A 44,286-nucleotide genomic window follows, 5' to 3' on the forward strand; every position below is an offset into this window, starting at 1 on the left:
TGGATTGTCAACAGAAAACTGGACAATATTTATGAGGGCATCTTTCTAGCTTCAATGGGAGTGAGATACCCCAAAGTACCATGAATTCGGTGGTGGTTGAACCAGTGAACATAATCGCTGAGCTCCAGAGCTAGCTGTTCAGAGCTCAGGAAATGAGCATGGTTAGCAAATTCCGTTTTGAAAATCTTGAATGTAGCTTCGGCAACCGCGTTATCGTAAGGGCAGCCCTTCTTGCTTAATGAACGTTTGATTCCAAAAGTTTGTAACGATTGAGAAATAAGTGTGTTATCGAATTCTTTACCACGGTCAGTATGAAACATTTGGATACGATCCAACCGGACAGAGATACTCGCAATCGCCTTGTAAACTAGCGTAGCTGTCTTTTTCGGACCGCTACTAAACCCAATAATTTCACGGTTAAATAGGTCAACAAACAAGCAGACATACTGCCATTTCCCTGCCACTCGTACATACGTTAAATCACTGACAACAACCGCATAGGGCTCCTCTTGCTTGAACTGACGTTGTAGTTGATTTCTGACTTTAGCATCGTTGGCATCGGATTTGAACGGCTTGAATTGGGCAACGGTATAATTCGATACCAAACCATGCTTTTTCATGATTTGACCGATCTTACGGCGTGAGGTATGGAATGATTTCTTCCTCAACTCCACTTTGATTTTACGGGTTCCATAGTTGTTTCGGCTACTTGTAGATATGTCTAGTACAGCTTTCTCTAACCGCTCTTCACTTTCGTTTTCTGTAGGCTCAGGCTTGTAGTAATAGGAACTTCGTGGAACCTGTAGGACGCTGCACATTGCTGATACCGAGTATTTGTGAGCATTATTGCGAATCACATTTACTTTCGTCCCATGATCAGCGCGGCTTGCTTTAAAATGTCGTTCTCCATCTTAAGCCGCTGATTTTCTTTACGTAAAGCAAGAAGTTCGTTTTCCTCAGGGGTACGGTTTGCTTTCTCCGAAAAGGAACCGGAGGTTTGACTTTGTTTGATCCATCGATCTAATGCTGTTGCACTCAGGTCGTATTCACGAGCAATGTTGGCTCGAGTCTTTCCGCTTTTATATAACTGAACCATCTGGCTTTTAAATTCGTCTGTAAATGTACGTCGTTCTTTGGGCATCGTAGATTCGCTCCTGTCTGATATCTTTATTCTACTAGCCCTCAATTTATCTGTCCAACTTACTATAGCCGATCCAATTTATTGGTTTACTAATGTCAGTCTTCCCCTCAATTTTAAAAGGATTGCCTTTAGAACCGTTCGTCAAGATTACAGGATAATACAAATAAAAATTCAAATATTTAATCTCCAATTTACCTGTATTCTTTACTTCAATCGAATAAGTTCTGTATTCGTCATTATTCTCCTGATTTGTCAAACTAATCTTTATATCCTTATCATTAAAGCGATAATCTTCTGTAGGCGAACAACCAGTCAAAAAGGTAATGAGTAAAATCAAAAAGATAAGAATGAAACGCCTCATTGGATCTTGTCTCCTTTATAAATTATATAATGCGGCATTGCTTAAAACGTCTTTTTTTGCGAATTTCGTAATTCGCTTTGCCTATAGTTATTCATGATTTAATTGAACTATCCTGCCAGTTAGCTTAATCCCGTAGGGAGTTTTCGTATACCTCCTTTTCACTTCAAAGGAGACTCGTCGGGAATGAGATAATGTTCTTGTCAAAATCGGGAATGGAACAAGTTCTTGTCATTTAGTTTTGACAAGAACTTGTTCCCATAAAATAAAAAAACCGCGATTTACGCGGCAACTAATGAGATAATGTTCTTGTCCTCCGACATCATGACAAGAACATTATCCGATTAGCCCTCAATGTAGTCTGGTCAGTTTGTCCATCATGCATTTTTGTTGCTATGATAATGGCCTTATTTAATAAATTCATTCTGTGTTCCCCCTTCTCATGATTGTCCACTAGTACCTTTAGTCTTTTCAATAATGCTAATATGACTCTATTATCAATCATTGAAGCATACTTTCCAGCGTTGAATCTTTCTGATCGAATAATCGTTGTAAAAAGCTGCCTGATCATAATTAAATCAGCATTGACGATTAATGATGGCGATTTAAAGTAAGCGTTGGCTTCTTCGATCCAATTTGTCCAATTAAATTGTACGATGATGTTGTTCTCATATAACATAGTTATAAAATGGCTTGCTTGATCATGATATGAATATGGATCTAAACTGAATTCTCTTGAAACATCGTATTCTTTGCCGTTTGACTCGAAGTACGTGATAAATTCAAATAAAGTTTCCGTATTTTCAAAACGATATTCATGAATATCACCCACTACATAACCTCCATCCTATTAAGCCAATTCAAGACTTGCCAAATACATTATACTTTATCCAAACTGCTCCAATCTGTGAAGAAACAAATTTTTGTATACAAACCAAAAAGCGCTGGGGGATAACCCAACCAACGCTCCTTTGTTCTTCTATATTTTATTAAATTGAGCTTCGAAAACATCCTCCCGATATATCCTTACCACGCACTCCACATGTGTGGAGACGGTGAAAGGGATATATTTATTTTTCGAAAAATTAAAAAGCCATTTTGTTATGTGTTCTGGCTCTGTCCAATATCTCCACGCTTTTTCAATGGACTTCGAGAAAGATTTATATTTGCTCTAACTCTGCTTAAACGATGGGGAACCAACCTGGTATGCTTGTATAGTACTCCCACATCTGATCTGAAATCACCAGCTCTTTTTGATCTTCTTTTGATAAAGTGGTACGAATTTTTTCTTCTTCACCAGCTTCTACCTTCTGTACCCAATGCGGTTCCATAATCAATTCCCGCCCTAAAGCGATTAAAGGTATCCCTGTTTCCAATGCTTTCATCACTTCATCGGGTGTGCGCAGCATCCCAACACCCATTACTGGAATTCGATCACCAACTCGATCATGAACCATTACACCACGCGATGTTTGATCATTTGCATCACGGATCGAGCCGTTCCAAAATGATCCCACCGAAATGTGGAGGTAATCCAGTTGCTGATCAGCCAATCTGTCCACTAAATGCAACGTATCATCCATGGTGATACCCGGATTCTCCCTTTCTTCAGGAGATAGACGATAGCCGATGATGAAAGGTTTTTTTGCATGTTCCTTAACGGCTTTCTTAACTGCTTCTACAACAGCTAGCGGGAAAACCATACGCTTTTCGAGCGTGCCTCCCCATTGATCCGTTCTTCGATTTGAGTGTGGAGAAAAGAATTGCTGAATTAAATACGTATTGGCACCATGAATTTCCACTCCATCGTATCCTGCTTCGATGGCTCTTCGAGTTGCTTCTCCAAAGGCCTTAACCATATCAGTTATCTCTTCAGCTGTCATTTCACGCGGTTTTACAGCATCCTCGCGTTCCGCTGCTACAGCACTTGGGGCAATGGGCTGAAGATCGGGCAATAGCTCAGGCGGACACATTCTACCGCCATGAAAAATTTGCAAGATGGCCTTGGATCCTTTTTCTTGGATAGTTGTTGCTACCCGTTTTAGACTAGGAATTAATGAATCAGAATCCGCTCCAAATTCGCCAGGGAACCCTTTTCCGTTTCTGGTTACGTAAGTGCATGCGGTAATCACGATGCCCACACCACCGGCACGCTCATGATAATAGGCAACTTCTTCATCTGAAACCTCACCATTTTCATGGGAAGCAGTATTGGTCATGGGTGCCATCACAATTCGGTTCTTTATTTCGATGCCAGAACGGAAAGTATATGGTTTAAAAGCAACTTCAAATTTAGAATTCATGTTTGTATTTCTCCTTTTGTGTTATTCAGGTAGGTTAACGCTGCCTAAATATTTTCATTTCTAACTTGATTATCTTCAGCTTTGTTCGCGACCCGACTATAGCAGCACCATATCAAGTCAGAGCAACCAACGAAATAAAACAATTAAGTTGATAACTATCCTCTGTGTATCCTACCATTTTTATGCTACCGACTAGCATGGTTTAGGTATGATGCTTACTAGTGGGTTATAGTTTGATGATATCTGCGACGATTTCGTAGGAACGCAGGCGTGCCTCGTGGTCAAACACCTGGGCGATGACCATTATTTCGTCAGCTTGGGTATCGTTCAAGAAAGATTGCAGCTTTTCTTTCACCGTTCCAGGACTGCCGAAGATGGACGAGCCGAGTTGCTGCTCCAACGCTTGTTTCTCGTACTCACTCCATAAGCTGTCCATGCTGTCCACAGGCGGTTGCAGCTGCACTTCCTTGCCCCGGATCAGGTTTAGGAATTGCTGCTGCAGCGTCGTTCCCAGGCGGTTCGCTTCCTCATCCGTATCGGCGGCAATAACGTTGACGCCGACCATCGCGTACGGCTTCTCCAGTACTTTCGAAGGCTTGAAAGAACGCCGATATAATTCCATCGCCGGCACGGTGTTGCCAGGCGAGAAGTGACTAGCGTAAGCAAACGGCAGACCGAGCTGCCCGGCCAGCTGTGCGCTGTACCCGCTGGAGCCGAGCAGCCAGATGGGAATAGTTAGGCCCTCCCCGGGGATCGCCTTGACATGCATAGTGCCTGATGCTAACGAGGGATCGAAATAGGCCCGCAGCTCATCCAATTGCTCAGCGAAATCCTGGCCGTCATTCCTGCCGTAGCGACGCAGCGCGCGAGCGGTACGCTGATCTGTACCGGGTGCCCGTCCAAGACCGAGATCGATGCGTCCCGGGAACAGGGATTCAAGCGTCCCGAACTGCTCCGCGATCACTAGCGGCGAATGATTGGGAAGCATGATACCACCTGAGCCCACCCGGATTGTGGATGTGCCAGCCGCCACATGGGAGATCACAACGGAAGTGGCGGAGCTGGCGATAAAAGGCATATTATGGTGTTCTGCGAGCCAGTACCGGTTATAACCCCACCTCTCTGCATGCTGGGCAAGGACCAGTGTGTTGCGAAACGACTCGGCAGGACTGCCGCCGGCGACGATAGGAGATAGATCTAGCACGGAGAATGGTATATCGCTCAGTCGTTTGTTTGTTTTATTTGCAGACATATCGTCTTCCTCATTTCATTTTTGTTATTTTGCCGCATTCGCCAAAATTTCATAAGAACGCAAACGGGCCTCATGATCGAATATTTCGGTGTGCGCCATGATTTCATCCGCCCCGGTCCTTTCAATCAACTCGCGCAATTGCTGTTTAATAGCGGATGGATCGCCAATGAGGGAAGTTAACAGTTGTTCTTCAACCGATTTGCGTTCCTCGTTGCTCCAGACGGAATCCATGTCGTCAACCGGAGGCTGAAGCAGAGCGGTTTGTCCGCGTGTTAGCAGCAAAAACTTTTGGTACATAGAAGTGGCAAGTCTTTGTGCTTCTTTATCAGAATCGGCGGCAACAGCTTGTACGGATAAAAGCACATAGGGTTGATCCAGCATCGGGGACGGTAGGAAGTTCTCCCTGTAAACGGCCAACGCATCCATCATATTGCCTGGAGCGAAGTGGCCTGCAAACGAAAAGGGCAAGCCCAGCTTTCCGGCCAATTCGGCGCTGTACAAGGCCGAGCCTAACAGCCATATCGGCACCTTCGATTGTTCACCGGGAATGGCGCGGAAGCGATGGGCGCCATTCCCTGTTGTCGTTCCGGAACCATGCAGATAAGCGATCAGTTCCTGCAGCCGCTCATCAAATTCAGGTTCTCCGGCAGTCCGTTGACGGATTAGATTTGCTGTGTACCGGTCTGTGCCAGGCGCCCGTCCCAACCCAAGATCAATCCGCCCCGGAAAGAAAGCCTCCAAAGTGCCAAATTGCTCCGCCACCGTGAATGGTGAGTAATGGGAAAGCAGCATGGCCCCTGAACCGATGCGGAGGTTCTGTGTCACGGAGGCCACCCTGCCAATCACGATTGGGGATGCGGAACTGGCCATTCCGATCCAATTGTGATGCTCCGCAAGCCAAAAACGTTTGTAGCCCCATTGTTCGGCTTTCTTTGCCAAAACAAGGGTATTGGCAAGTGACTGTTCAGCCGAACCACCTTGAATGATAGGTGAGGGATCGAGCACGGATAATGGCGTATTCGCTATGTCTGACATGATGGCATACTTCCTTTATTCATTATTGTGTGATATTCATGTTGTAATGGTCATCTGATGGGTAGGGAAATAAGGCAATACCTCTTCACCCAACTCCTGGATGACCTCCTCCGGAGGACGCCAGGAAAAATACAGGACAAAAGCGAGATGGTTGACGCCTATTCGCTGAAATCTATGAAGCAACTCCACCAAATGATGGCGTCCGAGACGATAACCTAATGGAATTTCCTCCGGTGAATCATCAGGGTTTTCCGATAAATCAATAAATAAAGTTTGAGAGAATGGTTTAAATACGCCGGACGCTTTCATCTCCGTCAATGTGCGATAATCCCGGATAAGCATTTCCTGTTTATCAACACCTCTGGGGTACTGTATCCAACCATCGCCATGTTCAGCAATCCAATTCATGGATTGTTGGCTGAATCCCGTCACCATCGTCGGAATTGCTGTTACGGGACGGGGAATCAACTGCATATCACTGCCGTCAAAAACGCCTAGGTTCGATTCAATCGCTGCATTCTCATTCCGCAGTAGCCCGTCAAGAAATTCATAGCTCTCCCGGAAGAGCTCACCTCTATCCTCTCTTTGGACTCCCAAAGCCGTAAAATCCATTTCGCGATCCCCCGAAGCTACACCCATAATTAATCGGTTCGGAAACAAGCGGTGTATGGATGCGGCTTCCTTTGCTACTCGGACTGGGTGACGCAACGGAAGGACGACACCCGCAGTCCCTAACACGATTTCTTTTGTATGCGCGGCGAGATAAGTTAAATAAATCCATAAATCATGCATTTGGCCATTATCGTCTATGTGAAGATTCTGCATGGTTACATCCCGCAGCCAAAGTGCAGCAAATCCGTAATCTTCGATTTTGCGAGCCAGCTGCAGCTGATTCTCCATGTGCGGCGTCTTTGTCATCTTTTCGGTTGGTAACAGAAACCCAAGCGTCAACTTATTTTTCTGATACATTTTTCGGTAACCGTCATGCTCCAACTGCTTACCCCACCTTAATCTTTTGTAATTATCAATTCCTGTTCCTTTATATTGGCTTTTGGTCTTAAAATTTCTGGATTAAACTCCCGCAGAGGCTGCTCTGTCAGGATGCGCTGAGGCCAGTCATGGTTGGCAAGCGCTCCTTTACCCAAGGTAATAAGATCAGCATCACCACGCATCAATAACTGTTCCGCTTTATCAGGATCTTCGAGATTGCCATTCGCCATCACTGGAACAGTACCGAATTTCTTAGCCATTGCGGCAAGCGTAAGTTCAGTTCCTTCAAATGCCGCCCGAGTCGCATCATATTCGGTTACATGGATATAATCCAGGCCCGCTCTGCTCAAACTTGAAAAAATGATTTCGGCATCCTTTTCGGCCCCGGCCCATTTATGATGGTAATCACTGACTTTCCCTTGGGAGATACGGATTCCTACGACAAAATCAGTCCCAACCGCTTCACGCACTGTATTAGCGACCTCAATCAGAATACGGACCCTGTTCTCTGTTGAGCCTCCATATTCATCCGTTCTTTCATTCATATAATCCGTCAGGAACTCATCAAGCAAATAGCCGTTGGCACCATGGATTTCCACGCCATCGAACCCTGCTTCTTTTGCCCTCTTGGCCGCTTCCGCAAAACCATGAACAACCTCTTGGATATCTTCTTTTGTCATTAGTTTTGGTTTCTTGTAAGGGCCCTCCCCGACATAGAACGGAAGCTGTACACCTTTTGCTGGTATGTCAGAGGGCGCGATGATCTCGCTCTTATAACGATTTCCTTGTGACTGCGCACCTGCATGCATCAATTGGACAATGATCTTTGATCCGGCTTGATGAACCGCCCCGGTTACTTTTCTCCATGCATCGATATGCTTCTCATTTGCAATTCCTGACTGGTTCAGATACCCTTGACTATACATTTCATCGGGATAGGCGCCTTCCGTGATCAAGAATCCAAAACCGCCCTGTACAAAGCTTTCATAATAATTCATCATGATTTTGGTTGCTTGGCCGTCTTCAGATGCGCTAATTCTGGTCATTGGCGCTACACCAATACGATTCTTTAGTTTCAGTTTACCAATCTGTATACCAGACAAAAGACGGGGAAATTTATTTAGGTGAGCAGCTGTTGTCAAGTTGATTTCTCCTTTAAATTCGGTTGGTATTGTTTTAGAAACTATGCCCCATATTTGGATAACTCATTCGTATATCTATATATCTATTTTTCTCGATATATTAGGGAGTTAGATACATGGAAGATATCCAATGCAGGGTATCAGCCATGTATGCCTGTATCCGGTCCTATAAACCATTTTTCATATAAACAGCCAATTCTTGAATAGCCTCTTCGTTTCTTTTGTAATACGTCCATTGACCATAGCGGTTCGCTTGTAACAAACCAGCCCTCTGAAGCAGTAAAAGGTACTGAGAAACGGTCGATTGAGATAAACCTGCCTTTTCCTGAATGTGGCTGACACAAACCCCGATTTTTTTACTTTCACCGCCTTCTTGCGTGGGAAAGTGTTTCTCAGGTTCCTTTAACCAATCGAGAATATTCAAGCGTGTTTCATTCGCCAGTGCCTTAAAGATGAGTATTGGGTTCATGACAATTATTATATCGTTAAATCTCGATATGTCAATGCATAATGATGCCATAGTTGAAAATACTGTTCTCAGTTCCTTTGTATCCCTGTCACCTTCAATATTCCGAGCCCATCCCCCACAATTTTTCGCCGTTAGAGGGGATACGGCTCCCCGCGCTTTATCTTAAATTAAGATACCTAAATAACAAAACAGACTGTAGGTTGTTATAACCAGTAGCCTGTTTTGTTATTGTTGTGTCAGTCTCGCTCTCGAAAATCCTATCTTTATTAACGATTACCAACACAATTGAAAACTTACAACAAAAGTATCCGATCCACGGTAGAAGACACCGGCGTAATTTCGACTTTCACCGGATTAACCAGCAGTGATTTGACCATATTGGATATTTCCGGCGGCATTGTTGCCGAGAAGAATAGAGTTTGTTTTTTGCCGGGCATTTTTGTAATGATTTTCTTCACATTAATAAAGCCCATATCCAGCATTCTGTCGGCTTCATCAAACACTGATATATGGTCATATTGTAAATAAATACATTTTTGATTGATTAAATCGATGAGTCTGCCTGGAGTTGCAATAACAATATCCGCACCTTGATGCAGCGACAGCTCCTGTACTTTTTGTGAAACACCGCCAACGATAGAGGTACAACGCAACTGGGTGTATTGACTATACGCTTTAGTGTTCTCATCAATCTGAAAAGCAAGTTCTCTTGTCGGCGTTAAAATCAATGAGCGGATACGGCGTTATGTATTGGGTCTACTTTGCTGTTCACTTAACAGATGGACAATCGGCACGGCAAATGCGGCCGTCTTTCCCGTTCCCGATTGAGCGCAACCAAATAAGTCTCTGCCGGCTAACACAGTCGGGATCGCCTGTTCCTGTATGGGGGTCGGCGTAGTATAGTTTTCTTTGCTTAAAGCTTTTAAAAATCGCAGGTATAATATTCAAGTCCTTAAATGTCATTTTGTCTCCTTCATTTTAATATTTTAATCACGTAACTTTTAACATCTCCTGTATTGTCTCCACAAACCGTTCCTTTCCGTCATAACACAATTGAGAGCAAGAAAAGAAGCGGAATTTTACCCGCTCCATTCATGGATGTACGAATGCCTATGATGACGGGATCGAATGCATACCTAAAGCGTATGATTCGTACATATCATGTATCGAATCAGTCGAGATGGAGAGGACGCAGATGATGAAAATCACTCTGGAAGTCGCCAAAGTGTTGATTCACGCAGCGGAACTCCGGGCAAGGGATCTCGGGATCGCGGAAGTGATCGCCATCGTAGACGATGGCGGGAATTTCGTTGCTTCTCATCGGATGGACCATGCCTGGCTGGCCAGTGTCGACATCGCCCATAATAAGGCATGGACGGCGGTCGCGCTAAAAATGCCCACGGCGAGCCTTGCTCCGTTGGCGGTCCCGAGCGGGGAGCTGTACGGGATCAATACAACCAACCACGGACGCCTGGTCGTGTTCGGAGGGGGGATTCCGTTGTCGTTCGAAGGGAGAATCGTCGGGGCGGTCGGCGCAAGCGGCAGTACGGTCGCAAACGACATTGAGGTTGCGAAAGCGGCGGTGCGGGCTTTCGAAACCTATCCGAAGGCGCGGATCGGGTCTTCCGGGAGCTTGCTGTAAACCTGGCGGTTTTAGCCCTATAACGAAACTGGGTCCCGCCAATATTGACGAAAAATCGGCTAAACACATGGGGCTGTCCCTCAGGGTACAATACCCCGTGGCACAGCCCCTCTTCTCATGTCATCATTTAAGGCTTCAGGACGAATTTAATGCATTCGTCCGCATGGTTGTAAAAGGTGTTGTACGCGTTATGCGCCTGATCGAGCGGCACTTTATGCGTGATGATCTCCGTCGGATCGAACTCGCCTGCCATAATTTTTTGATACAGCATCGGCATGTAATGAATCACAGGCGCCTGTCCCATGGTCAGCTTCACGTTTCGTTCCCAAATGTTTCCGAACATGAACTGGTTGTATTTAGAACCGTATACACCCGTAATCTGAATCGTGCCGAATTTCCGCACCGCATTCATCGCGATGTTGATCGGGCTGAGCGTTCCGCCAACCAGCTTGGCCTTCTGCTCTTCCTCCTCCAATGGCGTCTTCTTGCCGTCCATTCCGACGCAATCGATGACGACATCCGCACCCCCGCGTGTTATTTCTTTTATATGCAGCCCCATGTCTTTGAAATCTTCAAAGTTGAAGATTTCGACGTTATTCATTTTTTTGGCATGGTTCAGCCGGTACGGGAGATTGTCGATCGCGATGACCCGTTTGGCCCCTTTCATCCAGGCGAATTTTTGCGCCATCAACCCGACGGGGCCGCAGCCGAGCACCACCACCGTATCCCCCTGCTTCACGCCGCCGTTGTCCACGCTCCAATAGGCCGTCGGCAGCACGTCGGACAGGAACAGGAGCTTCTCATCCTCCAATTCGCATGACTCCGGAATAACGAACGGCATGAAATTGCCGTACGGCACGTAAAGCAATTCGGCTTGTCCGCCCCAATAATTCCCGTAACGTTCGGTAAACCCAAAGTAAGCTCCCGTATCCACTTGGGGGTTGGGGTTGGAGTTGTCGCATTGGCTCTCCATTTCATGCTGGCAGTAATGACAGCTGCCGCACGAGATATTGAACGGGAGCACGACCCGGTCCCCTTTTTTGACCTTTGTCACCTCAGGGCCCACTTCTTCGACGATGCCCATCGGTTCATGTCCGACCACGTATCCGGTTTGGGCTTGAATCGCCCCCTGGTATATATGGAGATCGGAACCGCATATGGCGGTCGAGGTGATCCTGACGATAATCCCGTCTTTTTTTTGAATCGTCGGATCTGCAACCTGCGTGACTTGCATGTTCTTCATGCCATGGAAAGTTACAGCCTTCATTATCGTCCTCCTGTTATGACATGCCTTGAATTTGCATGCATGCTTCTATTATGGGATTGGAGAGTGAGGATCATACTTTCGATGTAAGGTATTTTCGACAGCCGCGGAGTGGACTCCCCCCGATCTCCTTGACACATAGTTAAGACCAAAGAATCACCTAGATTGTAGTTCGTACTCCAGAGGCGTTTTAAAACCGAGAGCGGAGTGCATGCGTTTGGTGTTATAATACATTTCGATATATTCAAAAATAGCACGTTTCGCTTCCCCTGCGGTCGAAAACCCTCCTTGATTCATTGTTCGCGTTTTAATGTTTTATAAAAAGATTCCATGACTGCATTGTCATAAGGATTGCCCCGTCTGGACATGCCGATGATCGCTCCATAGCTTCTGACAATGGCTTGAAATCGCTTGCTTGTATATTATATTGGGAACCTCGATCGGTAGGAATCATAAGACCGACCGGGGGGTGCGCTCCTTGTCTATGGCCTGTTTGAACGCGTCGATTACTAACTGATCGGTCATCCGGGTTTGCATGGCCCAGCCTACAACTTTTCTTGAAAATACATCGATCCATGTCGCCAAATACAGAAAACCACCGGTCTGCAAAGGGTGTAGGTAATCTCGCCGATCCATAAGACGTGTTTGGCCTTGGTGTCAAAAACCGTTTGACCAAGTTTTCAGCAACTCCTTCGGAGGAAGGCTTGCGGGAGGTCACTTTCTTTTTTCGCTAGGGAAGAGCCGCTAGTCCAATTTGTTGCATGTGCCGTGTCACTCGGTTTTTACTCGTGAAGTTACCTCGGCGGCAAAGTTCCAACGCGATCCGCGGACTGCCATAACGCCCTTTGAACTCGGTGTAAATCTTGCGGATATCGTCGATAAGGATTTCGTTATCGAAAACGCGGTTGCTTTTACGACGCTTTAGCCAGTCGTAGTAGCCCTGCCGGCTTACCTTAAGGAGACTGCAGAGCAGCTTTACGGTGTACTTCTTGGTGTGTTTCCGGATGAAGGTGTATTTGACTTCTCCCCCCGCTTCGAGTATTCCTGAAATTTTTTTAGGATTTCATTTTCCAATTCCAGCTCTTCCAGACGCTTTTGCAGGCGCTGAATCTCCAACTCCGTGTTAGGAACAGAAACACCATTGCCTGTAAAGCCTTTGTCACCATGCTGCTCATATTCGTATAACCATCGACTCAGCATGCAGTGATTTCGCCACATGGGGCACCTTTCTGCCTTCTTCTAGCACCTGTAAGACAGCTTCCACTTTAAAGGCCTTGTCGTACTTTCTTCGTTTCAAAACAAACAACCCCTTTACACAAGAGTATGGCTTGGGCTTGTTCAACTTCCTTTTCATGCTCTAATAAAATAAAAACTCAAGCAAGATTCTCTTGAGTTTCGTAAAATTTGTTTTATGGTAAATGCGGCTCTCAAAAATGCTACATCCTCACGAGCAACACACAGCACTCCACATGTGTCGTATGCGGATTAATCAACGAGTTTGATAGTAACTGTTATAGTCGGTTGGAACCTTGATTTTACTAGTTTTCGGTGTTAGCACTATGTTCCAGTTGGATCTTTTTTGTTGGTTGTTGTTATACTTTATCACCAATTCAACACCAGTTTAACACCAAGACACATGACCCTGTAAACAGGAGCCTGTCGTATTCGTAAGTTTTCAACATGATGTCACCGTACTCGCCATACAAAAGCTCAAAAAAAGAGCCTTGGAATCATCCAAGGCACATTTATGGCCGATCAACTGAAGCAACTATGGCCTTTCGCCCGCTTCATGTATATTACGTCCGTCAGCGAAGGTCAAATGCGTGTAGCTGCTAACTCTATTTTGGGCGCTTCTTCCCAATACCGCAGCTGCCATTCCACTGGGACTGCCGCATATATGCCTTATCACGATATAGCCGGTATCCTTCTTCTCGAGGTACCCCTGCGACGAAAGGGATTCAAGGATAATAAAGTGCGAGCTATCCTTGTCATGGTCGTTCGATAGGTAAGAACCCGGGAGCATCGTGAGCATTTCTAATTTCTTCACATGTTTATCATAAAATCCCTTCGCCTGAGATCCCAGGAAAATATTAGGGATTTTATGTATTTGCTCAGTTGGTTTGATAAATTGTTTAGCCATCTATATAGCCTCCTTCGTTTCGGATGGGATACGGTCAGTATAGCACGTGATGCAATACGGTTGGTTGCCTGGCCTATGAATAGAGATCGGTATTACAACAAAATCCCCCAATAATGTTCCGAGAGATTTCCTCAAAGCCATAAACCCAATTAATGGGAGAGGATTCCCAATTGTTTGGCCTTCTGGGTAATATCTACATCCTGGTAAGTCCTTGCTCGAATTTCTTCAGGTACTTCGTTCTCAGAAACGATTCTTGTATCGCTCTCAATGGTAATGATTTGTTGATTGCTGCTGTATTTCCTTATAAACATGCGTGACCAGGACTTGATTCTGTATTTAATCGAGTTGACCCAGCTTTTGATATTTTCCCAGAATGCACCAAGTGCCGCTCCGGCTAGTAGTCCGATGATGATCCATTCGATGATTAACACTGCTCTCACGGTAACTCAACTCCATAGTGATGATTACTTCTGTGCAATACCGGCTATTCCAATACTCTTGATATCAAAGTACTGCTCTAGGAAGCTATGAAAGTTCTCAAACTCGTAGAGAAGCATTGCATGGCATAGCTGCTGCTTCTGATCGAAGGTTAAGAGCTCGGCAAATAATTTCGTCCCACAGCCTCAATGACATAACAGTGAACAGGAAATCGGTCCGCAATCCGAGTAGCACTCGGAAAGCATTCGCTGATCCATGTGTGGTAGGCTTGGGCCAAATCCATCACGACTGCTTTTGGCGTTAATTGCAGAAAGTTCGGATGTCGCTCGATATATGCGCGTAGTTCATCCAGCTTTCGTCCGGGTAAAATATCGAGTAACGTTTCGCAACGAAAAAACTAAGTAGTGCTACCTATCTGATAGGAACAATATTTCCCATAAAATATAAAATAACCCGAACCATTCCTACCTAAAATGTAGGATGACTCGAGTTAACAATTTTGTTGGTTACGTTGGACTGAGGCTTTTTCACAATTAACAGCTCAAATTCCCCTTGACGATTCCGAGGCACGTGCTTATCGATGTAATCACTAGTATACTTGCAGAATCACGACTTGACAGGTTGAGAAAGAAGTTTACACCTGAAGAAAAAGCACGCATCGTACTGGAAATATTGAAGGAAGAAAAATCGGTTTCGCAGCTTGCATGCGAACACGGGATCCACACGAATGTCACAATAGGCGGAAAACAGAGACTGTGAAGAACTTATCCCAATTATTCGTGGTTGAGTATCCCGCGGCGGAAAGCACTCGGTTGCACAAGTGTTGATATGAAAGTAACCATTTGCCCTCCGTCCGCGAATGTAACCCACCCTCGGTTATGCATTCACGATCCTGATCTCGCTTCCAGGTCACTCCGGATTCACAAACTTTTCCTTAATATTCCAAATCCATAGTGTTCTCTCCTCGTATAGCGATTTGAAGTACATGTTGAACTCTTACTATCGTTCAAAAAAGAGTAACAGGCTCGTATCTGTACGCCTCGATAAACAATTCTCATGGGTCGTGGCCCACCCGCAGGGACTTTTTATTCGGTTAAATCCCTCATTAAATCGATCAAGAAACAAAGCCGCACTCACTTGAGCGTTCGGAAGTAAATGAGATTATACCTGCAGGGTTGTATTTATCGTTGAATGCCCCAAACGTTTTGATACAATCCGAATATCCTCACCCTCGTTTAGCATAATGCTTACACTCTGATGCCGAAGATCATGAAAAGTTATTCTTGGCTCATGTGAAGGCTTTAATTTATCAACTGCAGTTTGGATTTGTATGAGATTGATAGTATTTGAGACGAGTTCTCCTAAATTAGGATACTCGTCTTTTTTCTTTGAATGGTAGATGAAAAGAAAGTATAGGTCATTATACCAGGCTAATAGTGGAAAATTATAGAATTGGATAATCGGCTAGTCCCCCCTATGTTATTTGAACATATTATGCAAATGACACTATAAGACATCTATAAGGGGAGGAGAAACAACTATGAAACCTTAACTCATAAGCGGTTCGTTCAGTTCACTAGAGAGATAGTAGAGATGATATTTAAGATCTTACTTTATCGAAAAGAGGTTGAATTAAAATGCTGCAAGATTTCATGATTCCTATCACCATTCTGTCGTTTCTGTGTACCATAACTTTTATTTTCTTGCATCCTAATGTAAATGAATCAATTCCAGCAACAATTGGCGCCATCTTTGTACTCCTTAGCGGAAGTGTTACTTTATCTGATTTGGGTAAAATAACTGAAACCATTGGTGGAGCAGCCGTAACCATTATGGCAACAATTGTTATGGCCATCGTTTTGGAAAGTTTTGGGTTCTTCAATTGGTCTGCTGAGAAACTTCTGGAACGGGCAAGAGGATCAGGGATACGCCTATTCTGGTACACAAACTTGTTTTGTTTTCTGATGACCCTTTTTGTTAACAACGACGGTAGTATATTAATTACAACACCGATCTTACTCATGCTGCTTCATAAATTAGGTCTTAAAAACCACCATAAAATTCCTTATCTTCTATCCGGTGCTTTAATTGCAACAGCTTCTAGTGCACCTATTGGCGTAAGTAATATTGTAAATTTAATTGCATTAAAAATTGTTCATATGGACCTCTATATGCACACGGCGATGATGTTTGTTCCTGCTTCACTTGGTCTTGTACTCCTTACACTCCTTTTATTTATCAGTTTTTATCGCGTATTACCTCGTAAACTATCAACAATTAATGCGGAATCCTTAAATCAAACACATCCGCTGAAAGAAATTTCGTCACCGATTCCGAAAGAGAATCAAACCAAATTCATGCGGAATATCTTAATCTTTGTATTCAGCGTTCGTGTAAGTCTATTTGTTGCCTCTTTCATTCATTTTCCTGTTCCATTGATGGCTGTTATCGGTTCTGCATTCCTGCTGGGATGGCGTTGGTATTATTTGAGAATTACACCTGCAGACATGATTACAAAAACGCCTTGGTATATACTCATTTTTGCCTTCAGTATGTATGTGATTATATATGGTTTGCATAATATCGGATTAACCCAAATGCTCATCCATCTTATGCAACCTCTCATTTCCGGAAATTTACTTCATGCAAGTGTAATGATGGGAATTCTGCTTTCTATATTATCTAATTTATTTAACAATCATCCTGCATTGATGGTAGGAACGTTAACCTTGACGAACATGGGTCTTGATCCTCTTACCTTAAAAATTTCTTATCTGGCGAGTGTAATTGGTAGTGATATCGGATCCCTTCTTTTACCAATTGGAACACTTGCGACCTTGATGTGGATGCACATTATCAAAAAAGGAAAAGTAAAGTTAAGCTGGGTCCAATACTTGAAGGTGACTTCTACGGTCATCCCAATCACTGTTATATTCACGTTAGTCATTCTAGCATTTTGGGTATCCTGGTTTTTTTAATGCGGTAGATATGATCATAACTGGAGGTTATTTGTATGCGAGTGCTTCAACAATTTGTTGGTCAACAAGTGATCGTTGATATTTCAGGAAATAATATTTGTAAAGGTAAATTAATCGATTTAGGGTTGGATATTATGGTCGTGGTCAATGAACAACAGTTCTATTATATCCCCTTAGTCAACGTTCAGAATGTAAAATTGAATTCAGAGTCTAGTACGGAACCAGAAAATAGATCTGATGAAACGCCAATCGATTATCAAGCGGATAGCCTCTCATTTCGGAAGATATTAAATGCTGCAAAAGGACAATTTGTAGAGATTTATGTAACTGGCAATAAAACGATCCATGGTTATTTAACCAGTATTATGAATGATTATTTCGTCTTCTACTCTCCTGTCTATAAAGCCATGTTTGTGTCTATGAACCACTTAAAATGGTTAATTCCTTATCGCTCTAATCACACCCCATATTCGCTTAATAACCAATCACTTCCTTTGAGTCCTATCAATATTACTTTATCAAGAACTTTTGAAGAACAGTGTAAAAAGCTAGAAGGAAAACTAGTTGTTTTTGATCTTGGGGATAACACTAAAAAAATAGGCTTCCTTCAGAAAGCGGATAGTGATTTCATAGAGCTTATTAATGCCAATGGAGATAAAGTATTTTGGAATCTACAGCATTTAAAAACGGTATATACGACATGATTGTTGAAGTATCTTTCTTCGAAATAAAAAAAACGACCTTCTAGGGGAAGGTCGATCGAAAAAAGGTTGAATAATGCAATTATGCACACCTCACTATATGAGACTATGGTCTTAAAAGTTTGGGTGTCTAACTAGACGTAAAAAAGTATGGTTGGCTTCACCGATCCAAGCCATATTTCGTAGCAACGTTCCGTCGCCTGGAAGGGTTAACGCCGGAGCAATTCAAGAAAATGTACCAGTGAGTTGACGGACGAAACAACGACGAATAACCCTGAAGGGCTAAAAGCTCTTCAAGGCTATCCGTGGAACAACAAATATTGATGTTATCGCTGGATCGTATCGCTCGAGGAATGAATGCTCGGCCTTTCAGTTCAGCACACGGTACGCCCGCTCTGTGCTTACGATCGCTTCACGCCCTGCGAAGCGTTGTCCCGATCCTTGACCTCTCGGTAAAACTGATCGAACAGTTGCTCCGTATCCTTTTCCTTGGCTTTACTTCAGCATAGCTTTAGAAGCATCAACTCCAGTTACAGAATATAACCCCGTATGAGCTCCAGCCATTGGGCAAGACTTTGCTCGATAAGGTAACTTCCTTGATCGTACCTATCCGCTATTTTTCTGTAATCGGCTTTCTGCATCTGGACCACCCCATCCGTTCGGTTAATTTAGAAGCATGTAACTAAAGCACCGTTGTAATAAACTATGTAGTCTACAAAAGGGAACTTCTTCAAAAAATGATTAGCCGCACTTGGCGGCCGCGCCGTGGTAATAATAATATGAATTCCAGAATCAAAACATCTTTTAACAGCCTGATAATTCCTAGGAGATATCAATTTATCACTACCGAGCAAGGTTCCATCCAAGTCTTATTTGGAAGTGATGTTTTTACATATTTGATATCTCCAACTTCAAACAGACGATATGGTTATGTTTGTTATCCTTCGAAACAACTCACCTCCGGATCAAGTTCAAATAATAATACTACAAATAATGTCACAAACCGATTCTGCTAAGGTTGTCGGGAATCGGACAATGTTCTTGTCACCAATCGGGAATCGGATCAAGTTCTTGTCATCGCAAAATGACAAGAACTTGATCCGATAACTAAAAAAGCCCGCGGTTTACGCGGACTTCATTCGGACAATGATCTTGTCAACCGACACAATTGTCGGATGACAAGAACATATATCGTTAAATGACAAGAACTTGTATTGTTTCCCTCCTACATTAGCTGCCTGCTGGATGATGTGCTTATTTACGATCAAATCTGCATAAGAGTTCGTTTATATCTCCTCTTCCAGTTTACATATGGTATGATGGAAAATGAAAATATTAGGCTGAGGTGAAAAAAGATGAGTTTAAAACTTGCTAATTTAGAACGGATTTATGTGGGGAAAACGAAAGATGTTTATGCTTATGACGAGAAGTCCATCGTGCTTCACTCAAAAGATAGTGTAACGGGTTGGAAGGTTCAGAATCCTGACGGCACAGTTACTGTGGTTGAAGACCCGGGTGCCAACGAAGTCATTGGCGAAGTGGCGGGAATTGGTCTGAAGAACATCATTTCCAGCGTTCACTATTTTAATATGTTTGAGGCCGCAGGACTGTCGACGGCATTCTTAGATGCTGACCTTACAGAGAAAAATATTCTGCTCAAAAAAGCTGAGAAAGTCGGACACGGATTGGAATGCATCGTCCGCTTCAAAGCCATGGGTAGTATTCTGCGGACCTATCCTGACTATGTCAAAGAAGGTCAGGAGCTTACCGATTTCTTTGAAGTAACTACCAAACACGATGCTGCTGGAGATCCACGAATTTCAAAAGAATTCTTGACCAACCCAGACTTTGGACCGGCCATGACTTCAAATCAATACGATGATACCAAAGCCCTCTGTCTGAAAGCCGCCGGTATCATCAAAGACGACCTTGCCAAGCACGACCTTGACTTGATAGACATCAAATTCGAAATCGGGATGGTTGATGATCAAATCATTCTTATCGACGAAATCTCCGCCGGTATCATGCGCGTCTTCAAAAACGGCAAACAATTCTCAGAAGAAGAACTAGCAGACTTTTTCGTCTCACAAAGCGCTTAAATTCAAAAACAGCCTGACATGATTGTGCAGGCTGTTTTGATTTTCGAGTTCTATTCGGAAGCTTCAAGGTGCGACTTCAAAGTATCCCTTAGTTTTTTAAATTTGGCAAAAAAGCAACTCAAATGTCTAATCGACAGAAGAAGCTTTGCCGCGATGCCCGCGGCGGTGCCAGGCGCCAACGGCGATCGAGGCGGCTCTGAGCTATAGCCGGCCGAACGCATCTGTGGCAGGCTCACGAATAATCTTCTAAATGAGTGAGTGAGAAACCTTGTCATCCACGGCAAACAATATAAATTCTTGTCCCTTTTCGGCTAACGATATAAGTTCTAGTCAGTGACTTTGGACAAGAACTTATATCATTTAAACAAAAAACGCCGCAACTATGCCGCGTTCATTCGATATATGTTCTTGTCATCCTACATTTTCCTTTTGACATAAAATACAAAATAAACTATTAGCAATATTGACCCCAAAATCAGTAGCGGAAAACCAAGAACTACTTGATTAGCAAACTGTTCAAATCCTTCGCCTTCCTTTAAACAAAAGTAGAAACCTAGTAAAAAACTAATAATTGCAGACATGAGCAGAACAAGCAACTCTAGTCCCCCCATTTAAATGACTTTGAGTATATTTTATCCTGAATGTACGCAATGAAATAGTACTATTTTACACTAGTTCCACTTAACTCCTTTTACGTTACCTACCTCTTAGCTTAATGCCTAGCAGTACATCTGTATCAAATGCTATATTTTGTGAAGTAGTTCTGATGGAGCTATCGTTTTCTGTTTCTTAAAGAAGGTGCGAGCCACTTTAAGCAATATTATTATAAATTTCATCTTCCATTTCATAATCAAAACGTTTCAAATCGATCTTCTCAGGCTTATTTTTACGTTCCCAAGCTATAGTTTTTTTCAAGCCTTCCCAAAATGGAACTATTTCTTTAAAATCAAGATCCGTTCTAATTCTTGATGAGTCCATAATAAGATGTTGTTTCGTATTTAAGAGATTAAATCCAATTTGGTCAGGTAACGTGGGAACAGTAATTTCTTTTCCGTTCCAACCTGCCCCTTTACCAATCGCCTTTATCCAATCAGCCCTTGGTAAAGTTTCTATTTCACCGATATTATAAATTTTCCCTGATGCACGGTCTTTTGTAATAGCTGCTACGATCCCAGAGGCGACATTCTCAACATATGCATGTGTCCACCTGAATTGAGCAAAATCTTCACTCAATAAAATAAAATCTCTATTATCATCCATTCGTTTTAAAAATTCAAAAGTTCGGTGCTGATTATCTCCCGGACCATACACAGCCGGTAAACGAAGAATAGTTCCGGGCAAGTCATCGTCGCCCATTATAATTTGTTCGACTAATATTTTGTCATATTCCATGTTTCCACTATTTCTATATGGAAATAACTTTTCTCTTAAATTTGGATCTTCTGTAAGCGGTAAGGGCTCAAGAGGATGGGTTTCGTTTCTGATCATTAGATCGTAAGCACGGTAAACATCCCCGCTGCTAATTGCCACAATCCTTTTAGCTATACCTTTAAAAGTCCTCATAACTACATCAGCATGTGATCGTTTAGAAGGAATCATATCAAGTACAACATCAGGTAAATAATGTTTAAATTCATCTTTATAATTAATTAATTGTTCTCTATCTCCAATTATGTGCCTTACTTTTCCCGATAAATCATAACTAGTTGTTTGACCACGATGAAATAAGACCACTTCATGACCTAACTCAAGTAATTGGCTAACAACAAAAGGACCAATAAATCTGGTACCTCCAATTATTATGATCTTCATTGTTATCATCCCTTCGATTTCACAAATCTAGGTGAATCATACTAAATTATAACATACCGAGTAAAATTGAGATGTAAATTGAACCCCTCCTTGTTCTTCAACAATTCTGCCTGGCAGCTCAACACCCAACAGGACATCTGTACAAAAACTTTTATTTTGGAAGATATCCTTAGACAGAAAGAGATCCACATGACCTGGAGCGGACACGCAGCGGGGTTTGGGGATCAAAAAAAGCCAGCAGCGTGTGAGCTACTGACTTTGAAATCTTATTTGCTTGGGCAATTTTTATTAGGGCATTGAACCTCGGTGTCATAGCTAATTCGATTCGTAGCCGACCAATCGCTTTCCTGCTCTATTTCGTAATCGATAATAAATCCCTGTTCACATTTACAAGGTTGCTTAGACACTTGACTTCTTCCAATTACTTTCCAACCATGTCCCATCACACATACCACCTTTTTAAATGACATCAGGAGAAGCGATTTTGTCACACGGAAAAAACTGTAGCTCCGTTCGTAATATGTATCGGCAAAATATAATTGGAATTTAAAACAAGTCCAAGGTAAATCGCGGGGGTACATATGTATCAAACATCTTAATTTTGTGAGGATGTTACCTGCGGTGTCTACAAAAAACGCGATAACGCATCAAACAAACAGAAAGGCCCTATTTACCACTTCCCCCTTTCTTGCGAAGTTAGAAGCTACTGGGAGATTAATGCAATACATATATTATGAGGAAATGTTACAATCCAAGTGGAACAGTGCCCTTATGCACTAATTAAACTCAGATTGGAGTAAGTTTCTATGAAAAAATGTATGTATTGCTTAGAGGGAAAACTGGGTCTTACAAAGGAACATATCATTCCGTCCGGTTTATTAGAGATGTATCCCGAACAGGACGTCACATATACTTCAACAGTCGAAAAAAAAGTTCAAAGCTATAAAGACAACCAAGGGCATTCAATAAAAGACGTTTGTGAGACTTGTAATAATAACCTTTTAGGACCACTAGATACCTACGGAAACAATTGGATACGTAATTATTTTTTGGAGAAGTATGCAGGAGATCCGACGAAAACAGTAAATTATGATTTCCATATGCTGCAACGTTGGTTAATAAAAATCACCTATAATGTTGCTCGTTCCTCTGGCCTTAATTGCGAATGGTTTCATGATGAGCTTGGCTATATACTTCATAACATTCAGGATCAGTTGCCGCCTGTATCAATATTTGGTGGTTTGCACGTCGATATGACAGCATTTGGAGAAGATAAAGCCTTACTACTTAGCCCAATTAGTTCATATAGACCGTTATACGTTTATCATTCACCTAGAATTTTGGAAAATGGAATATCCTTTTGTATGAAACGCAGGTTTCCGCTTGATAAAGATAAGATGAAGATCAAAAGAGCAGAGCATGTGTTAACTATAAGATTTGGTTCAGCTATGTTTTTGGTTATTCTATGGAATAAGGAAATATTCTCGTCCGCGGTAGATAAGTTCAATGCTATTTTCGAAGCTAAGTTTCCATATAGATAATTTAAACCCGATCAAACGGAAATTGCTTTACAACGAGTTACGGATAGTATGAACTGTTTCCAGCCTGGAATTATACAAAGTAAGAAAGCAATGGAAGAAGCAGACGAAGGAATTCGACAAACTTCTTGTTTTAAGCTTCTGGATTAATTCTATTCTCTAAGCACATATAATTCCCTCTTTTATCCTTTAAAGGAATCATCTTGTCATTGAACTAACAATTTGCCCGTTAGGTGAGCCAAAAAGACTGCCGATTGTGCCGTCAGCCTTGTCAGTGTTTTATCCAACTATATGTATCCGTTACTTCAATGGAACTGAATAAAAACCAAAGTTGAATTTATATCGTATTTACGGTTCCTGATATACCATCTAATGCGTTTTCATACAACTCATACACCATACTCCATTCAGCAGTCTTATCATTTACATGGAAAATGTCGTACTGGTAAGTAGGAATGAAACCCAAATTTTTATAGATTTTTGGGTTTCCACAAAGAAAAACTGCACGATACCCCACGTCTCATACAATACGACCTGCCCAACCAGTTTTCCATCCTCATTTTCAGCAACTAATGAAAGCTCCGGTACGAAGGTATCCTTTTTTCGTACCTCATTCAAATAGTCTGGTTCCGTTCCATCTGCATGAGAAGAGGTCGCAAATGATGCCCTTAAAAGTTGGTACACTTCTTCGTAATCTGAAGGCTTTTCCTGACGTATTTTCACAAAATCACTTCCTGTTCAAAATTCATCTCACACAACCACGCGACTGAATTCCTTAATTTTTAATCTTAACCAAATTATAACAGATGCCGAATGAATTTGGCAGAAAATACAACTATAAATTGAACTATACTGCCAGTTAGCACAACGCGGCCGCCGCGTGTAGGGTGATTAAGGTGTGATACCCAATTTCACATATATTACTAGTGATAACTCCTTTTGAAAGTGATATTTTTACGTATTTGATATCTCCAGCTTCAAACAGACGATATGGTTATGTTTGTTATCCTTCGAAACAACTCACCTCTGGATCAAGTTCAAATAATAATACTACAAATAGTGTCACAAACCGATTCTGCTAAGGTTGTCGGGAATCGGACAATGTTCTTGTCACCAATCGGGAATCGGATCAAGTTCTTGTCATCGCCAATTGACAAGAACTTGATCCGATAACTAAAAAAGCCCACGGTTTCCGTGGACTTCATTCGGACAATGTTCTTGTCACCCGACAGATGTCCAGCAGTCTAACGACAAGAAAATTCCCATAAAACGATCGTTGGGAGCATTGCGCCCGATACGGACGTCGAGAAGTTAATGATTGTCCCGCCTTGCGCTATATGCTTCATCGCTTGTTGGCAAGCAAAATAAGTCCCTTTAACGTTGAGCGTGAAATGTCGATCGAAAATCTCCTCCGACACGTCCGCGATCACATTGTTTTCCATAATCCCAGCATTATTGATCAGTATGTCCACACGCCCGAATCGCTCTAGCGTTTCTGAGAACAACGCTTCGACTTCGCTCACCTTGCTCACATCGGCTTGGATTGCCGCCGCTTGGCCGCCAAATTGCTCAATCGTCATTACAACCTCGTCCGCTTTGCCCCGGCTTGAGGAATAATTGACCGCCACCTTCGCTCCGGATCGTGCTAATTGGATGGCCACTTGCCGACCGATGCCTCGCGACGCCCCGGTGACGATCGCGACTTTTCCATTCAAACTCATTTCCTTCCCTCCCCTTTAACATGTTCTGGACCTATCGATCATTCGCCTTGCAAATTCATTATAGTAAGTATTAGTATGGTGCCGTTAGACCATTACTATCCGATCCTTGCCTAATTCTCTTCCTTCACCAAATATAAAAGTAAAAATCATCCATCTTGGAAAGGCTGGCCGACATGGACACAATGGACGAATCGCATCGCATGGAACAAGCGTTGCAGCAATTGGCACTTCTAATACGTCGACATGCCCCTGATAGCGACGGCCATTCCTTCTTTGTCGCTGATGCTGCCACTCATTTGTCGGAACCGTTGGAATCCGTCTACAAACCATCCATTTGCGGCGTGGCGCAGGGCATTAAGATGGCCACGCTGGCTGATGAAACCTACCGATACGATCCTTCGACTTACTTGGTCACTTCCGTCGAATTGCGATCATGGGCAGAATTGTCGAGGCTTCACCCGAGATTCCCTATTTAAGTTTGAAACTGAGCTTCGACGCCGCCGTCATCCTGGAGATCGTTGAAAAAACGAATCGGCCGGCTTCCGTCCCCGTGGAATCCGGCCGAGGTATAACCGTGAACCAAACGTCTCCAGTGTTACTCGAAGTCATCGTTCGGCTCATGCAACTGCTCGGCACGCCTGAAGACATTTCAGTTCTGGCGCCGCTTATCATCCGCGAAGTTCTGTATCGGATGCTTCAGGGCGAACAAGGTGCGCTCCTTTATCAATTTGCGATCAGCGGCAGCCATGCCTACAACATCACTCAAACAAATCGGTTGATCAATCGGCAATATGACCGCCCGCTGGCGATCGGGCACCTCACAAAGTCCGTGAATTTGAGCATATCGGCACTTCATAAGCATTTCAAGCGCGTCACGGAGATGAGTTCATTTGAAAAAATCGCAACAATTATTTTGCGATGTTTTTAGGATATTCGGATTTTATGGTGGAAAACGGCTTATAATTTGCTCTTCTCTAGCAGAGTGGTTACTTCCGCTTCACGAGTAAAATCAATTTTCTGCCTCCGATGATGGAAAAAGTAATAAATGATAAGAGTAAATAACATGATTAGTCCACCGATCAGGTACATCATGTGATAGCTTGTCATTGCTGCAAGAATACCGAGTAAATAGGAACCTATTCCATATCCTGAGTCAAAAAACACTAAAAACGTACTCATAGCAACTCCTCTACGATGACTGGGTGAAGCTTTAACCGCAATGGTCATAAAGGTAGGGAAAATAGCACCATATCCGAGTCCAATAATTCCTGCCGTAATAAGAAATACAGATGCTGAATAAGATTGGCTTAACCAGATCATTCCGAAAATGAATAAGATCATACCTGGATAAGCAAGGACATGCTCTCCTTTTCGATCGAATAATCGCCCGGTAAAAGGTCGAGTTAGGAGGATCATTAATGCCAAAACGACAAAGAAGTAGCTTGCAATACTCTCCAGCCCAAGCGTTTTGGCATATACTGAGATAAATGTAGATAAGGCACCATAAGAAAACGCAAGAAAAAAACCAACTACGGAAATAGGCATCGCCAGCGTCTCAAAGTAACGTCGAAACCCTTTGACAAATACCTTTGATGTTGCGTTCACGTGACTCGGGAGCCTTGTAATAAACCCACACAATAAAGACAGCAGAGAAAAAACAGCAACCGCTATGAACATAACACCATAGTTAATTTGCGTTGTTATCCATAAGCCTACAAAAGGCCCAATTACCATCGCGAGACTCATAAACAAACTAAAATACCCAACTCCTTCTCCTTTCCGATGTTCAGGGATAATGTCCAAAACAATGGCTGAAGTGGATGTAGTCACCATCCCAAAAGCAAAACCATGAATAAACCGCAATACGAGAAGGGTCGAATAGTTGTCAATCCATGTATACGACAAACTACATAACGTAGAAATAATTAAAGTAATTATTAAAAGTTTTCGTTTGCTTATCTCGTTTAACCACTTTCCGGTTAAAGGTCTTGAAATGACCGCAGTAATAATAAAAAGCGTGATAACAAGTCCGATGCCTTCCCTACTCCCATGCAGCTCATCGAGTACAAATTGTGGCAAGGTAACGGCTAACATATAAAAGGTCAAGAAGATAAAAAAATGACTTAAACTGATCGTTACAAAATCCCGACTCCATAATCTGCCCACGCTGATCCCTTCTTTCTTTTAAATAAACAATTCACCTCCCACACTTTGCAGTTTTTCATAATACAATGCTAACCAAGCAACTGCCCCAAGGCTTAAAGACAGAATGCCGATGATGAATTGCCTTCGGAATGAAATCGGAGAGCCGGATTTACATAATAGGTGATTTCGAAAATGCAAGGGAATACCCCTATAACAATCCAGAATGTAGATGATGCAGTCAGCCCGAAAGATTTGGCTGCTTTTGGCAGCGCTTATTATCTTTTGTGTTCATGATGACGAGAACAATAGTAATTCCGAAGAGGAATGTAACAGCCCTTCCCTTCATACCCATGACATTGTTTGTTTTCACGCTATTTGAATCATGCTTTAATTATGCGCTTCTTTTAAGGCAAAACCTCGGTCCAGTTTGTGTTTCATTAGTTCTATTATAATTGAATAATAAAACAACAGTTTTATATGCACTGAGCGATCCCATTCGCTTGTTAATCGTTTCGGACCTCTACAAAGGATGTGAACTGGCATGTGGGGACTTCGAACCCCGTTTTGAAATCCACGATATCTCATCATGCCCGCACATTAAGAGAACTGGCGTCGTAAGAGTTTGCATACAAGATACCCAGCGGTCATATTCTTGAGGACCTAGGATCTAGAATTACGTTTCCCTGGATTATTAACATCTATACTGTCCTCTTACGAAGCTTCCGATGATAAACCAAAGCTACTCCATCTGGAGTAAATTCCAAAGAAAGTACAATGAGCTAACCTACTGATGAAATGGTAGAAATTCTAAAGGAGATTACTCTCTAACTAGCTACGGTTTGATTTGTTGCGTATTCGCTTGGTTAGCCGGTCGCTATTACGTTAGTAAAAAATAGGAAATATCGTATTGTACAAGCAAATAAAAAAATGGGTGCATCCATCTTCTTTAACAAAATAAGCCAAGCTGCCATTATGATCGACTCAATACTTTGGATACTCAAAATGTGCTAGTACTGTTTGCACTTTTCAAGAATGGCTTACGGTTGATTCAGCACCCCATCTATTCATTCCAGGTCAAATCTTTGGACAGATTTAATTAGATAGTCCAAGTTGACTTATTTGTTCCTGAAGAAGCTCGGTAAATTTTAGAACTGTTTGCCCCCTATATTTCTCCTTGTGATAAATTAGTCCAACTTGCCGACTAAATGGGGCTTCCTCAATACTCAATGTTCTTATTCCAGGCCTGTTCCACTGCTTAATCAAGGTTTCTGAAAGGATAGAGCCCCCGACTCCTGCTTCAATAAGGTTGATAATTGATTCAATAGAATCGGTTTCGATGGTAGGTCGTAAATGAATATTCCTGAGGCTGCAGATAGCATCAATCTGCTGCCGACACTGATAATTCTCAGGAAACAAAACAAGAGAGAGGTTCTTAAGATCCTCTAGGCTTACTTCGGGTCTCTCCGCTAGGGGATGGCCAGCATTGACTGCTAAATAAAGCTTATCGTTGTATAGGGGCTGGGAAACGATTCGTTCATCATGAACAGGAGTAATAGTAAGAGCAAGGTCGATCTCGTTATGAAGCAAGCGTTCCGCAACATTGTCCGCGGTGATGATTCTAACCTGAACTTCTGAATAAGCGTCATGAAAATCCGGCAGCAGACGGCAAACAAGCGAATTTAATTCCCCCGGCAAAACCCCCATGGAAAGACGTCCTCGTTTGATCTCTTGCAGTTCCTGAATTTCTTCCAGTGCGCTTTCAAGGCTGTGAAATACGGTATGGCAATGTTTTAGCAAAATAAATCCTGCCTCAGTAATTGCTGTCTTCTTTCCTATCCGATCGAATAAAGGTAAACCCAATTCGTCTTCAAGTGCTTTTATCTGGTGGCTAAGTGTAGGCTGCGTGACACCTAACTTCTCGGATGCTCTTGTAAAATGCAGCTCGTGACAGACTTCCATGAAATATTCCAATTGCCGGATTTCCATCCTGTACCTCCAGTTTCCTGAACTCTTTATAGAATCATATTTTAATCAACGATTTCGAGTCATAGTCAGCTACATTATAGATAATTTTAGATAAACAAAACAATCCCCGACAGCTGTCCGACGGGGATTGTTAAGAGCAGCTTTTAAAGAATCGATTTGCTAAAAAATCTTATTCGTGCCATGGCGAATGAAGTACACAATCGCAAAAATCGGTGCGTTTGAAGCCCGGGAGCAACCGGGCACATACATCTGCCTTGATATTGCCAAAGGTCGTTTCCGGTTTATGAGCAAACCCCTCAAGAAATGCCGGTAAAATTTTGTTCTTAAATCCATCGCGCGGATAAGCCGATGTTACTTGGTTTCGCATCTCTTCAGTAAGTGCATCAAAGTTTTCTCCCATAACATCATAGCCAACGCCAGTGTAAATCAAGGCGACTTCCGATTCTTTATACTGGGCCACTCCAATGGTTGTATGCAAGGCGATGGCATCCCATACGAGCCGCGCAGATTCTTCCGGTACTCCATAACTTCGTAAAAAATTACGTGCTGCATTAGCTCCGTCCACCTCAAATCGTTTATCTGGACTGCTGTAGTGCTTGGTAAGTCCTAGGTCGTGGAACAAAGCGCTGATATACAGCAGCTCTGAATCATACTTAACATTATTTCTTTTTCCCATCAGTGCACCAAATAGGTACACCCGGTGGGAATGATTCCATAGTAAGTCGTTTCCAAACTCTCGAAGCATCTCTGCGGCTGCTTTAGCCAACGCGCTGTCTGGTATTTGAATTTCTGCAACAAAGTTTGACATGAACAGATCCTCCTTATAAATTAGTTTAATTAGGGTTGTTTACGAAGTTAATTGTATGTTTTAAATAATCATTGATCAATATTATTGTTTCTATTATTATCATAGATATTACGCATGATTTTATCCATAGATACTTCGGAATCGTTATACTCTCAACCCGGACGAGACAACAGGAAGATCGCCAGCCGGCCGCAGCAGCTCCGTGCGGACCGGAAGTACCAGAAAGCTGGCGGCTGTCAGCTGAAAATAAAGTTTTCTTTGAAATAAAAAAAGACCCACCTCCACTTGAACTGCCCCTTATTTTTTAAACTAACGTTACCCGTCAGAGCTGAATACCCCGCAGAACAAAAGTCGAATCTTGATTTTATTGTGAAATAAGCCAAACACTTGATAAATAGCTTATCGGCAATCGGTATACTTTCTTGGCCTTTTTCGGCATTCGGTACATATTCTTAACATTGCAAAAAAACCGCAATTTACGCGGTAATTAATCGGCTCATATTTTTGTCATCCGACATATTTCTATATAACATAACACCACTTGCCCGGGCACGATGCAATTGATGACGATGTCCTTGGGACCGAATTCCTTGGTCAATTGACGTGTCAACTGCTCGACCGCCCCCTTCGTTGCTGCATAAACGCTGTACGTTGGGAGGATTGCGCCCGATACGGACGTCGAGAAAGGGTATGATACCGATGCGGCAAAGGCTATTTGCTTTTTAGGAGATAATGCTATTTCTTGAGTGGAGCTATCGTTAGGTTTTCTTATCCAAGTTACATACCCATATAAGCTAGAAATACAATCCTCACCAAGAATAGTACCGTCTAAAAAAGTTGAATGACTTTGCAATTGTCAGTCAATTAGAGAAACTTTGTCATTCACGTGAATTTCGCCAGTTTTTATAACAGAAGCATATACTCCAAAAAAATTATTTCGCTCTTTCACAATAGTTTTCAAAAGCGTGGCATCTTTTTCAGCAGTATCAGGGTTAACAGTAACAATCATGCACCTCTCACAATGTCGTTTTAATTCGATTTCCACTTCATTTCCTATTTTTATCCGTTTTCCAAACCACGTTTCCTCAACAAAAGGAACTTTCTCAATTAATGTGAGTAATAGATTAGGACGGAAACGCCTGTAATTTACTTCTTTCCCCCATATTTCTTTAATTTTTTGTAATGAAGCGTCCGTTACCAATTGTAAATGTTCTTCCTCAATTGCCCCCAAAGGAATAAAAGAAGGAGAATATTGTATAGGAGAAATAGCTCGTTTCGATTTATTTTCTAACTGTTTAATCAGCTCTTCATGTTCCCAATCGAAAATTTCACCTTCTGGTGTCGTGATCTCAACCTTAGGAAATTTTTCTATTAGCTCTTCTCCCACAAATCTTGCATTATATAATGCCATTTCTGGGAATTGTGTTATTGTTAGATACTTTCCAGGTCTTGTTTCGTCTAAAAAAGCATGGCTACGGTCTCCATATAAACCATATTTCATCACTTTAGTTTTTTGTACACTTTCTCCATGGAACGATTTAACGGGATGACGAACAATTTCTTTTATGTGACCGATTAGCATTTCAATTCCTAAGCCTCCTATTCTTCTCTCGCAAATAAGTCGAAGATTACCTTATACAACTATTATGTCCTGGTCGGTAGATTTAATGATTAGAATCAACCATAGGAATTAACAAAGCGTTCAAATAAAGAGCAAATCATTCTCATAAGTTTTGTGATTTTTCGTGCCGATTTAGTATTTCGATTCTACAATAATTTTAAAAGAGTTTTCTATGCGTAAAAGATTGATATTTTTGTGTATCTACTGTTTCTTAGTACTGTTAAAATTTAGTTCTACGTTTATTTGTTTATTCTTTCTAAAATAATAAACAAAATAAAATAGAGCCAAGAACAATATAATACAAGCGCTCAAGGCTCTATTTTATTAACATCGTCAGGGATGGTTAATTTCGTTTTTACAGTTAGGATTACCGCGCCATAACCCTGTATTAGATTCTTGATAGATAAATAGGATAAACGAAATAGCTGAAAATTCTTTAAAGTCAATAGAGCCGCTATTAAGCAAGTGATATATCCAATGACAGAATATTTCGGCCATGTCAGTTCACTCAGCAATACCAGTGCCAGTGACCATGTTTCCAAATCTGGAAACACCTAGACTTGGATCACCTCAATAAATAACGTACTTGATAGACGGTTACGAACAGATAAGATGATATGGCTTCTTCCACGAAAAATCTGATGTTATCCATGTTGAAAAGCTTCACGGGCAGTAGTATCCACACCGATGGAATTGGAAATTCCGCACAGAACAATAGTATCGATACCGCGGCAGCGCAGCTGCAAATTCCTCTCACGCCTATCAGCTGTGGATTCTGATCCTCGCCGGCTTAGGGAGCCTTCCTAATGAAGAGGGCACCCTCTTAGGAGAGGTTGCTCTGATCAATTCGTAGCTTATTTCTGCGGAGTCATGTTGTTGTAGATGTTCGTCGCGTTGGCCTTGCCCGTGCTGACGTCATCGGTCGTGAAGCCGGATACGATGTTGCCGACCTTGAACTCCTTCTGCAGCAGTTCCTCCGAGGGCGCGGCGGCCGTCGGGCCGTCGATGCCCATCTTCGTCTCCGGCGTTACCGTGATCCACAGATCGCCGATCTTGAAGCTCTTGCCGTCCGCGCTCACTTCGGAGATGACGCCGTCGATGTTGACGGCAGCCTTGCCTTTAATCGCGGGCTTCGCTTTGCTGTCCTTCTCCAACGCGAAGAGGTTGTAGATCACGTCGGCCGTAACCTTGCCGGTGCTGACGTCCTTGGAGGTGTAGCCGGACACGATGTCGCCGACTTGGAAGTTCTTCTGCAGCAGCTCTTCAGAAGGATTCGCCGCCGTCGGTACGCTGCTGCCCAGCTTCGTTTGATCCGTAACGTCTACCCACAGGTCGCCCACCTTGAAACTCTTACCGTCCGCGCTCACCTCGGATATGACGCCGTCGATATTGACCGCCACCTTGCCCATGATCGGAGGCTTCGCCGTCGCGGTAGCCGCGGGCGGCGACGAAGGCGTCGTCGCCGGAGAGTTATGATTCAACGCGAGAATGCCCACCGCGAGCACCGCGCACGTCGCGATGCCCGCCGTCCAACCTATTACTTTTCTCTTCTTCGCCAATTCCATGTTCATCCGCTCCTTATGATCCATCAATTTTTTGTAGGTTGCTTCTTGGAAATCATCGCTGGTCTTCAAATGGGACATCGCGGACTTATAAACAGACTTCTTCATCCTTCATGCCTCCAATCTTCTCCTTAAGGAGCGCGCGCCCTCTCGCCAGCCATGTCCCAACCGTGGCGGGTTTGGCTTCAAGGATCGTCGCGATCTCCTGGATGGAATAGCCTTCGTAATAGTGCAGATGGATCGGAATCCGATACTTCTTGTCCAAGGCTAGCACGGTGTGCAGAACGTCGCTTTCTTCCTTGGGGAGGTAGCTCAGGTCTTCGGGAACCGGGTTGCGGCTTCGGAACCACCCGGCCTTCAGCATATTTTTGCTTTTATTAATGGTCGTTCGAATTAGCCAGGCTTTTTCGTGTTCGCCGTTTTCGAATACGGGGCGCTTCTGCAAATAAGAGAGGAAGACGTCCTGCGCTACTTCTTCCGCGTCCGCCGTGTTCTTCAAGTAGGCGAAGGCGATCTTGATCAAGCTTTGCGAATAAAGATCCAAAGCCCGTCGCACAGATTCATTGAGCTCAAATGAATTGTACACCTCAGCACCTCCTTTCACTTTCAATACAACTGGGCGCTCGATTATTTTTCATTGGGAGCGAATATTTTTTAGAAAATAACCTCTGCTTGGCTCTAGACGAGCCGAGACCCGCAAAGGAATGCAGCCTTCCAGCAATAAAAAATCCCACCTCTTGAAGAGACGGGATACCTGCAGGTTCATGCTATCCGATTCGATCGCTCCGGCCAAGTCCGAGCGCTACCTCTCCTTCCACCATCCACCGCTCGATCAGCCGATCAAGGCGCTCCCGGAGCGACTCTCTCTCCGCTCCTGTCTCAACAAGCACCCTATGCAAACCATTGATCGGTTGCTTGTTCGGTTATAATCTTAAGTGCGTTTTATATAGTAATAATGATAAATATAATATTTTTTTTTCATAATTTATATTAATAATGTATGAATGTGATAAATACCACACGGTTATAGCCGTGGCTTCTCGCAAGCTGCAGGAGTAGGTGACGCGGTGCTTGCCAGCAGCTACAAACGGTTGAGACGGAGATCAATCAAATTCCTTTTTCGATATCCCTAAGCTATCCTCCCGTTTGCGTGACAAAAAAAGTCATGAACCGGATTCGTCGGGAATGAGATCAAGTTCTTGTCAAAATCGGGAATGTGATCAAGTTCTTGTCATTGGGTTTTGACAAGAACTTGATCACATAAAATAAAAATCCGCGATTTACGCCGCTATTCATGAGATAATGTTCTTGTCACCCGACACCCAATCGCCAATGGGTCGGTAATGTTCCATTCTACATTCATAATCCCGAAAGGAACGATCGGACAACGCTCGACGATTTGCTCACACAGCTTCACGATAGCGTTAGCTGACATAAAATATTTCATGTCGATCTTCTAGCAAACGTTTTGTGAAACTTCAAATGTATAAGGATGCATCTCATTAGACGGATCACCACCACGCATAACTGCCCTTTACTTCAACGGACAACGGCAGTCGATCGTGTGCCGACTGCCGTTGTGTCGTGTTTGAACTACAGTTCTGCGTTAGCTGAATAGCTATTTTTCAAGTATTACGAGGGAATAGACCGTATTCACTCCTCCACTCCTCTATATTAGTCATAAATTCGTGACTCCCCTAACAAAATTAGCCCTTGGAAAACGAATTATTCCAAGGGCCTATCAATACGTTTAGTTTACGACTCTTGTATTGCAGAAATAATTTCTTCTGTGCTCCGGATTCGTCCAATACGAGGAAAGATGAAATTTTTGACATGGTCATGCTCTGCTTGCGTAAATCCAGTCATGGCGTCTATCGCAAATATGAGATTATAACCATGCATAAATGCTTCTCGTGCCGTTGTGTCTACCCCAAGTCCTGTAGCAATGCCGCATAATACAATGGTATCTATCCCTCGGCGACGCAGTTGCAAATCTAACTCCGTACCATAAAAGGCACCCCATTGTTTTTTTGTAATGATATGATCTGTATCCCTTACGCGCATTTCTGGAACAATTTGATCCCATCCATTCGGTAAATTTAACATAGGCGGCGCAATATCAAGTTTGGGGTTCGGAATATCTTTCATATCTTTACTGGAAACCCGAACTATCATAACCAATGAGCCTTGCTCCCGAAAAGTATCAGCCAAGTCTGCTGCGTTTGAGATCACCTGCTCTGCCGAATAAGGCGCATATTGTTTACCAAGCCATTTTTGCAAGTCGATCACCACAAGTGCTGTTTTTTTGGGATCTAACAGTCGTTCCATTTTAAGGCCACTCTCCTTGTTTTTTTGGTTTTGACTTAATGTTCAATAAATTGAACTATAGTTTTTGACTTTATGTTCATTATTATGTACAATTAGTCACAATTAGTCAAGTGGGAGGTAAATCTTAATGAGCGTATCCAAGCAAGAGGTTGTGCGATCAGCAACGAGACTTTTTAAAGAACGGGGGTTTCTTGAGATAACCATCCAAGACATTGCGGAAGATTGTGGGATTGCCAAGGGATCCGTTTATAAGTTTTTCCCATCCAAGGAAGACCTATTCAGTGAAGTATTTGACCAGTGTCATAATGCATATTTTGACCAAGTTGAAGATCTAAAGCGACTTCCCGGACTCTCATCAAAGGAGCAATTTTTACAGCAGATCGTTTTACGTTTTAGGTATTTTATTAAGTATAAGTTCATTCTAGTTGAATTCACTGAATTACCTATTCAACAAGACCCAAAATTCCAACCTCTTCGACACAAAGTACGGGGACGATTAATAAGGTGGCATATGGAGTGCCTGGAGCAAATGTATGGAGAAGAAATCAAACCATTTCTTTGGGACCTGGTATCTATGTATAGAGCTATTCTGAAAGAGTATTTGCTTTGGATTATTTATGAAGAAAAACTACTGTCATTGGAAGAAACAGCTAATTTCATATTGGATAAACTTAACGTACTTGTTAAGCATATGGTGGCTTCAAATTCCATTCCCCTCCTTAAACAGGTTTCATTCGAACGATATATCAACTGGGGTTTAGAGGACCGACAAGAGGAAAAAGAGGAAGTTCTTTACGACCTTTTCATGAGAATTGATACCACACTTGACCTTGTCCAGTCGGGTGCTGAGCATCGTATGGAATTAAGGGAACTATTGAATTTTATAAGAGCAGAAGTAAGCAATCCCGAACCGAATAATCCTTTAATTCAAGCATCACTGTTCTATCTAGAAAGAGAAAGTGAGATTAAGAGTTTGATCATCCAATTACGCAATGCAATTCATATTTATGATCCTTTGAATGGACGTTCGTTTCATCTTAGAGTAAGAGAAGATGTTGGCGGGTCCCCATTCCACAAATAGGCAACTATAAAATTATTTATTGAACTTGATAAATGTTCAAACGAAGTTTGATACCTAGTACGATAGTTTTAAGAAATCATTTATAAAAAGAATTGGATTATTATTCCACCACACTCCCTCTATGGAGAATCGCTTATCTCTTAAATGCTCTCGTTTTCTCAGATTTTGACCACGCCCGTTAGTTAAACAAAGCAGTCGATCCTTCTGGGCTGACTGCCTTTGTGTATGTGTGAAGCTTGTTTTTGACATCTTTCATTGTTCAAATATGAACATGTTAAGAAAGCAGAATTTTGGGACATAGAGATGTATTGTATAATGTTAAACAGACCATTAATCTGTAATGTTTAGCTACTATGGGAAGGGTAACTTCTTCGTGTCCATTATTGGAAAACAGTATAACTTCTTGTCTTTTAGAAAAGACAAGCAATTATATCCATAAAATAAAAAATCCGCTCAAATTGCGGATTCAAATGGTTATATGTTCTTGTCCTCTTACAGCTTCGGTCAGTTCCTCAGGCGCTTTCTTGCGGCCCCGACCGTCCTGCAATCCGTTTCTCTCCGCCTTCCTCGTACTTTTTCACCCACTGGTATGCTTGGTTGTAGGAAACCTTAAACTGCGCTGCTGTCTTTCCGTAGTCTCGCTCATGTGCAATGCAATGGAGCACGATATCGATTCGTTCTTGCCACGTTGTAGACCGACCCTTTGTCATAGCTTTTGCTCCCTCGTTATCCGATTTAAAGCTGCTATGACCATTATACTTGTTTATCCAACTTTTGAGCTGAGTTCGGCTTGCGATTTTGTATTTATCGATGACTTTATATTGTGAATACTGACCGGAAAGATAATCTTGCACCGCCTGGAGCTTCAGTTCTACGGAGTAACTTCGATTACGAATCCGAATCTCCAATCCGTCCATTCCGTAAAACGCATAGCGGTGCCGCCATTTCACAAGGGTGTTAACGCTGATGTTGTATTTACGAGCTACTTCCTCCCGAGTGCCTCTACCTGCAGCCAGTTCATCTATGATCGCTAATTTCTCTATAGCGTTATACTCATTCTTCTTTGACAAAGAAATACTCCCCTTTAAGTAGCCGGTTTATTTTTTAAACCTGTCTACTTAAAGGGGAGCATATCAGATTGTTGAGGACCAGCCTTTTTTTTATTTTAACTGTACAATTAATCCGGGCACCATATTATGTCAATTAACATAATTCTAGATAAGGTCTATACTGGCGAGCACACGCGCGACTGCATCTACTGTCGCAAGCACATCGGCGTCCGATGTGCGCCAGTTGACAACGCTGATTCGCATTGCACTCCGCCCTCTCCAAACTGTGCCGCTGAAAAATGCCGTTCCTTCCGCGTTGATAGCGGCAATCACAGAGGTGGTGCGAGCGTCGTGATCTTCTTCTGAAGCATCGATCTCTGGCGAGAGGAACCTGACCAGTGATTGGTTCAGCGTGGGTGCAAAAACTAGCTCGGCGCCATGTAACGATGCGATACCGTTTGCAAGCGCTGAGGTATGATCACAACTCCGCTCTATGAGATTGGCCACGCCAGTTCTGCCAAGCTCGCGCAACGCTGCATAAACCGCAAAGCCTCGTGCGCGTCGAGTCCAATCAGGTGTCCAGTTGATTTGGTCGCGTGTTTCCGCATCATGGGTCAGATAGTCTGCGCTAATCCCCATTGCAGCGCGATGTGCATCGGAGTCAGTAATTAGGGCTATTCCTATGTCCTTCGGTGTATTCAGCCACTTATGCGCATCTGTCGCCCATGAATGCGCCAGTTCGACTCCTGCCAGTTTGCTTCGATGGTGTCCACTTGCTCGCGCCCAAAGTCCAAACGCACCGTCGATATGCACCCATGCCCCCGCTGCTCGCGCGATGGGGATGAGTTCGATGAACGGATCGATCGCAGCTACGTTAAGATCCGCTGCGTCAAGAATAACAATTGTTGGGCTATCAGAAGCTTTAAGCGCTGTGGACAGCACATCTACTGTGACACACGCATCTGCGTCGGTTGTGAGAGGAACCAAGGCAGCTGTTCCGATACCGAGGAAGCGCAGAGCTCGTTCGATACTTCCATGGCGCTGTTCGGACGCCAGAATACGTATTGCGGGAGCTCCGGTCAACCCGTCTCGCTCCACATTCCATCCCCTATCCCGTAGGAGCGCGTGACGTGCTGCGGCGAGGCAGGTGAAGTGCGCCATCTGGCAGCCGGTGGTAAATGCGAACGAAGCTGTGCTAGGCAGATCAAGAACCTCCTTGATCCAGGCTCCGGCAACCTCTTCCACTACAGAAGCGGCAGGCCCGCAAGCATATAGAGCTGCGTTATTGTCCCAGGTGGAAGTAAGCCAATCGGCTGCAAGTGCTGAAGGCAGTGCACCGCCAATCACCCAGGCAAAAAAACGTCCCCCTGCAGAGCCCAAATGTCCTCCTTCGGTGGCAGCCACTAACTCGTCTATCACGCGTTCGGCGGGAATGCCATCATTGCCAAGGGGCAAGCCCAATCGACGCCGTAATGTACCTGTGTCTGTAGTTGCGCTGACAGACTGCCTGTCCAATCTGCAGAGAAAATCAACAGCATGGATCTGGGTACGCTCAAGCAGAGAGCGGAAATTTTCATTCAGGCCATCAATATCATTTTGTGTATTTTTCATCAAAAAAAATCCTCCATTTTCGATAAGAATTTAAGACGAATTTATTTTAACATAACAACGTTTTTGATATCTTGCTCATTTATTCGCATACTTAACACCTTGCTTGTACTTCTTCAATGAACTATCTTATTCGAATTCTAATCAGCGTAAGCTAACTACAAATTTCTTCAGTCTTTGAATCCAAATCCTCCGTGAAAAAAGTGGTAATATAAATCCTAATCATCATCTTCAGCAGCAACTGGTGAAGTAGCCGCCTAAAGTGTTGATATTTCTTCTGAATGAATATTTTACCTGTGCGATTTTACTACCGAAATATGATTTAATAACTATCTAATCGGCAAAGAGACTAAGTTCTTGTCCATTATCGTCTAAGGGATCAAGTTCTTGTCCTGTGACAACAACCAACATTTTTGTCGGATGACAAGAACATTTTTCGATTATCCCTCAATGGTCTGGTCTGTCTTCCACCGTAAATAGCCGGATTTTGTGATGTCATTTTTGCTTACTTTTAAGATTATTTAGTCCTATAAATTAAATTGCTCCAGTGATTTTGGAAATATGTCTTCACCAAAATCAGACTTTCTTTTTAATGCATTCCAAATCTCTGTGCTATTTTTATCATTGGACTCATAGCCGCTGTTACTGCTTCATACGGAGTCCAAGTTTTGTCGCCATCGATGCTCACTTTGTACTCGCCGGTCTTTTCGTCAATAGTAATTGGAGCCGTGTCCGAAGCAGGTGCTTTATTCAGTTTCTGCCCATCTCCCGTTGTTACTGATGTTGATTTGGCATATACGTTTTCCTCGTTAGTAGCTGCCGACGCAACTATGGATGTTGTCAGTGCCGAAACAACTAGCATAGCCACCCCGATTTTTTTAAAATTACCTGTTAATTTCATCATATAAGCCTCCAATGTTTTATTCAGTGTTGTTGCAACAACCTGTAACCTTAGGATAACATCACGTTGGTTAGGTAATAGTTAGTTTTGGGACTAGTATTGCTCTTCTGTTCAGTTCCATATTTTGTTCCATTAGTTCCTCTATGAATATGGGAGTGTGTTCCGCATACTGGGGGTGTTGTGGAGGATGAACCCGTCCTACTGGAGAATAATTACTTTCATTTATGAACATATGTAAAAAAGCTGGTGTTTTGTTCAGAAGTTACCTGTTTAATCATAAAACGTCATATGATGCTTTTCGTCTCGATAATACTGTAGACGATCCTGCAAAGTTCCTGTATGAAACTCAAACTTATGCCCGTCAGGATCGGTAAAATAAATCGAGTTCTTGTCCCTTAGGTCTCTATCGCGGTCAGGTAAAATATTTATGGAATGTTCCTTTAGTCGTTGTTCTAACTTAGTCAGTTCCATCTCATCAACTGTAAACGCAATATGTGTGTAAGATAGCTGAATTTCATTTCGCGGGATATTTTCCTCAGTATTAAGAGCTAACCAAATACCATTAAGATCTAAATAAGCTAGTTTTCTATCGTATTGCTTGTTAGTGACTGATAAATCAAATATAGATTTTTCGATAAAACAGCTCTTGTCACCCCATTGCCGTGAAAGGATAACCGCCTCTGATGAAAGTTCGATTGCATCTACCTCAAATGTATCGGAGAGTATTTTTGTATTCCTACCGTAACCCGCTCCTGGGACTAGAACTGTCCTGATATGGTGCTTCAAAAATAGTTCCTTCGCATGATACGCTGTTTCACTTGGTTGTTCTCCCCAGATAAGCCCTTCACTCATAAATCTATCTAAGGCTGATGCGCTCAAATCATATTCTCGGACAATATCTATTCGTGATTTTCCGCTTTCATACAACCGAACCATCTGGCTCTTGAATTCATCTGTGAATGTACGTCTCTCTTTGGGCATAGTAGTTTCGCTCCTTGTCTATTGGTTTCATTCTACTGGCCCTCAATTTATCTGTCCAACTTACTGTAGCCGATCCAATTCGCTTGGGTATATTCCCTGATGTGGTTTTCACTAAAGCGTGCATTCAAACTTTGAAACGATTGTAAATTGAGAAATAGTAAGTGTGATGAGACGATATGAAATACTAGATAATCCCCCTGTAGAAGGTCACATTGGTGATATCTTTTTCATAGCTAGTGCATTTAATTGTGTATTAATGAAAAATATAGTATTAGAACTCACAAGGTGGCGCTCAACTAACGGGCAGAAGCCGGTATTAGAGGAGGTATATGTTCGATTGATATACCAATAATAAAACAATTTTAGAAAAGGAGTATCTTAATGCAAGACCTTAAAGTCTGCAATCAAATGTCCATCGAAAACTCACTTGGAATAAGTGACCCTGCCTTGAATAGATAGACACATAGAAAACCTCTATAATAAAAGTGGAGGGATATACTATGGGGCAACGGAAGAAGTTTGATAAGGCATTTAAGGAACAGGTTGTATTGCGAATACTAGCCGGCGAAACAACATTTGCGGATGCGGCCAAGGAACTGAATGTTCATACACCACAGTCCGAGACTGGGTGAAATTTTATAAACAAGACGGAGACAGTGCGTTTCCAGGCAGCGGTCACTTTAAGGCTGAAGATGATGAGGTACGTAAGCTTCGAAAGCAGTTAGCGGATCTCAAGGAAGAGAATGATATTCTAAAAAAGGCGGCAGCCTACTTCGCGAAAAATCAGAAATAATGAGGTTCAAATTTATCTTTGAACACCGCTTCGAGTTTCGGATTGCGAAGATGTGCCAGGCTCTTAGCGTCTCAAGAAGCGGCTATTATGCTCATATCAAGCGACCGGAAAGCAAACGTAGCAAAGCGAACCAAGAGCTGCTTGATACGATAAAAGACATCCACACAAACAGTCGCAGAATCTACGGATCACCACAGATTACTAAGAATTTACCGTCAGAGAAGAAAGCCAGTCGCGGCCGCGTTGCGCGGTTAATGCGAGCTAACGGGATCCGATCAAAAGTGGTAAAGAAATACAAAGCAACAACAAATTCAAACCACAATCTGCCTGTTGCAGATAACATCGTGAACCAGGACTTTACAACGAGCAAACCCAATGAAAAGTGGTTGAGTGATATTACCTACATAGCAACTGCTGAAGGATGGCTTTATCTCGCTGGCGTGTTGGATTTACATGGCCGAAAACTCGTAGGTTGGGCGATGGATAGTCGTATGAAAACAGAGCTTGTCTGTACTGCCCTGAAGCAAGCAATTGGCCGCACAGGTGCATCCAAAGGACTTATTGTACATTCTGATCGCGGCGTTCAATACGCCAGTAAAGGCTACCAGAAACTTCTTGAGAAGAACGGATTTATCTGCAGCATGAGTCGCAAAGGAAACTGTTATGATAATTCTCCAATGGAATCCTTTTGGGGAAAGTTGAAAATGGAATGGCTCAATGATTACACATTCAATACACGAGCAGAGGCTAAAAAAGCTGTGTTTGAATATATCGAGCTCTTTTACAACCGTCGGAGAACACATTCCTCCAACGATTATGTCCCGCCATTCCTGGTCGGAGAAAGTTAGGTTAATTGGGTTCATTGAGGCTTTCTACGTGTCTACTTTTTCAGGACAAGGTCAATGCTTCAATCTCATGATCACCAACATCATACCTTCCGTAAATATTTCGTTCATCTAATAGAACCTCAATTAGATTTTCAAAATCCTCAGGTAATATCTTACTAAAATTAGCACCGTTTAAGCATTTAAACATATACCCCAAGTAAGAGCTTCATAGCTATAAGCTATTTGAACGTTTACAACGAAATGAAGGACGCCCCGATCGGGCGTCCTTCACAGATACTAGCTAAGTGAATCCAACAACTTCTTCAACTGTGGGTTAAGCTCCAGCACATTCAAGATGATCTGCAACGCTTCTGCACGTGTGGCATTGCTCTTGGGTTCGAATTTCCCATCCCCTTTACCGCTAACGATACCTGCTTGCGCTTCTGCTTTGATCTTGCTAGCTGCATAAGAACCATTCAGATCATTGAAATTGCCTCTTGTTGTGTCCTTCGCCAGGTCGTTAAGGTTTACAATGCGGGACAGTATGACAACCATTTCTTCACGTGTAATCGTTTGATCCGACTTGAACGTACCGTCGTCGTAGCCTTTAATCAATTGCAATTTGATGAAAACATCGATCGTCTTTCCAGCCCAGTGCCCTTGCGTATCAGCAAAATCAATTGTAGTGTTTGCTTCTATTATGAAACTGCCCCCAATCTTCAGGATGCGCGATAAGTAAGTTGATTATCTTAATGATAACATCGTTATCGGCAAGTGTGCCCAGAAATATCGATGCCGTTTTTTCCCTCACAAAGTGACGAGATGCACCGAAGCCTATTCCGATTACTTTGCGGGGATCCCGAATTTTCACTTCATGCCGCCGCGCGGAGCGCCCCAGTTTGGTTCGATCAGCTTAAGTCCCCATAATGAAATAAGCAACCTTAGCAGGTTGCATAGTTTACATTATGGTAGACCTTAGCGGGATCAATCCCCTGACCTCATCACTGCCAGCGAAGCGCTCTACCGCATGAGTCGGATTCACTACCAACAACATGGACAAACCCGCCTGAATAGATTTTTATCTACTCAAGCGGGTTTTGAACTATTATGTCCTTTATCTGTAAATTGTTGTTCATTGCCTGTATCGAGTTAATAAAGCCTATTCACGACCCACCCGCTTGCCTGTATCGGCATAGCCATTTGCATCGATGACTGGTACATCGCGAATTGCTGCACCTGGCGAGCTTTCGAGTTCAGCAAGCTGCTCGCCTGGACTTCATTGTATCTTTCCGCTGTTGATGATAGACGGTCAGCTAGGCCATAGTTGCCGCTAATCGCTTTCGTTGTTTGTTCGAAATTTGAGCTTAAGCTCTTCTTAAGCTGCTCTTCATCCAGCTTGAGAGTACCATCGCCGTTACGGTGAATACCGATTCGCTCATAGGTAGATGAGCTGATTAACGATTCCATGCTTTTACGGACAGATGAATTCATAACTCCACCGGCTTCTTTCAAGCGATCATGCATCGTATTGTAACTCGACACCAGATCTTTAACTTGCGCGATGACTTTGTCT

The 44,286-nt window shown here is 42.9% G+C and carries 42 protein-coding genes and 8 pseudogenes; 9 read left to right on the forward strand and 41 right to left on the reverse strand.

The features are described 5' to 3' along the window. Window positions 1-29: 29 nt before the first annotated feature. From BM210_RS31570 to BM210_RS31615, 10 genes and pseudogenes are all read right to left on the reverse strand, one after another. Window positions 30-1,141, reverse strand: a protein-coding gene (locus BM210_RS31570) for an IS3 family transposase (RefSeq protein ID WP_091176672.1) whose coding sequence is annotated in 2 segments (ribosomal slippage) — window positions 30-895 and window positions 895-1,141 — 1,113 coding nt in all. Because the reading frame shifts where the segments join, the coding sequence is not laid out codon by codon here. Window positions 1,142-1,187: 46 nt separating this feature from the next. Further along, a complete protein-coding gene (locus tag BM210_RS31575; protein ID WP_091176673.1) occupies window positions 1,188-1,502 on the reverse strand; it encodes a hypothetical protein in 315 nt (104 codons plus the stop codon). Window positions 1,503-1,821: 319 nt separating this feature from the next. Next, entirely contained in the window at window positions 1,822-2,331 is a 510-nt protein-coding gene (locus BM210_RS31580) for a DUF6508 domain-containing protein (RefSeq protein WP_091176674.1), read from the reverse strand. Window positions 2,332-2,680: 349 nt separating this feature from the next. Further along, complete coding sequence (locus BM210_RS31585; protein WP_091176675.1) at window positions 2,681-3,802, reverse strand: NADH-dependent flavin oxidoreductase; 1,122 nt, start codon at window positions 3,800-3,802, stop codon at window positions 2,681-2,683. Window positions 3,803-4,028: 226 nt separating this feature from the next. Then, the gene (locus BM210_RS31590) at window positions 4,029-5,054 is read right to left on the reverse strand and encodes an LLM class flavin-dependent oxidoreductase (protein WP_091176676.1); all 1,026 of its coding nucleotides are present in this window, start codon (window positions 5,052-5,054) and stop codon (window positions 4,029-4,031) included. A gap of 24 nt (window positions 5,055-5,078) precedes the next feature. Beyond that, window positions 5,079-6,089: an LLM class flavin-dependent oxidoreductase gene (locus tag BM210_RS31595; RefSeq protein ID WP_091176677.1), complete on the reverse strand. Its 1,011-nt coding sequence runs from the start codon at window positions 6,087-6,089 to the stop codon at window positions 5,079-5,081. Window positions 6,090-6,125: 36 nt separating this feature from the next. Further along, window positions 6,126-7,058, reverse strand: a complete 933-nt coding sequence (locus BM210_RS31600; protein ID WP_091176707.1) for a TIGR03571 family LLM class oxidoreductase — start codon at window positions 7,056-7,058, stop codon at window positions 6,126-6,128. Between the two features lie 38 nt (window positions 7,059-7,096). Continuing rightward, window positions 7,097-8,182 carry an NADH:flavin oxidoreductase gene (locus BM210_RS31605; protein ID WP_218185004.1) on the reverse strand — a complete coding sequence of 362 codons (1,086 nt, stop codon included), beginning with the start codon at window positions 8,180-8,182 and terminating at the stop codon, window positions 7,097-7,099. A gap of 205 nt (window positions 8,183-8,387) precedes the next feature. After that, window positions 8,388-8,690, reverse strand: coding sequence for an ArsR/SmtB family transcription factor (locus BM210_RS31610; RefSeq protein ID WP_091176709.1), 303 nt, complete (start codon window positions 8,688-8,690; stop codon window positions 8,388-8,390). 305 nt (window positions 8,691-8,995) lie between these two features. Continuing rightward, window positions 8,996-9,653, reverse strand: a pseudogene (locus BM210_RS31615) (DEAD/DEAH box helicase); the annotation flags it as partial. Between the two features lie 232 nt (window positions 9,654-9,885). Between BM210_RS31615 and BM210_RS31620 the strand changes: the two are divergent. After that, window positions 9,886-10,332, forward strand: a complete 447-nt coding sequence (locus BM210_RS31620) for a GlcG/HbpS family heme-binding protein (RefSeq protein ID WP_091176678.1) — start codon at window positions 9,886-9,888, stop codon at window positions 10,330-10,332. A 127-nt stretch (window positions 10,333-10,459) separates the two neighbouring features. On the opposite strand, the gene BM210_RS31625 is transcribed toward BM210_RS31620, so the two are convergent. The 9 genes and pseudogenes from BM210_RS31625 to BM210_RS31665 all read right to left on the reverse strand — a co-directional run. After that, window positions 10,460-11,599 (reverse strand): zinc-dependent alcohol dehydrogenase, encoded by a 1,140-nt coding sequence (locus BM210_RS31625; protein WP_091176679.1) that lies wholly within the window; start codon window positions 11,597-11,599, stop codon window positions 10,460-10,462. A 153-nt stretch (window positions 11,600-11,752) separates the two neighbouring features. Then, on the reverse strand, window positions 11,753-11,908 hold the full coding sequence (locus BM210_RS36395) for an IS3 family transposase (RefSeq protein WP_371263574.1): 156 nt from the start codon (window positions 11,906-11,908) through the stop codon (window positions 11,753-11,755). A gap of 138 nt (window positions 11,909-12,046) precedes the next feature. Continuing rightward, on the reverse strand, window positions 12,047-12,232 hold the full coding sequence (locus tag BM210_RS36400) for a DDE-type integrase/transposase/recombinase (RefSeq protein ID WP_091176681.1): 186 nt from the start codon (window positions 12,230-12,232) through the stop codon (window positions 12,047-12,049). A gap of 94 nt (window positions 12,233-12,326) precedes the next feature. Beyond that, complete coding sequence (locus BM210_RS36405; RefSeq protein WP_091176682.1) at window positions 12,327-12,647, reverse strand: IS3 family transposase; 321 nt, start codon at window positions 12,645-12,647, stop codon at window positions 12,327-12,329. Continuing rightward, window positions 12,572-12,796 carry a hypothetical protein gene (locus tag BM210_RS31650; protein WP_091176683.1) on the reverse strand — a complete coding sequence of 75 codons (225 nt, stop codon included), beginning with the start codon at window positions 12,794-12,796 and terminating at the stop codon, window positions 12,572-12,574. The genes BM210_RS36405 and BM210_RS31650 overlap by 76 nt, the downstream gene beginning before the upstream one ends. After that, a complete protein-coding gene (locus BM210_RS36410) occupies window positions 12,768-12,950 on the reverse strand; it encodes a transposase (protein ID WP_143101131.1) in 183 nt (60 codons plus the stop codon). The genes BM210_RS31650 and BM210_RS36410 overlap by 29 nt, the downstream gene beginning before the upstream one ends. Window positions 12,951-13,364: 414 nt before the next feature. Next, the gene (locus BM210_RS31655) at window positions 13,365-13,736 is read right to left on the reverse strand and encodes a DUF4357 domain-containing protein (protein ID WP_091176684.1); all 372 of its coding nucleotides are present in this window, start codon (window positions 13,734-13,736) and stop codon (window positions 13,365-13,367) included. Window positions 13,737-13,885: 149 nt separating this feature from the next. Continuing rightward, a complete protein-coding gene (locus BM210_RS31660; RefSeq protein WP_091176685.1) occupies window positions 13,886-14,176 on the reverse strand; it encodes a hypothetical protein in 291 nt (96 codons plus the stop codon). A gap of 149 nt (window positions 14,177-14,325) precedes the next feature. After that, a pseudogene (locus BM210_RS31665) lies at window positions 14,326-14,547 on the reverse strand (transposase); the annotation flags it as partial. Between the two features lie 248 nt (window positions 14,548-14,795). Here BM210_RS31665 and BM210_RS31670 point away from each other — a divergent pair. Then, window positions 14,796-14,903 (forward strand): annotated as a pseudogene (locus BM210_RS31670) (transposase); the annotation flags it as partial. 432 nt (window positions 14,904-15,335) lie between these two features. Here BM210_RS31670 and BM210_RS36415 read toward each other — a convergent pair. Beyond that, complete coding sequence (locus BM210_RS36415; RefSeq protein ID WP_091176687.1) at window positions 15,336-15,635, reverse strand: tyrosine-type recombinase/integrase; 300 nt, start codon at window positions 15,633-15,635, stop codon at window positions 15,336-15,338. A 176-nt stretch (window positions 15,636-15,811) separates the two neighbouring features. Between BM210_RS36415 and BM210_RS31680 the strand changes: the two genes are divergently transcribed. Further along, the gene (locus BM210_RS31680; protein WP_091176688.1) at window positions 15,812-17,152 is read left to right on the forward strand and encodes an ArsB/NhaD family transporter; all 1,341 of its coding nucleotides are present in this window, start codon (window positions 15,812-15,814) and stop codon (window positions 17,150-17,152) included. A gap of 35 nt (window positions 17,153-17,187) precedes the next feature. Continuing rightward, window positions 17,188-17,856: a DUF2642 domain-containing protein gene (locus BM210_RS31685; RefSeq protein WP_091176689.1), complete on the forward strand. Its 669-nt coding sequence runs from the start codon at window positions 17,188-17,190 to the stop codon at window positions 17,854-17,856. A gap of 665 nt (window positions 17,857-18,521) precedes the next feature. On the opposite strand, the gene BM210_RS36420 is transcribed toward BM210_RS31685, so the two are convergent. Continuing rightward, window positions 18,522-18,719 (reverse strand): HAD family hydrolase, encoded by a 198-nt coding sequence (locus BM210_RS36420; protein WP_091176690.1) that lies wholly within the window; start codon window positions 18,717-18,719, stop codon window positions 18,522-18,524. 489 nt (window positions 18,720-19,208) lie between these two features. On the opposite strand from BM210_RS36420, the gene BM210_RS31695 reads away from it, so the two are divergent. Next, window positions 19,209-19,952, forward strand: a complete 744-nt coding sequence (locus BM210_RS31695; protein WP_091176691.1) for a phosphoribosylaminoimidazolesuccinocarboxamide synthase — start codon at window positions 19,209-19,211, stop codon at window positions 19,950-19,952. Between the two features lie 810 nt (window positions 19,953-20,762). Here the strand turns inward: BM210_RS31695 and BM210_RS31705 are convergent. Then, a complete protein-coding gene (locus BM210_RS31705) occupies window positions 20,763-21,764 on the reverse strand; it encodes an NAD-dependent epimerase/dehydratase family protein (protein WP_177238119.1) in 1,002 nt (333 codons plus the stop codon). A gap of 806 nt (window positions 21,765-22,570) precedes the next feature. On the opposite strand from BM210_RS31705, the gene BM210_RS31710 reads away from it, so the two are divergent. After that, window positions 22,571-23,305 (forward strand): hypothetical protein, encoded by a 735-nt coding sequence (locus tag BM210_RS31710; protein ID WP_091176694.1) that lies wholly within the window; start codon window positions 22,571-22,573, stop codon window positions 23,303-23,305. 420 nt (window positions 23,306-23,725) lie between these two features. On the opposite strand, the gene BM210_RS31715 is transcribed toward BM210_RS31710, so the two are convergent. Both BM210_RS31715 and BM210_RS31720 read right to left on the reverse strand, forming a co-directional pair. Next, on the reverse strand, window positions 23,726-24,025 hold the full coding sequence (locus BM210_RS31715; protein WP_218185002.1) for a GNAT family N-acetyltransferase: 300 nt from the start codon (window positions 24,023-24,025) through the stop codon (window positions 23,726-23,728). A gap of 551 nt (window positions 24,026-24,576) precedes the next feature. Further along, window positions 24,577-25,023: pseudogene (locus BM210_RS31720) on the reverse strand (SDR family NAD(P)-dependent oxidoreductase); the annotation flags it as partial. A 200-nt stretch (window positions 25,024-25,223) separates the two neighbouring features. Here BM210_RS31720 and BM210_RS31725 point away from each other — a divergent pair. Beyond that, a pseudogene (locus tag BM210_RS31725) lies at window positions 25,224-25,951 on the forward strand (AraC family transcriptional regulator). A 29-nt stretch (window positions 25,952-25,980) separates the two neighbouring features. Here BM210_RS31725 and BM210_RS31730 read toward each other — a convergent pair. The 11 genes and pseudogenes from BM210_RS31730 to BM210_RS31780 form a co-directional block, all read right to left on the reverse strand. After that, window positions 25,981-27,189 carry an MFS transporter gene (locus BM210_RS31730; RefSeq protein WP_256224179.1) on the reverse strand — a complete coding sequence of 403 codons (1,209 nt, stop codon included), beginning with the start codon at window positions 27,187-27,189 and terminating at the stop codon, window positions 25,981-25,983. A gap of 1,071 nt (window positions 27,190-28,260) precedes the next feature. Beyond that, window positions 28,261-29,154 carry a LysR family transcriptional regulator gene (locus tag BM210_RS31740; RefSeq protein WP_091176695.1) on the reverse strand — a complete coding sequence of 298 codons (894 nt, stop codon included), beginning with the start codon at window positions 29,152-29,154 and terminating at the stop codon, window positions 28,261-28,263. Window positions 29,155-29,323: 169 nt separating this feature from the next. Then, window positions 29,324-29,962 carry an HD domain-containing protein gene (locus tag BM210_RS31745; RefSeq protein WP_091176696.1) on the reverse strand — a complete coding sequence of 213 codons (639 nt, stop codon included), beginning with the start codon at window positions 29,960-29,962 and terminating at the stop codon, window positions 29,324-29,326. A gap of 144 nt (window positions 29,963-30,106) precedes the next feature. After that, window positions 30,107-30,247, reverse strand: coding sequence for a hypothetical protein (locus BM210_RS35165; protein ID WP_177238120.1), 141 nt, complete (start codon window positions 30,245-30,247; stop codon window positions 30,107-30,109). A gap of 253 nt (window positions 30,248-30,500) precedes the next feature. Further along, window positions 30,501-30,647, reverse strand: a pseudogene (locus BM210_RS31750) (SDR family oxidoreductase); the annotation flags it as partial. A gap of 171 nt (window positions 30,648-30,818) precedes the next feature. Next, complete coding sequence (locus BM210_RS31755) at window positions 30,819-31,544, reverse strand: MOSC domain-containing protein (protein ID WP_091176697.1); 726 nt, start codon at window positions 31,542-31,544, stop codon at window positions 30,819-30,821. Between the two features lie 686 nt (window positions 31,545-32,230). After that, a pseudogene (locus tag BM210_RS31765) lies at window positions 32,231-32,332 on the reverse strand (isochorismatase family protein); the annotation flags it as partial. A 105-nt stretch (window positions 32,333-32,437) separates the two neighbouring features. Beyond that, complete coding sequence (locus tag BM210_RS31770) at window positions 32,438-33,253, reverse strand: DUF5666 domain-containing protein (protein WP_091176699.1); 816 nt, start codon at window positions 33,251-33,253, stop codon at window positions 32,438-32,440. After that, complete coding sequence (locus tag BM210_RS31775) at window positions 33,234-33,731, reverse strand: RNA polymerase sigma factor (protein ID WP_091176700.1); 498 nt, start codon at window positions 33,729-33,731, stop codon at window positions 33,234-33,236. The genes BM210_RS31770 and BM210_RS31775 overlap by 20 nt, the downstream gene beginning before the upstream one ends. A gap of 702 nt (window positions 33,732-34,433) precedes the next feature. Beyond that, window positions 34,434-34,592 (reverse strand): low molecular weight phosphatase family protein, encoded by a 159-nt coding sequence (locus tag BM210_RS35170; RefSeq protein ID WP_177238121.1) that lies wholly within the window; start codon window positions 34,590-34,592, stop codon window positions 34,434-34,436. Window positions 34,593-34,900: 308 nt separating this feature from the next. Then, window positions 34,901-35,473 (reverse strand): hydrolase, encoded by a 573-nt coding sequence (locus tag BM210_RS31780; protein WP_091176701.1) that lies wholly within the window; start codon window positions 35,471-35,473, stop codon window positions 34,901-34,903. A 127-nt stretch (window positions 35,474-35,600) separates the two neighbouring features. On the opposite strand from BM210_RS31780, the gene BM210_RS31785 reads away from it, so the two are divergent. Beyond that, window positions 35,601-36,554, forward strand: coding sequence for a TetR/AcrR family transcriptional regulator (locus tag BM210_RS31785; RefSeq protein WP_091176702.1), 954 nt, complete (start codon window positions 35,601-35,603; stop codon window positions 36,552-36,554). A 512-nt stretch (window positions 36,555-37,066) separates the two neighbouring features. Here BM210_RS31785 and BM210_RS31790 read toward each other — a convergent pair. The 4 genes from BM210_RS31790 to fosB all read right to left on the reverse strand — a co-directional run bounded on the left by BM210_RS31790 (window position 37,067) and on the right by fosB (window position 40,748). After that, window positions 37,067-37,624 (reverse strand): helix-turn-helix domain-containing protein, encoded by a 558-nt coding sequence (locus BM210_RS31790; RefSeq protein WP_091176703.1) that lies wholly within the window; start codon window positions 37,622-37,624, stop codon window positions 37,067-37,069. Window positions 37,625-37,768: 144 nt separating this feature from the next. Next, complete coding sequence (locus BM210_RS31795) at window positions 37,769-39,214, reverse strand: pyridoxal phosphate-dependent decarboxylase family protein (protein ID WP_091176704.1); 1,446 nt, start codon at window positions 39,212-39,214, stop codon at window positions 37,769-37,771. Between the two features lie 586 nt (window positions 39,215-39,800). Further along, a complete protein-coding gene (locus BM210_RS31800) occupies window positions 39,801-40,115 on the reverse strand; it encodes a hypothetical protein (protein WP_143101132.1) in 315 nt (104 codons plus the stop codon). A 267-nt stretch (window positions 40,116-40,382) separates the two neighbouring features. Continuing rightward, window positions 40,383-40,748 (reverse strand): metallothiol transferase FosB, encoded by a 366-nt coding sequence (gene fosB / locus BM210_RS35985; protein ID WP_256224182.1) that lies wholly within the window; start codon window positions 40,746-40,748, stop codon window positions 40,383-40,385. Window positions 40,749-41,593: 845 nt separating this feature from the next. Between fosB and BM210_RS31810 the strand changes: the two are divergent. Continuing rightward, window positions 41,594-42,734: pseudogene (locus BM210_RS31810) on the forward strand (IS3 family transposase). A gap of 276 nt (window positions 42,735-43,010) precedes the next feature. Here BM210_RS31810 and BM210_RS31815 read toward each other — a convergent pair. Continuing rightward, window positions 43,011-43,439 carry an S-layer homology domain-containing protein gene (locus BM210_RS31815; RefSeq protein ID WP_143101133.1) on the reverse strand — a complete coding sequence of 143 codons (429 nt, stop codon included), beginning with the start codon at window positions 43,437-43,439 and terminating at the stop codon, window positions 43,011-43,013. 423 nt (window positions 43,440-43,862) lie between these two features. Then, on the reverse strand, window positions 43,863-44,286 hold a 424-nt coding region (fliD, locus tag BM210_RS31820), incomplete at its 5' end, for a flagellar filament capping protein FliD (RefSeq protein ID WP_177238122.1).

The organism is Paenibacillus sp. 1_12 (genome assembly GCF_900114475.1).
In the GTDB taxonomy this organism is placed as follows: Bacteria; Bacillota; Bacilli; order Paenibacillales; family NBRC-103111; genus Paenibacillus_S.

Coding starts and splice junctions, on each gene's coding strand:
- BM210_RS31575 (WP_091176673.1), bottom strand. CDS start 1,502: ATGAGGCGTTTCATTCTTATCTTTTTGATTTTACTCATTACCTTTTTG.
- BM210_RS31585 (WP_091176675.1), bottom strand. CDS start 3,802: ATGAATTCTAAATTTGAAGTTGCTTTTAAACCATATACTTTCCGTTCT.
- BM210_RS31590 (WP_091176676.1), bottom strand. CDS start 5,054: ATGTCTGCAAATAAAACAAACAAACGACTGAGCGATATACCATTCTCC.
- BM210_RS31595 (WP_091176677.1), bottom strand. CDS start 6,089: ATGTCAGACATAGCGAATACGCCATTATCCGTGCTCGATCCCTCACCT.
- BM210_RS31600 (WP_091176707.1), bottom strand. CDS start 7,058: ATGTATCAGAAAAATAAGTTGACGCTTGGGTTTCTGTTACCAACCGAA.
- BM210_RS31610 (WP_091176709.1), bottom strand. CDS start 8,690: ATGAACCCAATACTCATCTTTAAGGCACTGGCGAATGAAACACGCTTG.
- BM210_RS31620 (WP_091176678.1), top strand. CDS start 9,886: ATGATGAAAATCACTCTGGAAGTCGCCAAAGTGTTGATTCACGCAGCG.
- BM210_RS31625 (WP_091176679.1), bottom strand. CDS start 11,599: ATGAAGGCTGTAACTTTCCATGGCATGAAGAACATGCAAGTCACGCAG.
- BM210_RS36400 (WP_091176681.1), bottom strand. CDS start 12,232: ATGGATCGGCGAGATTACCTACACCCTTTGCAGACCGGTGGTTTTCTG.
- BM210_RS31650 (WP_091176683.1), bottom strand. CDS start 12,796: ATGCTGAGTCGATGGTTATACGAATATGAGCAGCATGGTGACAAAGGC.
- BM210_RS36410 (WP_143101131.1), bottom strand. CDS start 12,950: ATGAAAAGGAAGTTGAACAAGCCCAAGCCATACTCTTGTGTAAAGGGG.
- BM210_RS31655 (WP_091176684.1), bottom strand. CDS start 13,736: ATGGCTAAACAATTTATCAAACCAACTGAGCAAATACATAAAATCCCT.
- BM210_RS31680 (WP_091176688.1), top strand. CDS start 15,812: ATGCTGCAAGATTTCATGATTCCTATCACCATTCTGTCGTTTCTGTGT.
- BM210_RS31685 (WP_091176689.1), top strand. CDS start 17,188: ATGCGAGTGCTTCAACAATTTGTTGGTCAACAAGTGATCGTTGATATT.
- BM210_RS31695 (WP_091176691.1), top strand. CDS start 19,209: ATGAGTTTAAAACTTGCTAATTTAGAACGGATTTATGTGGGGAAAACG.
- BM210_RS31705 (WP_177238119.1), bottom strand. CDS start 21,764: ATGAAGATCATAATAATTGGAGGTACCAGATTTATTGGTCCTTTTGTT.
- BM210_RS31710 (WP_091176694.1), top strand. CDS start 22,571: ATGAAAAAATGTATGTATTGCTTAGAGGGAAAACTGGGTCTTACAAAG.
- BM210_RS31740 (WP_091176695.1), bottom strand. CDS start 29,154: ATGGAAATCCGGCAATTGGAATATTTCATGGAAGTCTGTCACGAGCTG.
- BM210_RS31745 (WP_091176696.1), bottom strand. CDS start 29,962: ATGTCAAACTTTGTTGCAGAAATTCAAATACCAGACAGCGCGTTGGCT.
- BM210_RS31755 (WP_091176697.1), bottom strand. CDS start 31,544: ATGCTAATCGGTCACATAAAAGAAATTGTTCGTCATCCCGTTAAATCG.
- BM210_RS31770 (WP_091176699.1), bottom strand. CDS start 33,253: ATGAAGAAGTCTGTTTATAAGTCCGCGATGTCCCATTTGAAGACCAGC.
- BM210_RS35170 (WP_177238121.1), bottom strand. CDS start 34,592: ATGAAATATTTTATGTCAGCTAACGCTATCGTGAAGCTGTGTGAGCAA.
- BM210_RS31780 (WP_091176701.1), bottom strand. CDS start 35,473: ATGGAACGACTGTTAGATCCCAAAAAAACAGCACTTGTGGTGATCGAC.
- BM210_RS31785 (WP_091176702.1), top strand. CDS start 35,601: ATGAGCGTATCCAAGCAAGAGGTTGTGCGATCAGCAACGAGACTTTTT.
- BM210_RS31795 (WP_091176704.1), bottom strand. CDS start 39,214: ATGAAAAATACACAAAATGATATTGATGGCCTGAATGAAAATTTCCGC.
- BM210_RS31800 (WP_143101132.1), bottom strand. CDS start 40,115: ATGATGAAATTAACAGGTAATTTTAAAAAAATCGGGGTGGCTATGCTA.